Origin of the sequence: Mycobacterium paraense (assembly GCF_002101815.1) — a bacterium.
Classification (GTDB): Bacteria; Actinomycetota; Actinomycetes; order Mycobacteriales; family Mycobacteriaceae; genus Mycobacterium; species Mycobacterium paraense.
Genome location: NZ_LQPM01000028.1, coordinates 1 through 46,623 on the forward strand (window position 1 = coordinate 1; position 46,623 = coordinate 46,623).

General features: G+C 70.4%; 42 protein-coding genes and 1 other RNA gene. 18 read left to right on the forward strand and 25 right to left on the reverse strand.

What is annotated here, in order from left to right:
- The first annotated feature begins 202 nt into the window (after positions 1 to 202).
- Positions 203 to 433 (forward strand): hypothetical protein, encoded by a 231-nt coding sequence (locus tag AWB89_RS20600; protein ID WP_085176178.1) that lies wholly within the window; start codon positions 203 to 205, stop codon positions 431 to 433.
- 2 nt (positions 434 to 435) lie between these two features.
- Here AWB89_RS20600 and AWB89_RS20605 read toward each other — a convergent pair whose 3' ends face one another.
- From AWB89_RS20605 to AWB89_RS20645, 9 genes are all read right to left on the reverse strand, one after another.
- Positions 436 to 654, reverse strand: a complete 219-nt coding sequence (locus tag AWB89_RS20605; protein WP_066972535.1) for a hypothetical protein — start codon at positions 652 to 654, stop codon at positions 436 to 438.
- Positions 655 to 663: 9 nt separating this feature from the next.
- A complete protein-coding gene (locus AWB89_RS20610; protein ID WP_085176180.1) occupies positions 664 to 1,524 on the reverse strand; it encodes a TIGR03619 family F420-dependent LLM class oxidoreductase in 861 nt (286 codons plus the stop codon).
- Positions 1,521 to 2,168 (reverse strand): PaaI family thioesterase, encoded by a 648-nt coding sequence (locus AWB89_RS20615; RefSeq protein ID WP_085103948.1) that lies wholly within the window; start codon positions 2,166 to 2,168, stop codon positions 1,521 to 1,523. The genes AWB89_RS20610 and AWB89_RS20615 overlap by 4 nt, the downstream gene beginning before the upstream one ends.
- Positions 2,165 to 5,149, reverse strand: a complete 2,985-nt coding sequence (locus AWB89_RS20620) for a bifunctional [glutamine synthetase] adenylyltransferase/[glutamine synthetase]-adenylyl-L-tyrosine phosphorylase (RefSeq protein ID WP_085176182.1) — start codon at positions 5,147 to 5,149, stop codon at positions 2,165 to 2,167. The genes AWB89_RS20615 and AWB89_RS20620 overlap by 4 nt, the downstream gene beginning before the upstream one ends.
- 51 nt (positions 5,150 to 5,200) lie before the next feature.
- Positions 5,201 to 6,541 carry a type I glutamate--ammonia ligase gene (glnA, locus tag AWB89_RS20625; protein ID WP_085103952.1) on the reverse strand — a complete coding sequence of 447 codons (1,341 nt, stop codon included), beginning with the start codon at positions 6,539 to 6,541 and terminating at the stop codon, positions 5,201 to 5,203.
- 89 nt (positions 6,542 to 6,630) lie between these two features.
- Complete coding sequence (locus tag AWB89_RS20630; RefSeq protein WP_085176184.1) at positions 6,631 to 8,283, reverse strand: PE family protein; 1,653 nt, start codon at positions 8,281 to 8,283, stop codon at positions 6,631 to 6,633.
- Positions 8,284 to 8,389: 106 nt separating this feature from the next.
- Entirely contained in the window at positions 8,390 to 9,952 is a 1,563-nt protein-coding gene (locus AWB89_RS20635) for an alpha/beta hydrolase (RefSeq protein ID WP_142282593.1), read from the reverse strand.
- A gap of 153 nt (positions 9,953 to 10,105) precedes the next feature.
- Positions 10,106 to 11,668, reverse strand: coding sequence for an alpha/beta hydrolase (locus AWB89_RS20640; protein WP_142280174.1), 1,563 nt, complete (start codon positions 11,666 to 11,668; stop codon positions 10,106 to 10,108).
- 51 nt (positions 11,669 to 11,719) lie between these two features.
- Entirely contained in the window at positions 11,720 to 13,111 is a 1,392-nt protein-coding gene (locus AWB89_RS20645; RefSeq protein WP_085103960.1) for a WS/DGAT/MGAT family O-acyltransferase, read from the reverse strand.
- Positions 13,112 to 13,244: 133 nt separating this feature from the next.
- On the opposite strand from AWB89_RS20645, the gene panB reads away from it, so the two are divergent.
- The 3 genes from panB to AWB89_RS20660 all read left to right on the forward strand — a co-directional run bounded on the left by panB (position 13,245) and on the right by AWB89_RS20660 (position 17,039).
- The gene (gene panB / locus AWB89_RS20650) at positions 13,245 to 14,090 is read left to right on the forward strand and encodes a 3-methyl-2-oxobutanoate hydroxymethyltransferase (RefSeq protein WP_085104008.1); all 846 of its coding nucleotides are present in this window, start codon (positions 13,245 to 13,247) and stop codon (positions 14,088 to 14,090) included.
- A 210-nt stretch (positions 14,091 to 14,300) separates the two neighbouring features.
- On the forward strand, positions 14,301 to 15,461 hold the full coding sequence (locus tag AWB89_RS20655) for a cellulase family glycosylhydrolase (RefSeq protein ID WP_085104010.1): 1,161 nt from the start codon (positions 14,301 to 14,303) through the stop codon (positions 15,459 to 15,461).
- Between the two features lie 78 nt (positions 15,462 to 15,539).
- Complete coding sequence (locus AWB89_RS20660; protein ID WP_085176191.1) at positions 15,540 to 17,039, forward strand: CYTH and CHAD domain-containing protein; 1,500 nt, start codon at positions 15,540 to 15,542, stop codon at positions 17,037 to 17,039.
- Between the two features lie 35 nt (positions 17,040 to 17,074).
- On the opposite strand, the gene AWB89_RS20665 is transcribed toward AWB89_RS20660, so the two are convergent.
- Positions 17,075 to 17,641 carry a dihydrofolate reductase family protein gene (locus AWB89_RS20665; protein WP_085176193.1) on the reverse strand — a complete coding sequence of 189 codons (567 nt, stop codon included), beginning with the start codon at positions 17,639 to 17,641 and terminating at the stop codon, positions 17,075 to 17,077.
- Positions 17,642 to 17,696: 55 nt separating this feature from the next.
- An RNA gene (gene rnpB / locus AWB89_RS20670) (RNase P RNA component class A) lies at positions 17,697 to 18,107 on the reverse strand.
- 121 nt (positions 18,108 to 18,228) lie between these two features.
- Here rnpB and AWB89_RS20675 point away from each other — a divergent pair.
- Positions 18,229 to 19,398 carry a cytochrome P450 gene (locus AWB89_RS20675; RefSeq protein ID WP_085176195.1) on the forward strand — a complete coding sequence of 390 codons (1,170 nt, stop codon included), beginning with the start codon at positions 18,229 to 18,231 and terminating at the stop codon, positions 19,396 to 19,398.
- Positions 19,395 to 19,589: a ferredoxin gene (locus AWB89_RS20680; RefSeq protein WP_085176197.1), complete on the forward strand. Its 195-nt coding sequence runs from the start codon at positions 19,395 to 19,397 to the stop codon at positions 19,587 to 19,589. The genes AWB89_RS20675 and AWB89_RS20680 overlap by 4 nt, the downstream gene beginning before the upstream one ends.
- 3 nt (positions 19,590 to 19,592) lie before the next feature.
- Here the strand turns inward: AWB89_RS20680 and AWB89_RS20685 are convergent, their stop codons facing one another.
- Positions 19,593 to 20,675 (reverse strand): Zn-dependent alcohol dehydrogenase, encoded by a 1,083-nt coding sequence (locus AWB89_RS20685; protein WP_085176199.1) that lies wholly within the window; start codon positions 20,673 to 20,675, stop codon positions 19,593 to 19,595.
- 79 nt (positions 20,676 to 20,754) lie between these two features.
- Here AWB89_RS20685 and AWB89_RS20690 point away from each other — a divergent pair, with 79 nt between their 5' ends.
- Complete coding sequence (locus AWB89_RS20690; RefSeq protein ID WP_158089840.1) at positions 20,755 to 22,260, forward strand: aldehyde dehydrogenase family protein; 1,506 nt, start codon at positions 20,755 to 20,757, stop codon at positions 22,258 to 22,260.
- A 102-nt stretch (positions 22,261 to 22,362) separates the two neighbouring features.
- On the opposite strand, the gene AWB89_RS20695 is transcribed toward AWB89_RS20690, so the two are convergent.
- From AWB89_RS20695 to AWB89_RS28330, 3 genes are all read right to left on the reverse strand, one after another.
- Positions 22,363 to 23,343, reverse strand: coding sequence for an NAD(P)-binding domain-containing protein (locus AWB89_RS20695; RefSeq protein WP_085176203.1), 981 nt, complete (start codon positions 23,341 to 23,343; stop codon positions 22,363 to 22,365).
- A gap of 12 nt (positions 23,344 to 23,355) precedes the next feature.
- Positions 23,356 to 25,998 (reverse strand): ATP-binding protein, encoded by a 2,643-nt coding sequence (locus AWB89_RS20700; RefSeq protein WP_085176205.1) that lies wholly within the window; start codon positions 25,996 to 25,998, stop codon positions 23,356 to 23,358.
- A gap of 64 nt (positions 25,999 to 26,062) precedes the next feature.
- Positions 26,063 to 26,836: a PE family protein gene (locus AWB89_RS28330; RefSeq protein ID WP_085176207.1), complete on the reverse strand. Its 774-nt coding sequence runs from the start codon at positions 26,834 to 26,836 to the stop codon at positions 26,063 to 26,065.
- 121 nt (positions 26,837 to 26,957) lie between these two features.
- Here AWB89_RS28330 and AWB89_RS20710 point away from each other — a divergent pair, with 121 nt between their 5' ends.
- On the forward strand, positions 26,958 to 28,469 hold the full coding sequence (locus AWB89_RS20710) for a molybdopterin-dependent oxidoreductase (protein WP_085176209.1): 1,512 nt from the start codon (positions 26,958 to 26,960) through the stop codon (positions 28,467 to 28,469).
- Between the two features lie 10 nt (positions 28,470 to 28,479).
- Here AWB89_RS20710 and AWB89_RS20715 read toward each other — a convergent pair whose 3' ends face one another.
- The gene (locus tag AWB89_RS20715) at positions 28,480 to 28,680 is read right to left on the reverse strand and encodes a hypothetical protein (protein WP_085176211.1); all 201 of its coding nucleotides are present in this window, start codon (positions 28,678 to 28,680) and stop codon (positions 28,480 to 28,482) included.
- A 22-nt stretch (positions 28,681 to 28,702) separates the two neighbouring features.
- Positions 28,703 to 28,951 carry a hypothetical protein gene (locus AWB89_RS20720; protein WP_085103980.1) on the reverse strand — a complete coding sequence of 83 codons (249 nt, stop codon included), beginning with the start codon at positions 28,949 to 28,951 and terminating at the stop codon, positions 28,703 to 28,705.
- Between the two features lie 155 nt (positions 28,952 to 29,106).
- Between AWB89_RS20720 and AWB89_RS20725 the strand changes: the two genes are divergently transcribed.
- The 4 genes from AWB89_RS20725 (at position 29,107) to AWB89_RS20740 (ending at position 34,697) form a co-directional block, all read left to right on the forward strand.
- Positions 29,107 to 30,348, forward strand: coding sequence for a cytochrome P450 (locus tag AWB89_RS20725; protein ID WP_085176213.1), 1,242 nt, complete (start codon positions 29,107 to 29,109; stop codon positions 30,346 to 30,348).
- Positions 30,349 to 30,561: 213 nt separating this feature from the next.
- Positions 30,562 to 31,761 (forward strand): amidohydrolase family protein, encoded by a 1,200-nt coding sequence (locus AWB89_RS20730; RefSeq protein ID WP_085176215.1) that lies wholly within the window; start codon positions 30,562 to 30,564, stop codon positions 31,759 to 31,761.
- A gap of 9 nt (positions 31,762 to 31,770) precedes the next feature.
- Positions 31,771 to 33,492 (forward strand): N-acyl-D-amino-acid deacylase family protein, encoded by a 1,722-nt coding sequence (locus AWB89_RS20735; RefSeq protein WP_085176217.1) that lies wholly within the window; start codon positions 31,771 to 31,773, stop codon positions 33,490 to 33,492.
- Positions 33,489 to 34,697: a cytochrome P450 gene (locus AWB89_RS20740; RefSeq protein ID WP_241520554.1), complete on the forward strand. Its 1,209-nt coding sequence runs from the start codon at positions 33,489 to 33,491 to the stop codon at positions 34,695 to 34,697. The genes AWB89_RS20735 and AWB89_RS20740 overlap by 4 nt, the downstream gene beginning before the upstream one ends.
- An 11-nt stretch (positions 34,698 to 34,708) precedes the next feature.
- Here AWB89_RS20740 and AWB89_RS20745 read toward each other — a convergent pair whose 3' ends face one another.
- The 5 genes from AWB89_RS20745 to cobC are packed head-to-tail and all read right to left on the reverse strand — an operon-like array spanning position 34,709 to position 39,325.
- A complete protein-coding gene (locus AWB89_RS20745; protein WP_085176237.1) occupies positions 34,709 to 35,290 on the reverse strand; it encodes a TetR-like C-terminal domain-containing protein in 582 nt (193 codons plus the stop codon).
- Between the two features lie 21 nt (positions 35,291 to 35,311).
- Positions 35,312 to 36,430 (reverse strand): bifunctional RNase H/acid phosphatase, encoded by a 1,119-nt coding sequence (locus AWB89_RS20750; protein ID WP_085176219.1) that lies wholly within the window; start codon positions 36,428 to 36,430, stop codon positions 35,312 to 35,314.
- Positions 36,427 to 37,164: a zinc ribbon domain-containing protein gene (locus AWB89_RS20755; protein WP_085103990.1), complete on the reverse strand. Its 738-nt coding sequence runs from the start codon at positions 37,162 to 37,164 to the stop codon at positions 36,427 to 36,429. Before AWB89_RS20755 ends, AWB89_RS20750 begins: the two co-directional genes overlap by 4 nt.
- Complete coding sequence (locus AWB89_RS20760) at positions 37,161 to 38,300, reverse strand: Nif3-like dinuclear metal center hexameric protein (protein WP_085176239.1); 1,140 nt, start codon at positions 38,298 to 38,300, stop codon at positions 37,161 to 37,163. The genes AWB89_RS20755 and AWB89_RS20760 overlap by 4 nt, the downstream gene beginning before the upstream one ends.
- Positions 38,297 to 39,325, reverse strand: a complete 1,029-nt coding sequence (gene cobC, locus AWB89_RS20765) for an Rv2231c family histidinol phosphate aminotransferase CobC (RefSeq protein WP_085176220.1) — start codon at positions 39,323 to 39,325, stop codon at positions 38,297 to 38,299. The genes AWB89_RS20760 and cobC overlap by 4 nt, the downstream gene beginning before the upstream one ends.
- 173 nt (positions 39,326 to 39,498) lie before the next feature.
- On the opposite strand from cobC, the gene AWB89_RS20770 reads away from it, so the two are divergent.
- From AWB89_RS20770 to AWB89_RS20780, 3 genes are read left to right on the forward strand one after another with little or no spacing between them, the layout of a single operon-like run.
- Positions 39,499 to 40,128, forward strand: a complete 630-nt coding sequence (locus AWB89_RS20770; RefSeq protein WP_085176222.1) for an HAD-IA family hydrolase — start codon at positions 39,499 to 39,501, stop codon at positions 40,126 to 40,128.
- Complete coding sequence (locus AWB89_RS20775) at positions 40,121 to 40,606, forward strand: low molecular weight protein-tyrosine-phosphatase (RefSeq protein WP_085176224.1); 486 nt, start codon at positions 40,121 to 40,123, stop codon at positions 40,604 to 40,606. The genes AWB89_RS20770 and AWB89_RS20775 overlap by 8 nt, the downstream gene beginning before the upstream one ends.
- A complete protein-coding gene (locus AWB89_RS20780) occupies positions 40,606 to 41,415 on the forward strand; it encodes an SURF1 family cytochrome oxidase biogenesis protein (RefSeq protein ID WP_085176226.1) in 810 nt (269 codons plus the stop codon). Before AWB89_RS20775 ends, AWB89_RS20780 begins: the two co-directional genes overlap by 1 nt.
- A gap of 28 nt (positions 41,416 to 41,443) precedes the next feature.
- On the opposite strand, the gene AWB89_RS20785 is transcribed toward AWB89_RS20780, so the two are convergent.
- Together AWB89_RS20785 and AWB89_RS27335 are read right to left on the reverse strand one after the other, a co-directional pair.
- A complete protein-coding gene (locus tag AWB89_RS20785; RefSeq protein ID WP_085176229.1) occupies positions 41,444 to 42,409 on the reverse strand; it encodes a cobalamin biosynthesis protein in 966 nt (321 codons plus the stop codon).
- Between the two features lie 37 nt (positions 42,410 to 42,446).
- Positions 42,447 to 42,587, reverse strand: coding sequence for a hypothetical protein (locus AWB89_RS27335; RefSeq protein WP_158089841.1), 141 nt, complete (start codon positions 42,585 to 42,587; stop codon positions 42,447 to 42,449).
- A 75-nt stretch (positions 42,588 to 42,662) separates the two neighbouring features.
- Between AWB89_RS27335 and AWB89_RS20790 the strand changes: the two genes are divergently transcribed.
- Positions 42,663 to 43,478 (forward strand): oxygenase MpaB family protein, encoded by an 816-nt coding sequence (locus AWB89_RS20790; RefSeq protein WP_085176231.1) that lies wholly within the window; start codon positions 42,663 to 42,665, stop codon positions 43,476 to 43,478.
- Here AWB89_RS20790 and AWB89_RS20795 read toward each other — a convergent pair.
- Entirely contained in the window at positions 43,475 to 44,593 is a 1,119-nt protein-coding gene (locus AWB89_RS20795) for an epoxide hydrolase family protein (protein WP_085176241.1), read from the reverse strand. The genes AWB89_RS20790 and AWB89_RS20795 overlap by 4 nt on opposite strands.
- A 171-nt stretch (positions 44,594 to 44,764) precedes the next feature.
- Between AWB89_RS20795 and AWB89_RS20800 the strand changes: the two genes are divergently transcribed.
- Complete coding sequence (locus tag AWB89_RS20800; protein ID WP_085176233.1) at positions 44,765 to 45,544, forward strand: DivIVA domain-containing protein; 780 nt, start codon at positions 44,765 to 44,767, stop codon at positions 45,542 to 45,544.
- A 205-nt stretch (positions 45,545 to 45,749) separates the two neighbouring features.
- Positions 45,750 to 46,623 (forward strand): PE family protein (locus AWB89_RS20805; protein WP_142282592.1); only part of this gene is annotated, 874 nt, incomplete at its 3' end.

Consider the following 46,623-nt stretch of genomic DNA (forward strand, 5'->3'; position numbering starts at 1 on the left):
GCGGAAGCGGGGGCGCCGGTGGCGGCGATTTGATCCTCCCGTTAGCGCTGGTTCGAGATCTGTTGGTCTATTTGCTGTAGTCGTCGTTCGGCAGCGTTCCCGGATCAACGTTGAGCCTGAGCCCTACGCCTGTGCCGTGGCTTTGGCCGAGGTGTAGCTGGGATGTGACCTGCCCGCGACCGCGACCGAGCACGCTCATCTCATGGCAGCGCTAGCGGTTATCGCCGCACTCGGCACAGCCCTGTGCCTCGGCTACTACCTCGGGCGGCGCGCGGGCTCCCGGCCGACGACCTGGAAGCGGCGAACGAGCCGGATCGCGCTGGGCCGGCTGGCGATCAACCTGCTGGTGCTGGTCGCCGCGCGGCGCGTCCTGGCTCTGAGAATCGTTGAGCCGCTTGGGTTATTGCGCGGCGGGGTGGCGAGATTGCGATAGGGTCAATTGGGTCGCCGCCCCATGATCCCCCGGGTCATCCTGACCGGTTGCCCCTCGGCCATCTCGACGACCTCGAGCCAGCCCCCGGGCGCGATGTAGTGCCGTTCGACGTCCTCGCGGTGCATGTTGATGATCAAGACCCCCGCGTCGGTCACCTCGTAGCTGTCGAAGGCACCGTAGTCCCGCGGTTCGCCGTTGCTAAACACCACCGTGAACGCCACGGGCAAAGTTTAACCGTCGAGCGCCAGGTCCTTGCGAAAGCGCTGCATGCCGTCGATCTTGTCATCCAGGGTGGCGTCGGGCCCGGCGTAGAACATCCACGGCATGGTGATGATGCCGGTGATTCCGGCATCGGCGGCGCGCTGGTAGTCGGCGGTAGTGAAGGCGTCGGTCAGCGGCGTCAGGATGGTGAAATCGTCCAGCGAAAGCCCGTTTTCGGCCCGCAGTTCGCGCAGCCGGCCCACCGCCTCGATCGCGCGGTCGGTCTTGATCAGGTCACCGATCCAGCCGTCGTTGCGGGCCGCGCGGCGCAGCGCCACGTCGCTGAGCCCGCCGACATACACGGGTATCGGCGGCGGCGTCGGCTCCATCTCCAGCCGCGGCGCGCGATAGAACTCGCCCTGGAATTCCGTCCAGCCCGGCTGCCACAGCGCCCGCATCAGCTCGATGATCTCGTCGGTGCGTTTGCCGCGCGCGGCGAACTGCTCGCCCATCAGCGCGAATTCCTCCCGGCACCAGCCGACGCCGATGCCGAGCTCCACCCGTCCCGACGCCAAAACCGCGGCGGTGCCAATGGCTTTCGCCGCCGAGTAGGGGTTGCGCATCGCCGGAATGTAGACGGTGGTGACGAACCGCAGCCGCGTGGTGACCTGGGCCAGGGCGCCGACGAGGACCCATGGGTCGGGCCAGTCGGTGAACGGCTGCCAGCGCCGTTCCCCGTCCTTGGTGTACGGGTACGGGGTGTCGAGGGTCTCCAGGTTGACGACGTGGTCCGGGATGCCGATGCCGTCGTAGCCGAGTTCGTCGGCGGCCCTGGCGATCTCGATGATCTCCCGGGTGTTCAGGAAGGCGCTGCTGACATAGAACTTCATTGGGCTTCCCGCGCCCAGGACGGCTCGATGAAGACGCCGTCCGCCTCCACGGTGACCCCGGAGGCATCCGAAATCGTCCCGCGGGCAAAGACTTTCACACCCTCCTTGCCCTCGATCCAGGCCTCGGACCGGAGCGGGCCCAGCGGGGTGCCGCGCAGGTACTTCACGGTGATGGTGCCGGTGAACCGCGGCTTGGACAGCCCCTCGCTGGCGGCCTCGCCCAGCATGTGGTCGAGCACCAGGGCGCTGACCCCGCCGTGCACCAGCTTGGGCGGGCCCTCGTAGGCCGGGCCGAGGATGAACTCGCTCCAGCACCGGCCGCCGCCGTCGTGGTGGATGATCAGGGGCGGCGCAATCGGGTTGCCCAGGCCGATCGCGGCGTTCCCCAGGGTCAGCGGTCGCGCGCCGTCGACGCGGTAGCTCACACCGACCGGCCGGGTCCGTTGCCGCAACGACTCGGTGACGGCCTCGATCGCGGACCGCGCGTTGGCGACGACGTCGTCGTCGGCCGCGGTGTGGATGGTGGCGTCGATCAGTTCCCGGACGGCGTCGGCCAGCGGGGTGTACCGGGCCGTCACGCGTTGGGCCTCCTCCGCGCTGAGCACCTCGAAAATGGCATCCAACGCGCCGGCCTCCTGCCTCAACTCCCGAACACCTTCCGCACCACCGCTTTCGCCCGGCGCGTCACCCGAAGATAGTTGTCCAGGAATTCGCCGCCGTCATCGGTCGGCCAGCCGGCCGCGACGGCGACCGCGTTGAGCTGCCGCCCGGGGCCCGGCAGCTGGTCGGTGGGCTTGCCGCGGACCAGCACCAGCGCGTTGCGCGCCCGCGTGGCCGTCAGCCAGGCCTGCCGCAGCAGGTCCACCTCGTCGGCCGGCACCAGGTCGGCGGCGGCGATCGCGTCCAAAGACTGCAGCGTCGAGGTGTTGTGCAGCGCCGGGATCTCGTGCGCGTGCCGCAGCTGCATGAGCTGCACGGTCCATTCGATGTCAGCCAGCCCCCCGCGGCCCAGCTTGGTGTGGGTGTTGGGGTCGGCGCCCCGCGGCAACCGCTCGGCCTCGACGCGGGCCTTGATGCGGCGGATCTCCCGCACGGCGTCGGCCGACACGCCATCGGGCGGGTAGCGCGTCTGGTCGGCCATCAGCAGGAACCGCTGGCCCAGCTCGGCGTCCCCGGCGACCGCGTGCGCGCGCAATAAGGCCTGGATCTCCCACGGCTGAGCCCACTGCGCGTAGTAGGCGGTGTACGAGCTCAGCGTGCGGACCAGCGGGCCGCTGCGGCCCTCGGGCCGCAGGTTGGCATCCACCTCCAGCGGCGGGTCGACGCTCGGGGTGCCCAGCAGCGCCCGGATCTGCTCGGCGATCGACGTCGCCCACCGCACCGCCTGCGAATCCTCGACGCCGGCGGCCGGCTCGCAGACGAACATCACGTCGGCGTCGGAGCCGTAGCCGAGCTCCGCACCGCCCAGCCGGCCCATGCCGATGACGGCGATGGCCGCCGGCGCCCGGCCGTCCTGCGGCAGGTTGGCCCGGATCATCGCGTCCAGCGCGGCCTGCAGCACGGCCACCCACACCGACGTCAACGCGGCGCAAACCTCGCGCACCTCGAGGAACCCGAGCAGATCGGCCGAGCCGATGCGGGCCAACTCCCGGCGACGCAGCGTGCGCGCCGCGGCGATGGCGCGCACCGGATCGGCGTGGCGGCACGCCGAGGCGACCAGCGCGCGGGCCACGGCGGCGGGCTCGGTCTCGAGCAGTTTCGGGCCGGCCGCGCCGTCGCTGTAGTCCTGGATCACCCGGGGCGCGCGCATCAACAGGTCCGGCACGTAGGCGGACGTCCCCAGCACGTGCATGAGCCGCCGGGCCACCGCGGGCTTGTCCCGCAGTGTCGACAGGTACCAGGTCTCCCCCGCCAGCGCGTCGGACAGCCGCCGGTAGGCCAGCAGCCCGCCGTCGGGGTCGGGCGCATACGACATCCAGTTCAGCAGCCGCGGCAGCAGCACCGACTGCACCCGGCCGCGGCGCCCGCTCTGGTTGACCAGCGCCGACATGTGCTTCAGCGCGGTCTGCGGGCCCTCGTAGCCCAGCGCGGCCAGCTGGCGCTCCGCGCCCTCGGACGTCATGCCGTGCGCGATCTCCAGCCCGGCCGGCCCGATCGACTCCAGCAGCGGCTGATAGAAGAGCTTGGCGTGCAGCTCGGAGACCCGCACGTTCTGGTGCCGCAGCTCCTCGCGCAGCACCCCCGCCGCGTCGTGCCGGCCGTCGGGGCGGATGTGCGCCGCGCGCGCCAGCCAGCGCACCGCCTCCTCGTCGTCGGCCTCGGGCAGCAGGTGGGTGCGCTTGAGCCGCTGCAGCTGCAGTCGGTGCTCGAGCAGCCGGAGGAACTCGTAGGAGGCGGTCAGGTTCGCCGCGTCCTCGCGACCGATGTAGCCACCCTGCCCCAGCGCGTCCAGCGCGTCGACCGTGGAGGCCACGTGCAGCGAGTCGTCGCTGCGGCCGTGCACCAGCTGCAGCAGCTGCACCGCGAATTCGACGTCCCGCAGCCCGCCGCTGCCGAGTTTGAGTTCGCGGCCGCGGACCTCGGCGGGCACCAGCTGCTCCACCCGGCGCCGCATCGCCTGCACCTCGACCACGAAATCCTCACGCTCGCAGGCGATCCAGACCATGGGCATCAGTGCGGCCACGTAGCGCTCGCCCAGCTCGGCGTCGCCGGCGGCGGGGCGGGCTTTCAGCAGCGCCTGGAACTCCCACGTCTTGGCCCAGCGCTGGTAGTAGGCGACGTGCGACTCGATGGTGCGCACCAGCTCGCCGCTGCGTCCCTCCGGGCGCAGCCCGGCGTCCACCTGAAAGAAGGCCTCCGAGGCGACCTTCATCATCTCGCCGGCCACCCGCGCGCTCTGCGCTTCGGCGCGCTCGGCGACGAAGATGACGTCGACGTCGCTGACGTAGTTCAGTTCGCGGGCACCGCATTTGCCCATCGCGATGACGGCCAGCCGCGGCGGCGTCCGGTCGCCGCACACGCTGACCTCGGCCACCCGCAGCGCGGCCGCCAGGGCGGCGTCGGCGAGGTCCGACAACTGGGCGGCCACCACCTTGAACGGCAGCACGGGCTCGTCTTCGACGGTGGCGGCCAGGTCCAACGCGGCCAGCACCAGCAACTGGTCGCGGTACAGGATCCGCAGGCGTGCCAGCGCGGAGCCGGGGCCGGCCAACGCCTCGTCGACGCACGCGGTGAACGTCGCGAGCAACTCGTCGCGCGACGGCAGATGGGCCTTGCCGCGCAACAGCTTCCAGGATTGCGGGTTGGCGGCCAGGTGATCGCCCAACGCCAGCGAGGAGCCGAGCACCGCGAACAGCCGCCCGCGCAGCCCGCGCTCGGTGAGCAGCGCCGCGCTGAGCTCATCCCAGTCGCTGTCGGGGTTTTCCGCCAGCCGGATCAAAACCCGCAGGGCGGCGTCGGGATCCGGCGCGCGCGACAGCGACCACAGCCGGTCGACGTAGTCCTGGTCGTCGCGGTCGTACCAACCCAGCTGCGCCAGCCGGTCGCCCGCCGGCGGGTCGACCAACCCGAGCCGGCCCACGCTGGGCAGGCGGGGGCGCTCGGTCGCGGGTTTGGTCACGACCACGACCGTAGCGCAACCGACCGATCTCTCAGCCGGATCGGCACCGCCTGTGAGCTACAGCGACAGGTAGGTGCTCAGCTCGTAGGGGGTGACGTGGCTGCGGTAGTTCGCCCACTCCGTGCGCTTGTTGCGCAGGAAGAAGTCAAACACGTGCTCCCCCAACGTTTCCGCGACGAGCTCGGAGGCCTCCATCGCCTTGAGCGCGGCGTCGAGGCTGGTGGGCAGCTCGCGGTAACCCATGGTGAGTCGCTCCTCGGGCGTGAGGTCCCAGACGTTGTCCTCGGCCTGCGGCCCCAGCACGTAGCCCTTCTCCACACCACGCAACCCGGCGGCCAGCAGCACGGCGAACGCCAGGTACGGGTTGCACGCCGAGTCGGGACTGCGCACCTCGACCCGCCGCGAGGACGTCTTGTGCGGCGTGTACATCGGCACCCGCACCAGGGCCGACCGGTTGGCCGCCCCCCACGACGCCGCGGTCGGCGCCTCGCCGCCCTGCACCAGCCGCTTGTAGGAGTTGACCCATTGGTTGGTGACCGCGCTGATCTCCGAGGCGTGCTCGAGGATGCCGGCGATGAACGACTTGCCGACGTCGGACAGCTGCAGCGGGTCGTCGGTGCTGTGGAAGGCGTTGACGTCGCCCTCGAACAGGCTCATGTGGGTGTGCATGGCCGAACCGGGGTGCTCGGCGAACGGCTTCGGCATGAACGACGCCCGCGCGCCGTTTTCGATCGCGACCTCCTTGATGACGTAGCGGAACGTCATCACGTTGTCGGCCATCGACAGGGCGTCGGCGAAGCGCAGATCGATCTCCTGCTGGCCGGGCGCGCCCTCGTGGTGGCTGAACTCGACCGAGATGCCCATGAACTCCAGCGCCTCGATGGCATGCCGGCGGAAGTTGGACGCCGAGTCGTGCACCGCCTGGTCGAAATAGCCGGCCGTGTCGACGGGCAGGGGCCGCGACCCGTCGTCGGGGCCGGGCTTGAGCAGGAAGAACTCGATCTCGGGGTGCACGTAGCAGGAAAAGCCCAGGTCGTTGGCCTTCTGCAGCTGGCGCCGCAGCACGTGGCGCGGGTCGGCCCACGACGGGGAGCCGTCGGGCATGGTGATGTCGCAGAACATCCGCGCGGAGTGGTGGTGGCCGGACGGCGTGGCCCACGGCAGCACCTGGAACGTCGACGGGTCCGGATTCGCCACGGTGTCGGATTCGGAGACGCGCGCGAAGCCCTCGATCGAGGAGCCGTCGAAGCCGATGCCCTCCTCGAAGGCCCCTTCGAGTTCGGCCGGCGCGATGGCGACGGACTTGAGGGTGCCGAGCACATCGGTGAACCAGAGCCGAACGAAGCGGATGTCCCGTTCCTCGAGCGTGCGGAGGACGAATTCCTTCTGTCGATCCATGACCCGACAGTAGGCAACGCCTGTTAAATCCGTGTTACCGACGCCCGCTCAGAACCGTTGCGGTGCTCGCCGCCGACGCGAGTGAGGCGCTAGAGGCCGGTGCCGCCGCGGCCGCCGGTGGCGGTGCCGTCGCCGGGACTCCCGACGTCGGCGCTGCCGCCACCACCACCGCCGCCGCCTCCGGCGAGCACGTCGCCGACTCCGCCGCCGCCGCCGGTGCCGCCGCCGCTTCCGGGGCCGGGGCCACCGTTACCGCCGCCGCCGAGGCTGCCGCCGCTACCCCCTAAGCCGCCCTTGCCGCTGCCGATGCCGCCCCCGGTGCCGCCGCTGCCGCCGGTGCCGCCGAGCCCGATGCCACCGCCACCGCCGCCGCCCCCTGCGGCGTCCACCGCCGAGGCGGCGGTCCCGGTGACGCTGCCGCCGCCGCCGCCGTTGAGGACGAAGACCCCGGGCCCTGCGCCGTTGCCGCCGTTGCCGCCGGTGATCGTGGTGGCACCGAGGTTGACGGCGCCGCCGCCACCACCACCGCCACCGGTACCGCCCCGGATCAGCAAGTTGGAGCTGCCCCCCTGACCTCCGATGCCCCCGCCGCTGCTGACGTCGATGCCGAGGCCGGAATTGATGATCTCCGCGGAGCCGCCTTGACCACCGGCTCCAGCAGTGCCGCCGGTGCCGCCGGTGGCAAACAGGCCGCCCAATTGGCCGCTGCCTCCGACGCCGCCGCCACCACCGCCGCCGCCGGCGATGGCACCACTGCTGGCGGTGGTGGTGAGGATGCCGTGGCCGCCCTCACCGCCGTTGCCGCCCTGGCCGCCGTTGAAGCCGATACCACCGGCGCCGCCGTTGCCGCCGGTGCCGCCGACGCCGCCGCTGAAGGTGGTACTGCCGCCGGGGCCGCCGTCGCCGCCGTGGCCGCCGTCGCCACCTTGACCGAACAGGCCCAAGGCCGGGCCGCCGGCGCCGCCCGCACCGCCGGTCCCGCCGGGGCCGCCGTTGACGGCGCCTGCGGTGCCGGCCACCCCGAGGCCGCCGGTCCCGCCCGCGCCGCCGGTGCCGCCCTGGCTCAGCAGGCCGATGCCGGCCCCGCCGGGGCCGCCCGCGCCACCGACACCACCGCCGGCCGAGCCGGCGCCCCCGGTGCCGCCGACACCTCCGTTGCCGAACAGGATGCCGCCGGTGCCGCCCGCGCCACCGACGCCGCCGGTCGCGCCGGCCCCACCGGTACCGCCGTGGCCGCCGTTCCCGAACAACCCGGCGTTACCGCCCGGCCCGCCGGCTTGCCCCGGCGCGCCGGACCCGCCGTCGCCGCCGGAACCGAACAACAACCCGCCGGGGCCGCCGGGTTGCCCGGTCCCCGGCGCGCCGTTGACCCCGTTACCGATCAGCGGGGCCCCCAACAACAATTGCGTGGGCGCGTTGATCGCTCCCCGCACGTCTTGCCAAACCGTTTGCAGCGGCGAGGCATTCGCCGCCTCGGTTGCCGTGTAGCCGCCCGCCGCCGCGCGCAGGGTCTGCACGAACAAGTCATGAAACGCCGCCGCCTGTGCACCGAGTCCCTGGAAATGCTGGCCGTGGGCCGAGAACAGCGCGGCGATGGCCGCGGACACCTCGTCCTCCGCCGCGGCCAGCACCCCCGTAGTCGGGACCGCCGCCGCGCGGGCCGCGCCGAGCGCCGACTCGATGCCGGCCAAATCCGATGCGGCCGCCGCCATCATCTCCGGGGCCGCGATTGCAAACGACATGTCGGTCCACCCACCAGCTAGCCCCGGTTGCCACTAGCCCGGCGGTCCTCCACCCGTCAGGTGCATGCAACGTAGCAGGAGCCCCGGCGGCGGGGGCCGGTTTAGCTCAGGGGCGGCATTGCAGGGACGCCGGCGGCAGCGCCCCGGCCACGAAGTAGCGCACCACCGCGGTGTCCACGCACTGGTCACCGTTGAACACCGCGGTGTGCTGGGTTCCGTCGTAGGTGATCAGCGGTGCGCCCAGCTGGCGGGCCAGGTTCACGCCGGCCTGATACGGGGTGGCCGGGTCGTGCGTCGTGGAGACGACGACAACCTTGCCCGGCGCGGCGGGCGGCGCGGCGTGCGGCCGGGAGGTGGCCGGCACCGGCCACAGCGCGCACAGGTCGCGCGGCGCGTTGCCGGTGAACTGCCCGTAGCTCAGGAACGGGGCGACCTGGCGCATCTTCTGGTCGGCGGCCACCCAGGTCGCCGAGTCGGTCGGCGTCGGCGCGTCGACGCACCGCACGCCGTTGAACGCGTCCTGGTCGTTGGTGTAGTGCCCGCTTTTGTCGCGGCCTTCGTAGTCGTCGGCCAGCAACAGCAGGTCGCCGGCGTCGGTGCCGCGCGCCAGCCCGAGCAGGCCGCTGGTCAAATACTTCCAGTGCTGCGGGGTGTACAGCGCGTTGATGGTGCCGGTGGTCGCGTCGGCATAGCTGAGGCCGCGCGGATCCTTCGTCCGGCCGGGCTTGGCGACCAGCGGGTCGATCAGCGCGTGGTAGCGGTTGACGAACTGGGCCGGGTCGGTGCCCAGCGGGCAACCCGCGGAGCGGGCGCAGTCGGTGGCGTAGTCGTTGAAAGCCGTTTGAAATCCGGCCATTTGGTTGATGTTCTCGGCCACCGGGTCGACGGTCGGGTCGATGGCCCCGTCGAGCACCATCGCCCGCACATGGCTGCCGAACCCCTCGAGGTAGGTGGTGCCGATCTCGGTGCCGTAGCTGAACCCGAGGTAGTTGATCTGGTCGTCGCCCAGCGCCTGGCGGACCGCGTCCATGTCGCGCGCGACGGATGCGGTGCCGGCGTTGGCGAGGAACGCGTTGCCCATCCGGTTCGCGCACTGCTGGGCCAGCTGGCGGTAGACCTGCTCGATGTGCGCCACGCCGGCCGGGCTGTAGTCGACCATCGGGTCGCGCCGAAACGCGTCGAAGTCGGCGTCGCTGCGGCAGCGCAACTGCGGTGTCGAGTGGCCCACCCCGCGCGGGTCGAAGCCGACCAGGTCGAAATTGCGGGTGATGTCGCTGTTCTCCAGGTCCGACGCCATGCCCGCGACCATGTCGACCGCGGACGCGCCCGGCCCGCCGGGGTTGATGAACAGGGCGCCCATCCGCCGGCCCGTCGCGGGAACGCGGATCACGGCCAGCTTGGCTTGTGCGCCACCGGGATTCGCGTAGTCGATCGGGACGGAGACGGTGGTGCACTGGGCGGTGGGAAGGTCGCTGGTGTCGGTCAGGAATTGGTTGCAGCTGCCCCAGTTCTGCGGGCGCGCCGCGGCGGCCGGCGGGGCCGGGCTGGGCGTCTGGCCCGCGCCGGGCTCGGGGGTCGCGGCGGCCACCGGCAGCTGCGATCCCGCAACCAACAATCCGAACGACAGCAGCGCCGAGCTCAACGGTCTCAGGCGCGACATGGCTGTCAATATTTGCAGCCGCGAATACCCGTCACAGCGCGAAAAGGTCACGCCTTGGTCTCGCCTCCGCGTGTCGCGACCCATTCGCCGAACGTGCACTCAGGGCGAAAACCCGGCTGGAATCTCGCCGCCAGAGCACGTTCGGCGAAGGAATGAAGGCCGTCAGCACTTGGCGCCGCTGGGTGGCGTGCCGCCGCCGAGCAGATACTCCGTCACGTAGTCGTCGATGCAGCTGTCGCCCTGGAAGACCACCGTGTGCTGGGTTCCGTTGAAGGTCAGCAATGACCCGCGCAGCTCGTTCGCCAGGTCGACGCCGGCCTTGTAGGGGGTCGCCGGGTCGTGCGTGGTCGACACGACCACCGTCGGCGCCAGGCCGGGCGCCGAGATCTCGTGCGGCTTGCTGGTGGGCGGCACCGGCCAGAACGCGCAGGTGCCCAGCGGGGCGTCGCCGGTGAACTGGCCGTAGCTCATGAAGGGGGCGATCTCGCGTGACCGGCGGTCCTCGTCGATGACCTTGGCGCGGTCCGTAATCGGCGGCTGGTCAACGCAATTGATCGCCACCCGCGCGTCCGTGGCGTTCGTGTAATGACCCTTGGGGTCCCGCCGCATATACATGTCGGCCAGCGCCAGCATGGTGTCGCCGCGATGCTCCACCAACTCGGACAGGCCGTCGGTCAGGTGGTGCCACAGCGACGGCGAGTACAGCGCCATGATGGTGCCCACGATGGCGTCGGCATAGCTGAGCCCGCGCGGGTCCTTCGTCGGGATCGGCCTGCCCACCATCGTGTTGTTCGGGTCGACCATCGGGTCGATGAGGCTGTGGTAGACGTCGACGGCCTTGGCCGGGTCGGTGCCCAGCGGGCAGGTCGGCTGCTTGGCGCAGTCCGTCGCGTAGTCGTTGAACGCGTCCTGAAATCCCTTGGCCTGACGCAGGTCTGCTTCGACCTGGTCGGCGTTGGGGTCGACCGCGCCGTCGAGGATCATCGCCCGCACCTTGGTGGGGTACGCCTCGGCGTAGGCGGACCCGATCCGGGTGCCATACGAGTAGCCGAGGTAGGTCAGCTTGTCGTCACCCAGGGCCGCGCGGATGGCGTCCAGGTCGCGGGCGACGTTGACGGTGCCCGCGTTGGCCAGGAAGTTTTTGCCCATCTTGTCGACGCAGCGGGCGACGAACTGCTTGGTCTCGTCCTCCATGTGGGCGACCCCGGCGGGGCTGTAGTCGACGTTCGGCTCGGTGCGCAGCCGGTCGTTGTCCGCGTCCGAGTTGCACCAGATCGCCGGCCGGGACGAGCCGACGCCGCGCGGGTCGAAGCCGACCAGGTCGAACCGTTCCCGGATGCGCTTGGGCAGCGACTGGACCACGCTCAACGCGGCCTCGATGCCGGACTCGCCGGGGCCGCCGGGGTTGATCACCAGTGAGCCGATCTTGTCGCCGGTCGCCGGAAAGCGAATCATCGCCAGGGTCGCCACGTCGCCGTCGAGGTGGTCGTAGTCGACCGGCACGGCGAGCCGGCCGCACATCGCGCCGCTGGGGATCTTGGCCTTGGGGTTCGACGACCGGCAGGGGGTCCATTCGACCGCCTGGCCCAGCTTGGGCGCCTTCATGAGGGCGCGCCCGTTGACCACGCGGAGGCAGCCGCCGACCGTCAGCGCCACGGCGGCGATCGCCGTCCAGATCAGCAGCGTGCGCGCGATTCTGTCGCGGCGAAACACTCTCATGGTCACCTATGCTGCCAGAGCCAACCTGAGATTCTGATGAGCGGCTCCCACGCCCAACTACGCGGCGGCCGCCAGGAGTTCTTCCATCGCCACCGCGAAGTCGTCGGCCATCTCCCAGAGGTCCGGCAGCAACTCCGGGCACGAGATCAGCCCGACGTCCAGCGTGCCACTCAGCGACATCACCGTGATGTTGAGCCCCGAACCGTGAAAGATCGGCCCCAGCGGATACATCGCCTTGACCTCACAGCCCAGCAGGTACAGCGGAACCTGCGGGCCCGGGACGTTGGAAACCACCAGGTTGTGCACCGGCGCGCTCTCGGTCAACCGGGAGCTGGCGTACAGCCGCATGGCGATGCCGAACACGGCGGGCGCGGCGAACTGCGACCAGTCCTGCAGCAGCGAGGCGCCGATGGCCGAACTGTGTTGCTTGGCAACCGAATTCGCCTCGGCGATGGCCTTCAGTCGCTCGACCGGGTCGGCGATGTCGGTGTGCAGGCTGGCGAACATGGCCGAAACCTGGTTGCGGCCGGGGCGGTCGGACTTGCCGTGCACCGAGACCGGCACCGACGCCACCAGCGGCGATTCGGGCAGCGCGTTGCGCTCGGCCAGGTACTGGCGCAGCACCCCGGACACCAGGGCCATCACCACGTCGTTGACCTTGACGTCGAAGTGGTTCTTCACCTTCTTGACGTCCTCGAGGTCCAACTGCGCGTAGGCGATGTTGCGCCGGCCGGTGATGGTGGCGTTGAACGCCGTCCGGGGCGCGGCGAACGGACGCGCCATCGCCTGGCCGTCGACGGCCTTGCGCACCGTCGCGACCACCGACGACACGGTTTGGGGCAGGACGTTGGCCAGTTGCAGGGGGCGGCTGGCGAACCGGACCAACCCGCCCGCCGCGATCTGCCAGCCGCTGCCGCCGCCGACGCCGTCGACCGGATCGGGCGCGGGCGCGTCGGGCTCGGTCGCGCACAGCTGCGACATCAGGTTGGCGCCGGTGACCCCGTCGACCCCGGAGTGGTGCACCTTGGTCATCACCGCCAGGCGACCGCCCCCGTGGCAATCCGTGCCCGCCACCCCTTCGATGACCCACATCTCCCACAGCGGCCGCCCCCGGTCCAGCGGCAGCGACGCGATGTGACCGCAGATTTCCGACAACTCGCTGCGGCCACCCGGCGGCGGCAAGCCGATGCGGTGCAGGTGGCGGTCGACGTCGAAGTGCTCGTCGTCCACCCACACCGGGTGATCGAGGTTCAGCGGGCTGTTGGCCAGCTTCTCCCGGAACTGCGGCATCGCCTTGAGGCGCAGCGACAACGCGTCGCGCAGCCGGTCGAAGGTGTAGCCACCCGGCATCGTCGAGGTGTCCAGCTCCATGATCGAGCAAACATGCATGGGCTGCGCGGGCGTCTCCAGATAGAGGAAACTGGCGTCGAGACCGCTGAGCCGCTGCATGGCCGCCAATGGTATGTCTCACACCACACGGGCGGTGCAATTGCCCTGAACAGATGGCAGAATATCTAGGGTCAGACGAACCCGGGGACCTCAAGGGCCACGAGGATCGACCAGACCACTACCAGGGACAATGATGTCTGAGCAGAACGTTTACGGTGCAAACTCGTCTACGCCCGCCAAGGCGCCAACCAAGATCCGCACCCACCACCTGCAGAAAATGAAGGCCGAGGGCCACAAGTGGGCCATGCTCACGGCCTACGACTATTCGACCGCCCGGATCTTCGACGACGCCGGCATCCCGGTGCTGTTGGTCGGTGATTCGGCCGCCAACGTCGTCTACGGCTACGACACCACGGTGCCCGTGTCGATCGACGAACTCATCCCGCTGGTCCGCGGCGTCGCGCGCGGCGCCCAGCACGCGATGGTCGTCGCCGACCTGCCGTTCGGCAGCTACGAGGCCGGCCCGGCCGCCGCGCTGGCCGCCGCCACCCGATTCCTGAAGGAGGGCGGCGCGCACGCCGTGAAGCTCGAGGGCGGCGAGCGGGTGGCCGACCAGATCGCCTGCCTGACCGCGGCCGGCATCCCGGTCATGGCGCACATCGGCTTCACCCCGCAAAGCGTGAACAGCCTCGGCGGGTTCCGGGTGCAGGGCCGCGGCGACGCGGCCGAGCAGACCGTGCACGACGCGATCGCCGTCGCCGAGGCCGGGGCGTTCTCGGTCGTGATGGAGATGGTGCCGGCCGAACTGGCCACCCAGATCACCGGCAAGCTCACCATCCCGACCATCGGGATCGGCGCCGGTCCCAACTGCGACGCCCAGGTGCTGGTGTGGCAGGACATGGCCGGCCTGAGCGGCGGCAAGCCCGCCCGCTTCGTCAAGCGGTTCGCCGACATCGGCGGCGAGTTACGCCGGGCCGCAGTGCAATACGCGGAGGAAGTGGCCGGCGGCACCTTCCCCGCCGACGAGCACTGCTTCTAGCGGCCGCTTCGCCGAGAGGCGCGCGACCAGTGCTTTCCCCCGCTTGGGCGGCCGGAACCGCTCGGGACGGACGTTGCTGACGACCGTCGAAAAGCGGTTGAAAAACCGCTGAAATCCATTGTGGGCCACCGCTGGTAGGGTTGCTCCCATGGACGATCGGGGTGTGTGAGCGGGGTCGAAGAAATCGTCGGCAGCGATCGCGGTGGCCTTGTGCACCGCCGAACTGTCTTGGCGTTGCCGCTGCTACTGGCGGGCGGCGCCGCCCTGACCCGCGTGCCCCGCGCCGCCGCGCAACCGCCCGACTCCCCGGACTCGAGCCGGTGGTCACCGGAGCGCGCCGATCGCTGGTACCGGGCGCAGGGCTGGCTCGTCGGCGCCAACTACGTCACGTCGAACGCCATCAACCAGCTGGAGATGTTCCAGCCCGACACCTTCAACCCGCTGCGCATCCACTTCGAGTTGGGCTGGGCTCGGTCCGCCGGATTCAACACCGTGCGGGTGTTCCTGCACGATCAGCTCTGGACCCAGGATGCCCGCGGGTTCCAAGCCCGCCTCGCCAAGTTCGTCGCCATCGCGGCCGACCACGGCATCAAGCCGCTCTTCGTCTTGTTCGACTCCTGCTGGGACCCGGTCCCGAAAGCGGGCCCACAGCGCGCCCCGACACCCGGCGTGCACAACTCGGGCTGGGTGCAAAGCCCGGGCGCCGAACGCCTCGGCGACCGCGGCTACGTCGACACCCTGCGTGCATACGTGACGGGGGTGCTGACCCAATTCCGCAACGACGACCGGGTTTTGGGTTGGGACCTGTGGAACGAGCCGGACAATCCCTCGCGCCACTACGCGTCCGTCGAGCGGCCAGACAAGGACCAGCTGGTCGCCGACTTGCTTCCGCAGGTGTTCGCGTGGGCGCGCTCGGTCGACCCCGCTCAGCCATTGACGAGCGCCGTATGGCAGGGCGAATGGCCGGACGCCGGAAGCACCAGCGCCATCGCCGGCATTCAGCTCGAAAACTCCGACATCCTGACTTTCCACTCCTACGGCGAGCCGGCGGACTTCGAGAAGCGCATCGAGGACCTCGCCTCGCAGGACCGGCCGATTCTGTGCACCGAGTACCTCGCCCGGCCGCTGGGCAGCACCGTCGCCGACATCCTGCCAATTGCCAAGCGGCACAAGGTTGGTGCGATCAACTGGGGACTCGTCGCGGGCAAGACTCAGACCTACTTCCCCTGGGACTCGTGGGAGCACCCGTACGCATCAATCCCCGACGTTTGGTTCCACGACCTGTTGCGACCCGACGGGCGGCCGTTCCAGGAGAGCGAAATCCAGACGATTCGTGAGCTGACCGGCGGGGCGATGCATCTCAACGGGTAGGCATCGCGATATGGCACCCTATGAGTGCCCACCCTGACATTCACACCGCGGCCAACCGCCGCCTCAATGGAGTCGAGAATGCCTGTGAAAGCGCCCAAAACCTCGCGCCATCTCGAGGTGGAGCGCAAGTTCGACGTCGTGGAGTCCACGGTGTCGCCGTCGTTCGAAGGCATCGCCGCCGTCGATCATGTCGACAAGTCGCCGATCGAGTCGCTGGACGCGACGTATTTCGACACCCCGACGCACGACCTGGCGCGCAACAAAATCACCCTGCGGCGTCGCACCGGCGGTCACGACGCGGGCTGGCATTTGAAATTGCCGGCCGGGCCCGAAGCCCGCACCGAGGTTCGCGCGCCGCTCGACGCCTCGGAGCAGGAGGTGCCCGGCGAGTTGCGGGACATCGTGCTGGCGATCGTCCGCGAACGGCCGCTCCAACCCGTCGCCCGCATCAGCACCGAACGGGAAACCCAGGTGCTCTACGGCTCGGACGGGGCGGCGCTCGCGGAATTCAGCAACGACCACGTCACCGCCTGGGCGGCCGGCAACTCCGACGCGCCACCCGCCGAACAGGAATGGCGCGAGTGGGAACTCGAGCTGGTCGAGAACAACGGGGCGGCCGACACCGAGCTGCTGGGCCGGTTGAGCAACCGGCTGCTCGACGCCGGGGCCGCGCCCGCCGGTCACGGCTCCAAGCTGGCGCGCGTGCTCGGCGAAACGGCGCGGCCGGACGAGACGCAGCAGCCCGCCGACCCGGTACATCGGGCAGTGGCCGAGCAGGTCGCCGAGCTGCTCGTGTGGGATCGCGCGGTGCGGGCCGACGCCTACGACGCCGTGCACCAGATGCGGGTGACCATCCGCAAGATCCGCAGCCTGCTGGCCGACTCCCAGGGCGCAGCGGAATCCTCGGACATCGCCTGGATTCAGGACGAATTGCGCGAACTCGCCAACGTGCTGGGCGTGGCCCGCGACGCGGAGGTGCTCGCCGAGCGCTACCAGCAGGCGCTGGACAAGCTGCCGCCGGAGCTGGTGCGGGGCCGCATCCGTGAACGCCTCGTCGAGGGAGCCCGGCGCCGCTATCAGACCGGGCTGCGGCGGTCGCTGATCGCGATGCGCTCGCAGCGATACTTCCGCCTGCTCGACGCCCTCGACGCGTGGGTCGCCGAAATCCCCACCGCCGCTGCGGGCGAGGAGGCGGCGCCGGTGACCCTCGAGGCGGCCTACCAGAAGGTCCGCAAGGCCGCGAAGGCGGCGGCCGCGGTGGAGCCGGGGGCCGAAGCCGAGCTCGACCTCGCGCTGCACCGAATTCGCAAGCGCGCCAAGCGACTTCGCTACACCGCGGCGGCCACCGGCGCCGTGCGGGTGTCCGAGCAGGCGAAGGTCATCCAGACGCTGCTGGGTGACCACCAAGACAGCGTGGTCAGCCGCGAACACCTGGGTCACCAGGCCGAGGCCGCGCACACCGCCGGCGAGGACACCTTCACCTACGGACTGCTGTATCAGCAGGAGGCCGACCTGGCCGAGCGGTGCCGCCAATCGCTCGACGAGGCGCTGCGCAAGCTCTCCAAGGCGGTGCGCTGAACTCGGTGGGCGGACAAGTTGGCCGCTAAGCCGGATCAGTCGCGCTTGGCCTCGTAGCGCAGCAGCACCGTGCCGCCGGGGAAAGAGCGGTTTTCCAACAGCCGCAGCGAGATCCAGGACGGCAGCGTCGGGAAGAACGGGGTGCCGCCGCCCACGGCGGTGGGCGCGACCACGATCCGGTATTCGTCCACCAGTCCGGCCCGCACGATCGGTGCCGCCAGCGTCGCGCCGGCCACCTCCAGCGTGCCCTCGGTTTCGGCTTTCAGCTGCGTCACCACCTCGACCGGGTCGCCGCGTTCCAGGCGGGAGTTCCAGTCCACCGACTCCAGGCTGTGCGAGAACACGACCTTGGGCATGTCGCGCCAGATGCGCGCGAAGTCGACGATCAGAGGGGTGGCGTCCGGGGCCTGGTCGGCGGTCGGCCAGTACGCGGACATCAGTTCATAGAGCCGCCGCCCGTAGAACGACAGGGCGGTCTCCCGCTCGAAGTCGTTCCAGTACTGGTGCAGTTCTTCGCTCGGATCGGCCCAGTCGATGTTGCCTTGCGCGTCGGCGATGTACCCGTCCACCGACACGTTGAAGCCATAGATGAGTTTGCCCATGCAGATCAGACTGCACCGCAGGGCAAAACTCATCGCCACGCCACACGAGGCGGGGCGGACGAGTTGGCCTGTAAGCCGGATTCTGTTCCCCGCCGCCGCGGCATAAGCAACGGCGGCGCGGCGGCGACCATCCATCTGGACACACCGTCGCCGGGTGCCTCGAGCGGCCTACCCGCAGGCTCGGGCGAGCAACCCTCGAACGCCTGCGCGGCCGCACCAGGTGCGGCCTTCTTGGCCTTGCTTCGGGTGGGGTTTGCCTAGCCACTCCGGTCACCCGGAATGCTGGTGCGCTCTTACCGCACCGTTTCACCCTTACCACCGCGAGGGTGGCGGTTTGTTTTCTGTGGCACTTTCCCGCGAGTCACCTCGGATTGCCGTTAGCAATCACCCTGCTCTGTGAAGTCCGGACTTTCCTCGACTCGACGCCGGTTTTGCCGACGCGAGCCGCGGCCGCCCGGCCAACTCGTCCGCGACGCTCCACGGTACCCGCTGCGCAACGCGCTGACCAGCACCTCACGAGGGGACTTTGACGATTGAGCAATTTATCAATCATTGCTAAATAAGTGTGTTGATGCCACGCTGACCGCATGACAGATACCGAAGGATTTATCGATCAGTCGGTGACGGGTCTCGCGGAGCCACAACCGATGTACAAGGCGCTGCGCGAAACGACCCCGGTGTTCCGCTCCCCACAGGCGGTGGTGCTGAGCCGCCTCGCCGACATCGAGATGGCGCTCAAGCGCACCGAGCTGTTCTCGTCGAACATGGACGCCGTCGACCTCGGCAACATCCGGCCGATGATCCCGTTGCAGATCGACCCGCCCGAGCACGCGAAGTACCGCCGCATCCTCGATCCCTTGTTCACCCCGCGCGAGATGGCCCGGCGCGAGCCGGGCGTCACCGAGCTGGTGAACCAGATGATCGACCGCTTCGCCGGTCGGGGCGAATGCGACTTCCACGAGGAGTTCGCGGTCCCCCTGCCCTGCACCGTCTTCCTGCAATTGCTCGGCCTTCCGCTCGAGGATCTCGATCAATTCCTGGTGTGGAAGGACCACATCATCCGCCCGGAGGGCGACTCGGGGTTCGACCGCCGCCACGAGACCGGCGCTCCCACAGCGCAACAGATCTACGACTACTTCGACCGCGCGATCGACGACCACATCGCCAGCCCGCGCGACGACGTGCTGTCCGCGATGATCGCGGCCACCATCGAGGGCCAGCCACTGTCGCGCGAGGAGTTGCTCGACATCTGCTTTCTGTTCCTCATCGCGGGGCTGGACACGGTCACCGATTCGCTCGACTGCTTCTTCGTGTACCTGGCCCGCCATCCCGACCACCGGCACCAGCTCGTCGAGCAGCCGGACATCCTGCCCAGCGCCATCGAGGAGTTGTTGCGCTGGGAGACACCGGTTCCCGGTGTGGCCCGGGTGGCCATGCAGGACACCGAGGTGGGCGGCTGCCCCATCAGCAAGGGCGAGCGGGTCAGCCCGTTGCTCGGCGCGGCCAACACCGACCCCGCCGAGTTCCCCGAGCCGGACCTGGTGGATTTCAGCCGAAACCCGAACCGGCACCGCGCGTTCGGCGGCGGGCCGCACCGTTGCCTCGGGTCCCACCTGGCGCGCATGGAGCTGCGGGTGGCCCTGCGCGAATTCCACCGGCGCATCCCGGATTACGAGATCAAGCCCGGCACGCAGCTGACGTACACCGCGGCGCTGCGCTCAGTGGAGTCGCTGCCGCTCGTCTTCCCGGTGCCATGACGCGCGTTACCGTCGACCCCGACCGCTGCACCGGGCACGGCCGCTGCTACACGCTGGCGCCCGACGTGTTCGACGCCGACGGGGTCGGTCATTGCGTCGTGCTCGAGCCGGACGTCTCGGGCGACCTCGAGGCGCAGGCCGTCGCCGGCGAGCAGAACTGCCCGGAGCAGGCGATCACGCTGTCCCGGTAGGGATCACGCGAAGCAGATGACGCTGCGCGCTCCCCGGCCCGCGGTCATGTCGGTGAACGCGGCCTCGACGTCGTCGATGCCGATCCGCCGGGTCACCAACGCTTCGAGGTCGAGCCTGCCGCGTTGGGCAAGCTCGGCGAGCACCGGGATGTCGCGCGCCGGATCGCTGGCGCCGTAGACGCTGCCCTGCACCGTCTTGCCGTCGGCCATCAACGACAGCGCCGGGAACGTCACCTCCTCGGCGATCCCGGCGGCGCCGACCAGCGTGACCTTGCCGCCGCGGCGGGTGGCCTCGTAGGCCAGGCGCATCGTGGCGGGCTTGCCCACCACCTCGATCCCATGGTCGACGCCGACGCCCCCGGTGAGATCGCGCACCGCGGCGACGAGGTCGACCTCGCCCGCGTCGACGGTGTCGGTCGCCCCGTTGGCGGAAGCGGCCGGAAGCTGGCCGGCCACCCGGTCGGCCGCGATGATGCGCGCGGCGCCGGCCAGCCGCGCCCCCTGGATGGCGGCCAAACCCACGCCGCCGCAGCCGATCACCAGCACGGTGTCCCCCGGCCGCACCGCCGCCGTGCGCATCACCGCGCCGACGCCGGTGGTGACGCCGCACCCCAGCAGGGCGGCGTGGTCGAGCGGCAGCGACTCGTCGACCGGCACCACCGCCGCGGCCGGCAGCAGCGTCTCCTCGGCCAGCGACCCGACTCCCATGCCGGGCCACACCGGGCCGCCGGCGCTTTCGGCGTAGGGGCCGCCGTAGGCGTGGTCGTAGCCGTGCACGCACAGTTGGGCCTCGCCGCGCAGGCAATGCGGGCAGGCCCGGCACGGCACGTTCCAGGTCAGCACGACGTGATCGCCGGGGCTGACCGTGGTGACGTCGGCGCCCACCTCGGCGACGATCCCGGCGCCCTCGTGCCCGAGGGTCGACGGCATGAGCGTGGGAATCGCGCCGTCGCGCAGCGACAGGTCGCTGTGGCACACGCCGCTGGCGCGCAGCTGCACCCGCACCTCGTGGCCGGCGAGGGGACGCAGCGCGAGTTCCTCCACCTCGGTGGGCCGGCCGACCTCGCGCAGCACGATGGCTTTCATGGGGTCCACACTGTGATGCAGGTCATAGCGACCTACGATGGCTGGACAACCGCACCGGGTCAAGGGAGACGGCTTCGAAATGAGTAGGACGGGATCAACGACGATCACGCGCGACAGCCAAACGGCAGGTGACGAGCCGGTTTTGACCATCGGCGGCCAGGGGCAGGCGGGTGCGGCCGGAAGCTACGCGGTGCGCAATCCCGCGCGGCCGAACGAGGTCGTCGGCCACGCCCCGGCCGCCGACCGCGCCCAGCTCGACGCCGCGGTGGCGGCGGCACGGCGCGCGGCGCCCGGGTGGCGGGCGTTGGGAGTGGCCGAGCGGGTCGCCGCCCTGACGACCGCGGCGGCCAACGCCGCCGAACAGCTGGCCGCCGGCGACGGCGCGCGCCTGTACACGCGCGAGCACGGAAAAGTGCTGAGCGAGGCCAACTTCGAGATCAGTACCGGCCCCGGCCTGACCGCGCTGATCGGGTCGATGGCCGAGGCCGCGGTCGCGCCCGAACAGGTCGACCCGAACGCCCCCTACCCGCGCCTGCACCGGGAGCCGTTCGGCGTGGCCGCGCTGGTGCTGCCGTTCAACTGGCCGCTCGCGCTGACGATGACGAAGCTGGCGTCGGCGCTCAGCGCGGGTAACACCGCCGTCGTCAAGGTGCCGCCCAGCTGCCCGCTGGCGGCGCTGCGGCTGGCCGGGGCGTTGGCCGCGGCGCTGCCGCCGGGGGTGGTCAACGTGCTCGCCGGCCCCGGCAGTGAACTCGCCCAGGCGCTGGTCACCCACCCGGGCATCGACCTCATCTCGCTGACCGGCGGCGTGGCCACCGGGCGCGCCGTGATGGCGGCGGCCGCCGCGCGGCTGACCCCGGTGCTGCTCGAACTCGGCGGCAACGACGCCGCGATCATCGCCCCCGACATCGAGGTGACCGACGAGCTGGTCGAGCGGCTGGTGACGGCGACCTACACCACCGGCGGCCAGGTCTGCATGGCGATCAAGCGGCTGTATGCCCCCGCCGAACGGGTCGGCGAGCTGGCCGAGGCGGTGCTCGCCCGCTGCGAGCGCGAGGTGATCGGCGACGGCCTCGCCGAGGAGACCACGCTCGGCCCGCTGCACACCGCCGCCGGCCGCGACCGGGTTGCCGCGCTCGTCGGTGAGGCCGAGTCCCGGGGCGCGACGGTGCGCACCGGCGGGCGGATCCGCGAGGAGGACGCCGCCTCGGGCGGATATTTCGCGCTGCCGACGGTGGTCACCGGCCTGCCCCCGGACTCGCGGCTGGCCACCGAGGAGCAGTTCGGCCCGGTGTTGCCCCTGTTCGGGTACGCCGCCATCGAGGACGCCGTAACCGCGGCCAACGCAACGGAATTCGGCCTGACCGCGTCGGTCTGGACCGGTGACGACGAGCTGGCCGATCGCGTGACCGGGCAGCTGGTCGCGGGCACGGTCAGCGTCAACTGCCACGGCCTGGCCGCCCAGGACCCGCGGCTGCCGTTCGGCGGCTGCGGCCAGTCCGGCCTCGGCCGCGAGCTGGGGGTGGACGGGATCCGGGCGTTCACCCAGCCGCGGACCTTCGTGCGGCATCCCGTCCCAAGTTAGGGCGTCGCGTGTGCATTGACGGCTTCGCGTGTGCGGTCAGGGCGCAAAATCCGTCAAATCTGCGCCCTAGGTTCACACCGAAAGCCATGGCCGCACACTCGGTCACCGCGCGGGCGCCTCGGCCCGCTCGCCGAGCCGGACGCGCAGGTCGCGCTCGAAGGCAACGACCTCCGGGCTGAGCTTCTCGGCCCGCAGGCGCTCCAGATTCGGGTAGCCCGCGGCGCGCTCCGCGTCCCACTCGTCGGCGAACTTGCCCGACTCGATCTCGGTCAGCACTTCGCGCATCGCGGTCGGCACGTCGAGGCCGTCGTACCGGTTCGCCCGCGACAGCTGGCCGTATTGGCTGGTCGGCGAGTGGTAGCGCATCTGGCCGGCGTAGCCCTCCAGCCGCAGCAGCCGGTAGCTGCGCTCGATCTCGCCCGAGAGCATGAGTTCGGCCATGACCGCCTCCAGCGGGATGCCGGCCTCCAACATCAACGCGACGAAGCTCGCGGAGACCCGGCCCATGGCCGGCGCGAGCACCTGCTCCACCGCGAGGTCGAGGACGGCCTCCTGGCGCGGCGTCATGTCGATCGCGCCTTGGCGCAGGCCGCCGAGCGCCCGCCCGACGGCGAGTGTGCGGGCCAACGCGGTTCCGGTGCGGTCCTTGTCGATCCCGAGCGCGGTGATGAACCCGACGCCTTCGAGGAAGCACTCGCGGACCTCCCGACCGAGCATCCGGGGCGCGACCATGCCGACGTCGCAGTCGGGAGCGATCCGGTCGAAGGCGGCAACGTAGCCCGAGGCCAGCACCCACAGCGCGTCGGGCTTAGGCGCGATCGGCAACTCGGGGATCACGTCGTCCGGGATGAGGGTGCAGATCACATCGCAGTCGCTCGCCGCCTCGATCTCGTGGGCGGCGAAGCCTTCGGCCTGGGCGTGTTCCCGGGACGCGTCGGCCTGGGTGAAGACCTCCACCGCGATCCCCGAGTCGCGCAAGTTGAGCGCCCACGAGCGGCCCTGGTTGCCATACCCGACGACGGCAACCGACTGCCCGTCCAGCACCGACAGGTCAGCATCGCGCTCGTAATAGATCGTCGTCACCGAAAATTCCCTTCACTCATGCAGAAGGCCGTTCAGATCTGCTCGGGTCTGGTCGATTTGGTCGTACGCATAGGTCGCCATCGCGGCCGTGGTGGTCATCGATTCACCCTGCCGCGCGAGCGATTCGAAGGTCTGGTCGCCGAGGACGTCGCGCAGGCGGGCAATCGCCGCGCTGAACTCAGGGAGCGCTGCGGTCAAGGGGCTGAACGCAATTCCGGCGATCACGGCCGCCGGCTCATACCGGCCGAGCTGTTCGAAGATGATGGCAAGCTGGGCTTGCGCCACCCGCACGTTGACCGCGTTGCCAGCGTCGTGGTAGTTGCGAATCGCCAACATCGCGTAATCCAACGCGGCCACGGGATCACCGCATGCGGCCTCGAGACGGGACAATCCGGCCGCCAGTTGTGACTCGTTGAAGCGGTCTCCGCAGTCTTGAGCGATCACCAACCCCCGACGGAAAGCGTCCACCGCGCCGGCGGGATCGACCTCTCGGAAAGCCAGCCCGTGGGCGAAAAGCGCGAACGAAAGTGCATACGGGTTCCGCGTGGCCTCGGCGGCGGCGACGAGGCCGCCGGCGGCGGCCATCGTTTCGTCAGCAGAACCCACGGCGGCCAGGGCGACGACGAGCGATGCCCTGGTGAGCGTGTGCGTGTCGCGATTGCGGGCGAGCTGCGCGCGGCACCACTCAGCCCATTGTTGGGGCTGACCGACGACGAGGTAGGGGGCGCCGAGCCAGCCCTCGACACCGAACGGCACCTCACCGCCGCCACTTCCAACCACTTCCCGGCCGGCGTCGCTGTAGCGGACGGCCTGCTCGATCCGGCCGAGCATCCAGCACTGGGACGCGATCACATACAGGATGGCGAGCCGCGGATGGTGGACCGCCCGGGCGGGCTCGACGAGCTCCTCGGCCCAGGCTATCGGCTCATAACTCTCGACCGCACCGCCGAGGAACATGGTGAAGGTCGCAATGGAGGCGGCGGTGTCGAGGTCGGCGTGGTCGGCGGCCCAGCGGAATGCGGTGCGCAGGTTGGCCAATTCGGTCGTGAACCAGGTGTATGCCTTCCGCTGCCGGGGGCTGTCCCACAGTGCCAGGATTTCGGCCTCGCGCTGCGCGAAGTATCGGGCATGCGCGGCACGCGTTGCGGTGGCCTCGCCGTGGGCGACCAATTGTTCCTCGGCGAACTGGCGGATCGTCTCCAGCATCGAGAACCGGGCCCGTTCGGACGATCGGTCGGCGACCAGCAGCGACTTGCGCACCAGCGCGTCGAGCAGGCCGAGGACGCTGTACTCGTCGCTGCCATCGGGTCCTGCTATCGCGCACGCGCTTTGGAGGTCGAATCCACCCGAGAACACCGAACACCTTTGCAACAAGGACTTCTCGTCGTCATCGAGAAGGTCGTAAGACCACGCCACCGCTTGGCGCAGCGTCCGGTGGCGTTCCGATCCGCGCCGCGAGCCGACCAGCAATTTGAATCGGTCGTCGAGACGATCGCGCATTTCCGCCACCGTCATCGACGCCATCCGCGAGGCCGCCAGCTCGATCGCCAATGGGATCCCGTCGAGGCGGCGACAGACGTCCTCCACCACTGCCATTTCGCCGGCCAACGACGCCGAGACCACACTCTGAGCGCGTTCGACGAAAAGCTCCACGGCCGCACCGGTATCCAGCGACGGCACCCGTCGCAACTGCTCGTCGGCGACGCCGATTCCCTCGCGACTCGTGGCCAAAACTTTCACTGTCCCCGAGACCGCGAGGATCGCGTCGACCAGATCCGCGACGCTGTCGACGACATGCTCACAGTTGTCGAACACCAGCAGTCGCGACCGACCCTCCAATGCGGACGCGACGGACTCGCCGACGCTTTTGCCCTGCTGTTGAACGATCCCCAACACCGACGCCACCGCGTCGGCCACCGAGGCGGGATCCGAAACGGCGGCCAGTTCGAAAATCCATACGCCGTCATGAAATTCGTCGGCCAGCTGTGTCGCCACTTCTATCGCAAGCCTGGTCTTGCCGACGCCGCCCACGCCGGTCAAGGTGACCAGCCGGTGTGAACGCAGGGCGGCTCGGACAGTGGCGACTTCGGCCTCGCGGCCGATCAAGCTCGTGCTCGCGGGCCGCAGGTTTCCCGGGGTCGGGTCGATCGTCCGCAACGGCGGAAAATCTTCGGGTAGGCCCGGCGCCCGCACCTGGAACACGGTGATCGGGCTCGGTATGTCCCTCAACCGCCGTAGGCCCAGATCGAGCAGGTCGACTCCGGCGAGCAGCGCCGCGGTCGAGTCCGCGACCAGAATTTGACCGCCATGCCCGGCGGCCATCACCCGTGCCGCGCGGTTGAGGACCGGGCCGAAATAGTCGCCGTCCCGCAGTTCGGCCTCCCCGGTCGCCAAACCCATCCGTACCGGCAGCTCCAGCGACCGCTGCGCGGCGACCGCGGCCTCGACCGCGGATGCCGGCGAGGCGAACGCGGCGACCACACCGTCGCCGGTATGGCTGAACACGTGCCCGCCATGCCCCTCGACCGCGGCCCGCAGCGCCTTGTCGTGCGCCTGCAGGGCCTCCCGCATAGCACCCGCGTCTGCCTCCCACCGACGGGTCGAACCCTCGATATCGGTGAACAGAAACGTAACGACCCCCGAAGGCGGGCCCACCGCCAAAGGATGTCACACCGATCCTGGGGCGAGGTGGACAATCGCCCCGACGTTCGCGGCCGACCTACACGAAAGACACACCCAACAAGAGCAGTGCGAGAGCCACTTCGGGCCCGTTGGTCTGCAGGTTGGTCACGAAGCCGCCCACCTCGAACCCCGTCGGCGCGATGACCGGCGGGTTCCCCGTCGTCGTCACGGCCACCGTGACGGGCTGCAGCGGCGCCAGGACACCGCCGAAGGGGATGTTGAGCGCCACGGTCTGCACACCCGGTACCGACCCGGGCAGCGGAATCGACACCGTGGCTTGGCCGTAGAGCAACGCGCTGCCGACGGCGGGGCCGGCGCTGGAAAGCGCCGCCATGGCCGCGGCCGGGTTCCCGGCCTGCAGGGCACCGACGAACGCCGTCCCTCCCTGTGCCAGCGGTCCCGTCGCGACGACGAGCGGGCCCACCAGATCGAGGGGTAGTTCGATCTGCTGCGCGCTGCTGCCCTGCAACACGGACAGGACTTGGGACCCGATGGCCTGGAAGCCCGGGAGCGCGGCGGCGGCCTGGGCGTTGGCGATCTCGGTGCCCAGATAGGACGCCGCGCCGGCGTTCAGCAAGATCGTGAACTCGGAGTGAAAGGCCGCCGCCTGCGCACTAAGCGCCTGAAACTGCTGGGCGTGGCTGGAAAACAGTGCGGCGATCGCCGCCGACACCTCATCGCCCGCGGCGGCCGCGACGCTGGTCGTCGGGCCCGCCGCGGCGGCATGGGCCGCAGTCAGGGCCGAGCCGATGTTCTCCAGGTTCCCGGCCGCCTGGCCGACCAACTCAGGCACCACCGTCATAAAGGACATGGCCGCCTCCTAGGCCGAGGGCGATCACCCGGCGATCCAGAGGAAAAGCGTACCGCCGGGCGGCCTTTCGGTCCCCACTTCCGCGCAAAGGAGCGCCCGCAACCCGAGTACAGTGACTGCGATGGCCGCCGCCCCGTCGAACGAGCGGATGATCGCCGGCGTAGCGGCGGCGTCCGTCTCGCTCGGTGTGGCCGAACTGGTGGGGATCCCGTTCGGCGCGCGCGCCAATGCGCGTACCGCCGTCTCCACCGCGGTCGTGGACCTGACGCCGGGGCCCATCAAAGAGTGGGCAATTCAGAGGCTGGGCTCGATGGACAAACCGTTCCTTGCGGTCGTCGTCCTCGTGGTCATCGCCACCGTCGCCGCCATCGCCGGGACCCTGGAGACCCGGCGGCGCCCGCTGGGCAGCGCCGTGATCGCCGCGGCGGGCCTCCTCGGATGCCTCGCAGTGCTGTCGCGGCCGGGCACCACCGCACTCGACACGATCCCCACCGTCGTCGGTGCGGCCTGCGGCGTGGCGACCTTGCGCTTGCTGACCAGCCGGATGGTTGCCGGCCGCGAGCCCGATGCCGGCAGGCGCAGGTTTCTGGGTTATGGACTGCTGGGATTGGGGGTGGTCAGCGGCGTGGCGGGTGCGGTCATCACGCGATTGGTCCACTCGGTGGCCGCCGACCGCACCACCTTCGCGCTGCCACGCCCGCGCACGCCGGCGCCGCCGATACCCGCCGACGTGCAACCGAACGGCGTTGCGCTACCGAGCTTCGTCACGCCCAGCGCCGACTTTTACCGGGTGGACACCGCACTGGTCGTTCCCCAACTCAGCCGCGGCGACTGGCGGCTGCACATTCACGGCATGGTGGACCACGAAGCCGCCTACAGCTTCGACGATCTCGCCCGCTTCGACGCCGTGGAAGCGGTGACGACGCTGACGTGTGTGTCGAATCCCGTTGGGGGCGACCTGATTTCGACCGGCGTCTGGGTCGGCTACCGGGTGGCCGATCTGCTGGCCGCGGCCGGGGTGCACGCGGACGCCGACATGGTGCTCTCGACGTCCATCGACGGGTTCACGGCCGGCACGCCGGTGCAGGCGCTCACCGATGGCCGCGACGCGCTCCTGGCCGTCGGCCTCAACGGCCAGCCGCTGCCGATCGAGCACGGCTACCCGGCGCGGCTGGTGGTGCCCGGGCTGTACGGGTACGTGTCGGCCACCAAGTGGGTCGTCGATCTGGAGCTGACCCGCTTCGACCGGGCGAAGGCGTACTGGACTCGACAGGGCTGGGCGCCGCGCGCGCCGATCAAGACCGAGTCGCGGATCGACGTGCCGAAGAGCGGCCAGAAGGTGCCGACGGGGCCGGTGGTGTTCGGCGGTGTTGCGTGGGCGCAGAATCGCGGCGTGCGCGCGGTGGAGGTCCGCATCGACGACGGAGCGTGGCAGCCCGCGCAGCAGGGCGCGAGCTATTCCAACCAGACGTGGCGGCTGTGGAGCTTTCCCTGGCAGGCGAAAAGCCCTGGGAGACACACCATCACCGTGCGCGCCACCGACAACACCGGAGCCGTCCAGACCGAGGATCAGGCTAGCCCCGTCCCGGACGGCGCTACCGGCTGGCACACGGTGGACTTCACCGTCGCGTAGGCGTGTAGCGCTACTTCGACGAGAGTCTGCGCCAGCTGACGACCGCGATCACCAAGCCGATCACCACCGTGATCGGACCGATGATGGACCAGGTCGTGGTGTTGCTCATCGGGCTACCAAGCAGCACCCCGAATCCCTGTAGCGCCCAGATCAGGCCGAACAGCGCGATGAGCAACCCCAACGCCAACGTGACGACGAAAGTCCTTCGCATAAGGCGATGCTAGGCGCCCCGACTATCGCCCGGTACGGATAACGAAGGCGTCGGTGCTCTCGTCGTAGCCGACCGTTTCGTCGACGAACAGCTCGCCGACGGTACGGCCATCCTCGGCGACCGCGATGAACCGCGCTTCCTCCTGGTCGTAGGTCACCGATCCCTGCACGAACATCGCCGCGACCTCGTGCCCATCGGCGCCGAAGACGACCAGCTTCAAGCCGCCGGCATTCTTGACGTACTGCGCCGCTTCGGCGCGTGTGATGGCCATCGCTGCATTCCTCTCGCTGGTGCTGTGGCTGCTGCGCAGTATGCCCCAGCCCGCACCGAGTACTCCGGTGAGGACAGGTAGTCCGCTACGCATGTGGTGCGCGGCGGAACCACCAAGACTTGGGGCACGTACTCGATCAACACCGGAGCAACGCCATGACGATCTGCCCGAGCGTCCTTAGTGCCGGCCTGCCGACGGTGGACTATGAGCATTGCCAGAGCCCGGACGAGGCCCACGAGATCATCGCCGGCGCGCGCCGCCGGGCGCCGATCGCGATCGGCCCGCACGGGCCGGAGTTGCTGACCTACGAATTGGTGCGGACCGTGCTGCGCGATCCCCGGTTCCGCGTGCCTCAGGGCATGTTCCTTGCGTCCCAGGGCATCACGAGTGGCCCGTTGTGGGAGCGGGTCGCGACGAACCTGATCAGCCTCGACGGGCCGGCGCACCACCGGCTGCGCCGACTCGTGTCCAAGGCCTTCACACCGCGGGCCACCGCTCGACTGCGCACCACCATCGTCGAGGTGATCACCGAACTGGTGGATCGCCACGTCGGCATGGGGCGCTGCGAGGTGGTCACCGATATCGCCCGGCAATTCCCGGTCCCGATCATCTGCGCTCTGTTGGGCGCCCCGGCCGACGATTGGAAGCTGTTCTCGGAGTGGACCGATGACATCTTCAAGGTCTTCAGCTGGGACGTCGCCGCCCACCAGGAGGCCATCTTGGCGGCCTGGGACGAACTCGACGCCTACATCGACGACATGGTGGCCGAGCGGCGGCACACACTGACCGACGACCTGATCTCCGAGCTGATCCGCGCCGAGGACGACGGTGATCGCCTCAGCGCCGACGACCTGCGGATGCTGGCGGCGGGCCTGCTGATGGCCGGCACCGACACCACCCGCAATCAGCTGGCGGCCTCGGTGCACGTCCTGGCCGACCACCCCGACCAGTGGGCGCTGCTGGCCGAGCGTCCCGAGCTGGCGACCAACGCGGTCGAAGAAACGATGCGGCATTCACCGATCGCGGCCGGCAGTCTCCGCACCGCCCGCGAGGACGTCGAGATCGAAGGGGTCATGATCCCGGCCGGCACCCTGGTCATCGCCCACACGGGCGCCGCGAACCGCGACCCCGCCGTCTACGACGATCCCGACCGCCTCGACATCACCCGCACCGGCGCCCCGCCGATGCAAACGTTCGGGGCCGGCATGCACTACTGCCTCGGCGCGAACCTCGCCCGACTCGAGCTGGCCGAGGCCCTGGCGATCATGACGCGGCGGATGCCCAACGCCCACCGCACCGGCCCCGCCCCCTGGAAGCCGCTCACCGGAATCAGCGGACCGATCACGCTGCCACTCGAATTCGACCCGACAGGCGAATCAGAAATCTTGGCCTGGTAGCGATCTCGCGCCGGGCACGAAGTCTTCGTCCACTCGGCGCCCACCTTCGGCACGTTGTCGCTCGGAGGCGGGCAAAAAGTCAGGTGCCTCCAGGCCGGGGCCAATGTTGCACATGCGACCCGGGGTACAGATGGGACAACGCGCCGCGATCTTTATATTGATTGTATAGATAGCATTGACACCGCCGGAAACCGGCGACCATAGTCGTCAGGTATGGCGCTGCTGCCAGACCCCGACCCCCGGCGGCGACAGCACATTGTGATCTCGGTTGACGACCACGTCATCGAGCCGCCCGACATGTTCGTCGGTCGGCTGCCGGCTGCGCTGGCCGAACGCGCCCCGAAGGTCATCGAGACCGACGACGGGCGGCAAGTGTGGCGCTACGAGGGCCGCGAGTACCCGAACATCGGCCTCAACGCCGTGATCGGCCGGCCCCGCGAGGAATGGAGCATGGAGGCCGCCCGGTTCGACGAAATGCGGCCGGGCTGTTGGGATATCGACGCCCGCATCGACGACATGGACCTCGCGGGAATCTGGGCCTCGGTCAACTTCCCGTCGCTGATCGCCGGGTTCGCCGGGACGGTCTTCTGGAAGAGCGACGACCTGCAGCTGGGCCTGGCAACGCTGAGGGCCTGGAACGACTGGCACCACGAGGTGTGGGCCGGCAGCTACCCGGAACGGATCATCCCGCTGCAGCTGCCCTGGCTGGCCGACCCGAAGCTCGCGCCCGAGGAGGTGCGCCGCAACGCCGCCCGCGGCTTCAAGGCGGTGAGCTTCCCCGAGCTGCCCGCCCAATGCGGGCTGCCGAGCCTGCACAGCGGCGCGTGGGACCCGTTCTTCGCCGCCTGCGAGGAGACCGGCACGGTGGTGTGCCTGCACACCGGATCGGCCCAGTGGGCGCCAATCCCGGCCCCGGACACGCCTTTTGAGACCATCACCACCCTCTTCCCGGTGAACGCGCTGGTCGCTTGCGCCGACATGCTGTGGTCGGGCATCCCGGTGCGGTACCCGGGGCTGAACATCACCCTGGCCGAGGGCGGGCTGGGCTGGGCGGCCATGCTCGGCGACCGCGCCGATTACGTTCTGGCGCATTCGGCTTCGGGCCACGAGGGCGGCGCGTGGCGGGGCGACCTGCTGCCCAGCGAGGTGCTGCGCCGCAACTTCTGGTTCTGCTCGATCGACGACCCGCACGCGTTCGGCGCGCTCGACGCGATCGGGGCCGACCGCATCCTCGTCGAAAGCGACTACCCGCACGCCGACTCGACCTGGCCCGACACCCAGCAGGTGGTGGCGCGCAACGTCGCCGGGCTGTCGGAACAGGACGCGGCCCGCATCACCCACCGCAATGCCGCTCAACTGTTCCGCCACCCGCTGCCGGACGAGGGGTGGCTTGCCGCTTCGGCCACAGCGTAGGAGGCACACATGCTCGACCTGCTCATCCGCGACGCCCAGATCGTCGACGGCACCGGGGCGCCCGCCCGGCGCGGCGACGTCGGCCTCAGCAGCGGCCGCATCGTCGCCGTCGGTGAAGTCGACGACCCGACCGCGAAAACCGTTGACGCCCAAGGCCAGACGCTGGCGCCGGGCTTCGTCGACCTGCACACCCATTACGACGCCCAGCTGTTCTGGGACCCGACCGCCAGCCCGTCGGTGCAGCACGGCGTCACCACGGTCTTCGGCGGCAACTGCGGCTTCACGCTGGCACCGGCGGCCGCCGAGCAGCACGACTACCTCACCCGGATGCTGGCGCGGGTGGAAGGGATGCCGCTCGACGCGCTGCGCGCCGGCCTCGACTGGGGATGGGCGTCGTTCGGTGACTGGCTGGGCCGCCTCGAGGGCCGCATCGCCGTCAATGCCGGCTTCCTGGTGGGCCATTCGGCGCTGCGGCTGGCCGCGATGGGCGACGACGGGGTTGGCGCCGAAGCAACCCCGGAACAGATCGACACGATGGTCGCCGTGTTGCACGACGCGCTGGCCGCCGGCGGACTCGGGCTGTCGACGAGCCAGTCCCCCACCCACAACGACGGGTCTGGCCGGCCGGTGCCGTCGCGCAGCGCATCCAGGGACGAACTTGTGGCCCTGGCGGCCGGGCTGCGCGACCACCCGGGCACCACGCTCGAGGCGATCATCCCCGGCTGCCTGTCCGGCTTCACCGACGACGACATCGCGCTGCTCACCGACATGTCGGTGGCCGCCGATCGCCCGCTGAACTGGAACCTGCTGGGCGTCTCAGCGGCCAACCCGGCCGGGCACGAAAAGCAGTTGCGCGCCTGGGAGGCCGCCGCCGGACGCGGCGGCCGGGTGGTGGCGCTCACCCTGCCGCAGGCCATGAAGATCCGGCTGTCGTTCCTCTCCGGCTTCGTGCTCGACGGGCTGCCCGGGTGGCGCGACACGATGCATCTGCCGGTGCCGGAACGGCTTGTCGCCCTTGCCGATCCGCAGGTGCGCCGCCGCCTCGCCGAGGGCGCCGCCTCGAAGGAGGCCGGCATGCTGCGCGGGCTGGCGCAGTGGCACCGCCTGGTCATCGTGGAGACGTTCGCGCCCGAGAACGCCGACGCCACCGGGCGCAGCGTCGGCGAGGTCGCCGCCGCCCGGGGCGGCGAACCCTTCGACACGCTGCTGGACGTCGTGATCGCCGACGAGCTGCGCACCGGGTTGTCGCCGCCGCTGACCGGTGACACAGAGGCCGACTGGAAAATGCGCGCCGAGGTGTGGCGGCATCCCGGCGCGGTCATCGGCGGCTCCGACGCGGGCGCCCACCTGGACATGATGTGCGGCGCGATCTACACGACGTCGCTGCTGAGCAAGGGCGTGCGCGAACACCAGGTGGTGGCGCTCGAGGAGGCCATCCGGCTGATCACCGACGTGCCCGCCCGCTTCTACGGGCTGACCGAGCGCGGCCGCATCCAGCCGGGCTGGCACGCCGACCTGGTGCTGTTCGACCCGGCGACCGTCGGCCACGGGCCGGAACGCACCCGCTACGACCTGCCGTCCGGCGCGCCCCGGTTGGTCGCCGACGCCTCCGGGATCACCTCCGTGCTGGTCGGCGGCGTCGAGGTCTGCCGCGACGGCGCCGCCACCGGCGCCCTGCCCGGCACCGTGCTGCGATCCGGGCGCGACACCGAGACGGTCACGGCCTCGTGACGATCGACGAATTCGATCCCGCCGAGTTGCAGAGCGGCCTGCTCATGCAGGTCGAGAACGTGCACGAGCGGCTGCGCGACGCGCAGGCCCGCCACCGGGTGATGGTGGGAAACCCCTTCGCGGAGGTCAGCGCCGCCCAGGTCGGCGAACTCGGCGTGACGGTGCTGGGGTACGAGGAGTGCCAGACCGTGCTGACCCGCCCGGACACCTTCTCGTCGTCGATCTACGACCAGATCATGGGCCCGGTCATGGGCCGCACCCTGCTCGAGCTCGAAGGGGCCGAACATCGGGCCAGCCGGGCGCTGGTGTCGCCGTCGTTCCGCACCGCGCTGCTGGAGCGCTGGCGCACCGAACTCGTCGAGCTGGTGGTCCACGAGCTCATCGACCGGTTCGCGCCGCGCGGGCGAGCCGAGCTGGCCCGCGAGTTCACCTTCGCGTTCCCGGTCCAGGTCATCGCGCGGATCATGGGCCTGCCGCGGCAGGACTATCCGCGCTTCCAGCGGCTGTCGATCGAGTTGCTCAACGTGGTCTACGACTGGGATCGCGGGCTGGCCGCCTCGGCGGAGCTGAAGGCCTACCTGGCGGAGATCCTTGCCGAGCGGCGCCGCCGCCCGCAGGACGACCTGATCAGCATGCTGGCGGAGTCCGAGATCGACGGCGTGCGGCTCGCCGACGACGAGATCTTCGCGTTCCTGCTGCTGATCCTGCCCGCCGGCGTCGAGACGACCTACCGCGCGTCGGGCAACCTGCTGGTCGCGCTGCTCACCGAGCCCGCGCTACTGGCCGAGGTGCGCGCCGACCGCGGCTTGCTGCGGGGGGCGTTCGAGGAGGCGCTGCGCTGGGAGCCGCCGATCACCACGGTGGTGCGACGGGCGGTCCGCGACTGCGAGCTCGGCGGGCTCGCGATCCCGGCGGGCACGACCGTCAGCGTCAGCGTGGCGGCCGCCAACCGCGACCCGGCGCGCTACCCCGACCCGGACCGCTTCGACCCCGCCCGCAAGAACATCGCGCACCTGACCTTCGGGGGCGGCCCACACCTGTGCCTGGGCATGCACCTGGCGCGGATGGAGGGGACGGTGGCCATCAACGCGCTGCTGGACCGGCTGCCCGACCTCAGCCTCGACCCGAGCGCCCCGGCGCCGCACGTCGTCGGCGTCGCGTTCCGCTCGCCGGCCGCGTTGCCGGTCGAGTTCACTCCGGCTTAGCGGCGTGACCCCTATTTCCGGGCCAGCGCGTGCCAGGCCATGTCGGCGACGGCCTCGCAGTAGCGATCGTCGATCGGGGCGTCGGAGTAGAGGGCGCGAACGTTCAACGGCGCCAGGACAGCCTGAACGGCGGCCAGGGTATTGACGTCGTCACGCAGGTCACCGCGCTTCCCGGCGCGGTCGATGACCTCTCGCACCACGGCAAAACGAGCCTCCCACACCATCATTCGCGTCTCCTCGTCGTGCGGTCCACGACGATCCATGACCAGCGCCCGCATGAACGCGCGGCCCGCCGGGCTGTTGATGCGGTCCGCCAGCTTGCGGGCCAACGCCAGTAGGTCCCCGTGCAGCGAGCCGGTGTCGGCTATCGAACTGTAGGCCTCCGCATCGGCCAGTGCCGCGGCAACGATCAGTCGCTGCCGGTTGCCCCAGAAACGGTGGATCATCGCGGGATCGAGGTGATGGCGCTCCGCCAAGGCCTCGATGCTGAACCGCTCGACGCCCCAGCGGGATAGCTCGTCGAGCGCCGCCACCATCACCCGCGCCCGTACGTCCGCGGGAACAGATTCGTCGGGTGGTTGAGACGGCTGCATCGGTGGCCCCCTTTTGCCCACCTAAAGATAGCTTGTCTGGTTAACCAGCCTCACCGAAGACGCTCCATCCGAATAGAACTCTGCGATGCTCAACGACGCCAGGTCAAGATGCAGCCGGTACAGAATGCCCGGCCCGGCGTCCAGCGCCAGCCGCAGCAGCATCTTGATCGGGGTCACGTGCGACACCACCAGCACGGTGGCGCCCTGATGCGCGGCGACGATCCGGTCACGCGCCCGCAGCACCCGATCGAGCACCGCGTCGAAGCTCTCACCGCCGGGCGGCTTCGTCCTGGTGTCTCGCAGCCAGCGGCGATGCAGCTCCGGATCGCGCTCCGCCGCTTCGGTGAACGTCAGCCCCTCCCACGCCCCGAAATCGGTCTCGATCAAGTCGTCGTCGACGGCCACGTCGAGCCCCAGCGCCTTGGCGGCGGTCGCGGCCGTGTCGTAGGCCCGCTGCAGCGGGGAGGAGATCACCGCGGCGATCCCGCCGCGCTGCGCCATGTAGCGCGCCGCGGCCTCGGCCTGCTGACGCCCGGCCTCCGTCAGCGCCGGGTTGCCGCGCCCCGAGTAGCGGCGCTGCGCCGACAATTCGGTCTGGCCGTGCCGCAGCAACAGCAGCCGCGTCGGGGTGCCGCGGGCCCCGGTCCATCCGGGCGACGTCTTGGCCTGCACCGCCGCGCTTTTCGCGGACTCCGCGGCGGGCGGTTCGGAGTTCTCGATGTCGCCGTCATCGGCGACCGCAGCGGCGTCCATCGCCTCGTTGGCCAGCCGGTCCGCGTGCGAGTTGCGCTCCCGCGGGATCCACGTGTAGCCGATCCGGTCGAAACGCGCCGCCAGCTTGCGCGCCTGGGAATGGAGTTCGATCAGGTCGGGGTGCTTGACCTTCCACCGCCCGGACATCTGCTCCACCAACAGCTTCGAGTCCAGGAAGACCTCGGCCTCGGTGGCGCCGACTTTGAGCGCGTCGTCCAAACCGGCGATCAGCCCACGGTATTCGGCGACGTTGTTGGTCGCGACGCCGATGGCCTGCTTGGCCTCGGCGAGCACGGTCGAGCGGTCCTCGCTGCGCACCACCGCGCCATAGCCGGCCGGGCCGGGATTGCCGCGCGATCCGCCGTCGGCCTCGATGACGACTTTCACTGCTCGAATCCCTTGACCCGCAGCAGGATGGCGCCGCATTCCGGGCAGCGCACCAGCTCGTCCTCGGGGGCGGCGGAGATGCGGGACAGTTCCCCGCGGCCGATTTCGATCCGGCAGGCCCCGCACCGATGCCCCAGCAACGGCCCGGCGCCCGGCCCTCCCCCGGCCCGCTGGCGCTCGTACAGGGCGGACAGGGCCGGGTCCAGCGCCGCGGCGAGCGTGTCACGCCGTGACGAATGGGCCGCGCGGGCCTCGTCGATCTCGGCGAGCGCGGCGTCGAGAGCCTGCTGGGCGGCGGCCATCTCGGACTGCAGCGCCTCGACCGCACCCTCGTCGTTGGTGGCCTGGGCCTGCAGCTCCTCGCGGCGCTCCATCACCTCCAGGAGGGAATCCTCCAGGCTGGTTTGGCGCCGCAGCAGGGTCTCCAGCTCGTGCTGCAGGTCGGACAGTTGCTTGGCATCCGTGGCACCCGATTTCAGCATGGTGCGGTCCCGGTCCTCGCGCTGACGCACCGCCTCGATCTCCGCCTCGAATCGCGACACCTGGGCGTCCAAGTCCTCGAGGGCGATCCGCACCGCTCCCAGCCGGTCACTGGCGGCGTTGTGCTCGGCCTGGATCCGCTCCAGCGCCTCGCGTTGCGGCAGGTGGGCGGTCCGGTGCGCGATGCGCGACAGCTCCGCATCCAGCTTCGACAACTCGAGTAGCGAAAGTTGCTGCGACACCTCGGCTTTCATGGCCGTCCTCCCCCGTCGTCGTACCCCAGATCCCAAGGGTCGGTGCGAATCGCGCACACCCGCACGGGCAGCGCCGCCCCGAAGCGCGAGCGCAGCACGCCCGCCGCCTGCTCGCACCAGGGGAATTCGCTTGCCCAGTGCGCCACGTCGACCAGGGCCACGCTCGAGGCCCGGCGGTGCTCGTCGGCCGGATGGTGCCGCAGGTCGGCCGTGACGTAGGCCTGCACGTCAGCGGCGGCCGCGGCGGCCAGCAGCGAGTCCCCGGCACCGCCGCACACGGCGACCCGCGATACCGGCAGGTCCGGATCCCCGGCCGCGCGCACGCCCCACGACGTCCGCGGCAAGGCGGAACCGACGCGGGAAACGAAGTCGCGCAGGGGTTCCGGCCGCGGCAACCGGCCGACGCGGCCCAGCCCGGCGCCGCTCGGCGGCGCCACCAGCGCGAAGATGTCGAACGCGGGCTCCTCGTAGGGATGGGCGGACCGCATCGCCGCCAGCACCGCGCCCCGGGCGCGGGCGGGAGCGACCACCTCGAACCGGTCCTCGGCCACCCGCTCGACGCTGCCGACGCTGCCAATCGCGGGTGAGGCCCCCTCGTGCGGCAGGAACTGTCCGATGCCGCTGACGCTCCAGCTGCAGTGCGAGTAGTCGCCGATGTGCCCGGCGCCGGCCTCGAACACGGCCTCCTGCACCGCTTCCGCGTTCTCGCGGGGCACGTAGACCACCCACTTGTCGAGGTCGCCCGCCCCCGCGAGCGGTTCGAGCGCGCCCTCGACGGTCAGGCCCAGGGCGTCGGCGAGCGCGTCGGACACGCCCGGCAAGGCGGAGTCGGCGTTGGTGTGCGCGGTGAACAGCGAACGCCCGGTTCGGATCAGGCGGTGCACCAGCGCGCCCTTCGGGGTGCTGGCCGCCACCGTGTCGACGCCGCGCAGCAGCAACGGATGGTGCGCCAGCAGCAGGCCGCCCTCGGGAACTTCGTCGACGACGGCGGGCGTCGCGTCGACGGCGACGGTCACCGAGTGCAGCGCATCGTCGGGGTCGCCGCAGACCAGGCCGACCGAATCCCACGACTGGGCAAGGCGCGGCGGGTAGGCCTCGTCCAGCGCCTCGATCGCATCGGCGAGCCGCACGGTCACGGCCACACCCCGGCGATCGCGTCGACCAGCAGCGGCCACTCGGGGCGCACCGCCGCGCGCAGGTACCGCTCGTCCAGGCCGACGAACGTATCGCAGCGCCGCACGGCAATCCCTTTGCGCTCCAGGCGGTTTCGTAGCGAATCGGCATCCGGGCGCCGGAACAGGACGAACGGGGCCCGCCCGTCGACCACGTCGGCACCCACCGACTGCAGGCCGGCGGCCATCTCGGCGCGCAGCTGGGTCAACCGCATGGCACCGGACGCCGCCTCCGCGACGGCCCGCGGCTCACAACAGGCCGCGATGGCCGTCAGCTGCAGCGTCCCCACCGGCCAGTGCGCGCGCCGCGCCGTCAGCCGCGCCAGCAGCTCCGGGGCGCCCAGGGCGTAGCCCACGCGTAGCCCGGCCAGCGCCCACGACTTGGTCAGGCTGCGCAGCACCAGCACGTCGGGCAGGGGGTCGCCGGCCAGCGACTCCGGCTCGCCGGGAACCGCGTCGGCGAAGGCCTCGTCGACCACGACAATCCGACCGGGCCGGCGCAGCGCCAGCAGCTGCTCGCGGGAGTGCAGCACCGAGGTGGGGTTGGTCGGGTTGCCCACCACCACCAGGTCGGCGTCGTCGGGCACGCGCGCGTCCTCGAGGCGGAACGGCGGCTCGAGCACGACATGCTCGACGGGCACCCCGGCCGAGCCCAGCGCCACGGCCGGCTCGGTGAACGAGGGTGCCACGATCGCCGCCTTCGCCGGGCGCAGGTGGGGCAGCAACGCGAACCCCTCCGCCGCGCCGGCCAGCGGCAGCACCTCGTCGCGGGTGCGGCCGTGCCGCGCGGCGGCCGCGTCCTGGGCGCGGTGTACGTCCCCCGTGCTCGGGTAGCTCGCCAGGTCCGAGAGCCGCTCGGCCAGCCGCCGCGTCAGCCACTCGGGCGGCTGCGCGTGCCGGACGTTGACGGCGAAATCGAGCATCCCGGGCGCCACGGCCTGATCGCCGTGATAGCGGGCCGCAGGCGGGCTCGGGTTCAGAGTCGCCATCCGTGAAACACTAGTGGGCCGCCGCGAACGCGTGGCAGGAACGCCGTCGCACTCCGAAACTGGCCATCAAGGACAATGGTGAGGTGACAGGCACAGCCGCGGATTGCCCCCCTCCTCCTCACGACGCGTTGCGTCGTGCATCGTCGGCGGGCGTCGCGGGCACTCCGCAGCTGGTGATCTTTGATCTCGACGGCACGCTGACCGACTCGGCGGAGGGCATCGTGGCCAGCTTCCTGCACGCGCTCGACCAGGTCGGAGCGGCCGCGCCCGAGGGCGACCTGATCGCGCATATCGTCGGGCCGCCGATGGACGACACCTTCCGCACCATGTTCGGTGACTCCGCCGACGAGGCGATCACCGCGTTCCGGGCCGAGTACGGCGCCCGCGGCTGGGCGATGAACACGCTGTTCGAGGGCATCGAGCCGCTGTTGGCCGACCTGCGCGCCGCCGGGGTGCGGCTGGCCGTGGCCACCTCGAAGCTGGAGCCGACGGCGCGGCGCATCCTCGCCCATTTCGGTTTGGACGGGCATTTCGAGGTGATCGCCGGCGCGGCGCCCGACGGCTCCCGCAAGAGCAAGGAGGAGGTGCTGGCCCACGCGTTGGAACAGCTCCAGCCGCTGCCCGAGCGGGTGCTGATGGTCGGTGACCGTAGCCACGACGTGCACGGCGCGGCCGCGCACGGCATCGACACGGTGGTGGTCGGCTGGGGCTACGGGCGTGACGACTTTCACGAGGGCTTCACCGTCACCGGCGTGACGCACGCCGCGACCATCGAGGAGCTGCGGAGGGCGCTGGGTGTCTGAACCGTTGCACGTCACCTTCGTCTGCACCGGCAACATCTGCCGCTCCCCGATGGCCGAGAAGGTGTTCGCCGACCAGTTGCGGCGGCGCGGCCTGGGTGACGCGGTGCGGGTGACCAGCGCCGGCACCGGCAACTGGCACGTCGGCAGTTGCGCCGACGACCGCGCCGCCAAAGTGTTGCGGGCCCACGGCTATTCCACCGCCCACTGCGCCGCGCAGCTGAACGACGACCACCTGGCGGCCGACCTGGTGGTGGCCCTGGGCCGCAACCACGTTCGGATGCTGCGGCAGCTGGGCGTGGAAGACGACCGGATCCGGATGCTGCGCTCGTTCGACCCGCGTTCGGGCGCCCATGCCCTCGACGTGGAGGACCCCTACTACGGCGACCCCGAGGACTTCGAGGACGTGTTGGCCGTCATCGAGGCCGCCCTGCCCGGCCTGCACGACTGGGTCGACGAACGGCTCGCGGAGAACGGTTGATGCGCCGCCTGGCATTCCTGCTGCGGCCGGGCTGGTTAGCGCTGGCCCTGGTGGTCATCGCCTTCACCTACCTGTGCTTCATGGTGCTCGCGCCGTGGCAGCTGGGAAAGAACACCAGGACGTCGCGGGAGAACCATCAGATCGAGTCCTCTCTGAACACCCCGCCGGTGCCGGTGAAAACGCTGCTGCCGCAGCAGGGTTCGTCGGCGCCGGGCGCGCAGTGGCGCCGGGTGACGGCGAGCGGCCATTACCTGCCCGACGTGCAGGTGCTGGCCCGCCTGCGGGTCGTGGAGGGCGACCCGGCGTTCGAGGTGCTGGCCCCCTTCGTCGTCGACGACGGGCCCACCGTGCTGGTGGACCGCGGCTACGTTCGGCCCGCGCAGGGCTCGCACGTCCCCCCGATCCCCCGCCCACCGGCGGGGCCGGTGAGTATCACGGCCCGGCTGCGCGACTCCGAGCCGACCGCGCCGGGCAAGGATCCCTTCGTCATCGACGGTGTGCAGCAGGTGTATTCGATCAACACCGAGCAGGTCGCGGCGCTGATGAAGGTCCCGCTGGCGGGGTCGTATCTGCAGTTGGTCGAGGACCAGCCCGGCGGCCTGGGCGTGATCGGCCTCCCGCACCTGGACGCCGGGCCTTTCCTCTCGTATGGCATCCAGTGGATTTCGTTCGGCATCGTCGCGCCAATTCTGTTGGGCTACTTCGTCTATTCCGAGATCCGCGTCCGGCGCCGGGAGAAGCAGGCGGCGCAGGAGACCCCGACGACCGTCGAGGAGAAACTCGCCGACCGCTACGGGCGGCGGCGATAGGCCGACCTACAGTGTGCGCTCAGGGTTTTCAGTGCGCGCTGAGGGCGCGAAATTCGCGATTTTCCCGCCCTATCCGCACACTCGACGCCACCGACGCACACGCGACGACCAACGCGGCGGCGGTCTGCACCGCCCGCGACAGGACGACCGCGCGCCGCAGGTCGGCGACCGCGGGCGGCCGGCCGTCGCCGAGGGTGGGCCGGATCTGCAGCTCATGGCGGTACTGGGTGGGCCCGCCGAGCCGGACGCCCAGCGCCCCGGCGAAGGCCGCCTCGACCACGCCGGCGTTGGGGCTGGGATGCCGGGCCGCGTCGCGTCGCCAGGCGCGCAGCGCGCCCGCCGGCGATCCGCCGACGACGGGTGCGCACAGCACCACCAGCGCCGCGGTCGCCCGCGCGGCGGCATAGTTGGCCACATCGTCCAATCGTGCTGCGGCCCAACCGAATCGGAGGTAGCGCGGCGAGCGGTGGCCGATCATCGAATCCAGCGTGTTGATGGCGCGGTAGCTCAGCACCGCGGGCGCGCCGCCGGCCGCCGCCCACAGCAGCGGCGCCACCTGGGCATCGGAGGTGTTCTCCGCGACCGATTCCAGCGCCGCGCGCGTCAGACCGGCGGCGTCCAGCCGCTCCGGGTCGCGCCCGCACAGCGACGGCAGCAGCCGTCGGGCGGCACCGACGTCGTCCCGCTCGAGCAGTTGCGCCATCTCCAGGCCGGTGCGTGCCAGGGACGTCCCGCCCAGGCAGACCCACGTGGCGGCGGCGGTGGCCGCGACGGACCGGCGTCCGACGACCGCGCCCAGCGCCGTGACCGCACCGACCAGCAGCCCGACGTGCAACGCGCCGGCGACCTCGGAGTCGCGGTAGGTGAGGCGCTCCAGCGCCGCGGCCGCCCGACCGAACAGCGCGACGGGGTGGCCCCGTTTCGGGTCGCTCAGCGCGAGGTCGGCCGCGTACCCGGCCAGCACGCCAACGGCCCGGGCCCGCCTCGCCAACACCCGGGCAGCGTCTCACACCCGACCGGGCGGGGCGGGGCTAGATGGCCAAGATGGCGGCGACGATCACGACGATGATCAGCAGGCCGACCACCCACCACAGGAGGGCGTCGGGGTCGGCGGCCGGCGAGAGGTTGGGCGGGCGGGCCAGCGGCCGCGGGTTGCCAGGTTGAGTACTCATTGCTCAGGTCTGCCCACTTTTGCGCGGATCTAACACCGGTCGTGGTGTACTCGAGTCCATGAGGGGTAATCCGCGATGAAGCGGCCCGCCACCCGGATCGCCGATTTGCTGAACCCCGCGGCGGTGTTGATGCCCGCGGCGAACGTGATCATGCAGTTGTCTTTGCCCGGTGTGGGCTACGGCGTGCTGGAAAGCCCGGTGGACAGCGGCAACGTCTACAAGCATCCGTTCAAGCGGGCCCGCACCACCGGGACCTACCTGGCGGTGGCGGCCATCGGGACCGAGTCCGATCGCGCCCTGATCCGCGGCGCCGTGGACATCGCGCACCGCCAGGTTCGCTCGACACCGTCAAGCCCGGTGTCCTACAACGCGTTCGACCCCAAGCTGCAGCTGTGGGTGGCGTCGTGCCTGTACCGGTATTTCGTTGAGCAGCACGAATATCTGCACGGCCCGCTGGACGACGCCGCCGCCGACGCCGTCTATCGCGATGCCAAGCGGTTGGGCACCACGCTGCAGGTGCCCGAGCGCATGTGGCCGCCGGACCGCGCCGCGTTCGACGACTACTGGAAGCGCTCCCTCGACGAGCTGCGCATCGATCCGCCGGTGCGTGAGCACCTGCGCGGGGTGGCCTCTTTGGCGTTTCTGCCGTGGCCGCTGCGCGTCCTGGCGGGACCGTTCAACCTGTTCGCGACGACGGGATTCCTGGCGCCCGAGTTCCGGGCGATGATGCAGCTGGAGTGGTCGCAGGGCCGCCAGCGCCGCTTCGAGCGGTTGCTGGCCGCCCTGCGGCTGGCCGACCGGCTGATCCCGCACCGGGCGTGGATCTTGGGCTATCAGATTTACCTGTGGGACATGCGCTTTCGGGCGCGCAGGGGCTGGCGGATCGTCTAGCGGACCGTCGCGAAGAACGCGCGCACGTCGTCGACGAACAGCTCCGGCTGCTCGAACGCGGCGAAATGCCCGCCGCGCGGCATGTCCGTCCAGTGCGTGATGTTGTACGCCGGCTCGCACCAGCTGCGCGGCGCCTTGAGCAGCTCGCCCGGGAAAGCGCTGACGCCGGTGGGCAATTCGACCCGGCCCGCCTGACCGAAGACCCGGAAGCTTTCCCAGTACAGCCGGGCCGACGATGCGCCGGTGGCGGTCACCCAGTACATCATCACGTTGTCCAGCAGCTCGTCGCGGCTGAACACGTTCTCGGGGTGCCCGTCGCAATCGGCCCACGCCCAGAACTTCTCGACGATCCACGCCAGTTGCCCCACCGGCGAATCGACGAGCCCGTAGCCCAGCGTCTGCGGGCGGGTGGACTGCTGCTTGGAATAGCCGGTGCCCCACTTGCGGTGCTCGGCCATCGCGGCCAGCGCGCGTTGCTCATCGGGGGTCGGGTCGGCCAGCGACTCCTTGGTGGGCCGCCCGATCGGCATGTTCAGGTGGATGGCCGCGCAGTGCCCGCCGTTTCGGCCGATCTCGGTGGTCACGGCGGCGCCCCAGTCGCCGCCCTGCGCGCCGTAGCGCTGGTAGCCGACGCGCAGCATGAGCGTCTCCCAGGCCTCGGCGATCTTTTCGACGCCCCACCCGGCGCGGGTGGGCTTGCCGGAGAAGCCGTACCCCGGAAGCGACGGGCACACGACGTGGAAGGCGTCCTCGGCGCGCCCCGACGCAGGGTTGGTCAGCGGCTCAATCACCTTGTGGAACTCCACGATTGAGCCCGGCCAGCCGTGGGTGATCAGCAGCGGGAAGGCGCCGTCGTGCGGCGAGCGCTGGTGGACGAAGTGGATGTCGAGCCCGTCTATCTCGGTGACGAATTGATCGAAGCGGTTGAGCGCGGCCTCACGGGATCGCCAGTCGTACTGGCCGGCCCAGTAGTCGGCCAGCTCGCGGGTGTAGCCCAACGGAATGCCCTGGCTCCAGTCGTCGACGCATTCGGCTTCGGGCCAACGCGTGCGCTGCAGGCGCGATCGGAGATCTTCCAGGACGTCGTCGGAGACGTCGATGCGAAACGGCGTCACGGGTTGCTCGTTCACGCCCCCAGACACTGCCATATTCGACAGATCAGCAACAACGCATAACGCTCCGTCAAATTCGCGTCAAAAGCGTTGGTCTCACGGATGCATAACCGTGAAATACTCGACTTGGTAGGTCCATGGGTCTGCCAGGCATTTCCAGAATGGGGACTGGCGATGATCACCGAAACCGTAAAGACGTTCCCTCTCATTTTCAGGGGCTACGATCCGAACGAGGTTGACGCTTACATCGGGAACCTGATCAACAAACAGCAAGTGCTTCTCGACGACATCGAGAGCCTCAGAGCGAGACTCAAGGAATCCTGCGACGAGGCAGCGGGGCTGCGGATCGAGGTCGCCGTCCTCACCGACGAGGTCGCCGTCCTCACCGAGGCTTCGCCTACGCCCCAGGCGATGCAACGTCGGATGGCCAAGATGCTGCAGCGCGCGGTCGACGAGATTTCCGAGATGCAGGCCGAGGCGCGGGCCGAGGCGGAGGCGCTGATCGCGGCTGCCCAGGCCGGGGCCGAGGACGCACACCGGGAGCACCAGGAGCGGTTGGGCGAGATGGCCGCGGAGCGAAAAGCCCTCGAAGGCGAACACGGGGAAGCCAAGAAAAAGTTCGAAGCCGAACTGGCCAAGATGCGCGCCGAAACCCGGTCGACGATCGATGAGGCATGGCGGGACGCCCAACGGGAGCGCGATCTGCTGCTTGCCGATGCAAAGCGCGAAGCCGACCATTGTCGCGATCAGGCGCGCCGGGTCTTGGACGAGACGGGTCAGCAGCGAATCAAGATCCTCGAGCAACTCATGCGCATATATCGCGACCTGGAAGCCGTTCCGGCCACCCTTGAGTCGGCATACCAAGAACTGAAGAATGCGACGGAACCGGGCGTCGTGGTTCCGTTGGACCAGAAAATCAAGCGGAATCCGGATTCTGTGACCGGCCTCGCGTAATTCCAGCCACGGGCCGAGAGGCCCAGCAGTTGCCGCACGATCCGCTTTGGCCGCCGGTCGCTGATCGGCCGATAGCGGCTCGACGATGCCGGCTTAAGTAGCCAACTCCCCAGCGCGCCCGTTCTTTCAGTAGACGACTACTGCAGACCACCGCGTCAATCCGGATGAGGCTTGGCTCGACCCGACGAGCGGATGGGTGGCTGGCATGTCGTACGTGATCGCGGCACCGGAGATGATGGCGGCGGCGGCGCTGGATTTCACGAATATCGGTTCGGCGATCAGCGACGCCAACGCAGCGGCCGCGGCGTCGACCACCGGCGTGCTGGCCGCGGCCGAGGACGAGGTGTCCACCGCGATTGCGGCGCTGTTCTCGGCCCACGGTCAGGGCTTTCAGGCACTCAGTGCGCAGGCGGCGGCGTTCCACGACCAATTTGTGCACACCTTGACCGCGGGCGCGGGATCCTATGCCGGCGCCGAGGCCGCCAACGTCGCCGCGTTCGCGGCGAACCCGGCGCAGACCATCCAGCAGGATCTGCTCAACGCGATCAACGGGCCCGTCCTGGCGGCCACCGGGCGCCCGCTGATCGGCAACGGCGCCAACGGAACTCCGGGTACCGGGCAGAACGGCGCGCCCGGCGGGTGGCTGCTGGGCAACGGCGGCGCCGGCGGCTCCGGCGCGCCCGGCCAGGCCGGCGGCAATGGCGGCGCCTCCGGGCTGCTGGGCTACGCCGGGGCGGGCGGGGCCGGCGGGAGCTCGGCGACCGGCAACGGTGGCGCCGGCGGCGCGGGCGGCAATTCGGGCGACCCGCTGCTGGGCTACGGCGGGGCCGGTGGCGCCGGTGGAGCCAGCACCGCGCCCGGCGGGGTCGGCGGGGCAGGCGGACGCGGCGGCAACGGGGGCCTGCTGTTCAGCGCCGGCGGAGCCGGCGGCGCCGGCGGGAGCTCACTTCTCGGCGACGGCGGGGCCGGCGGCGCGGGCGGGACCGGCGGCTTGCTCAGCGGTCTGATCGGTCCGGGCGGCGGGCAGGGCGGGGCCGGCGGATTCAGCGAAGCCGGCGTCGGGGGCGCCGGCTTCGCTG

What these genes read in the sequence shown, in the direction of transcription:
- AWB89_RS20665 (WP_085176193.1), bottom strand. Translation starts at nt 17,641, where the DNA reads ATGGGCAAACTCATCTATGGCTTCAACGTGTCGGTGGACGGGTACATC.
- AWB89_RS20735 (WP_085176217.1), top strand. Translation starts at nt 31,771, where the DNA reads ATGCTCGACCTGCTCATCCGCGACGCCCAGATCGTCGACGGCACCGGG.
- AWB89_RS20645 (WP_085103960.1), bottom strand. Translation starts at nt 13,111, where the DNA reads ATGCAGCGGCTCAGCGGTCTCGACGCCAGTTTCCTCTATCTGGAGACG.
- AWB89_RS20755 (WP_085103990.1), bottom strand. Translation starts at nt 37,164, where the DNA reads ATGAAAGCCGAGGTGTCGCAGCAACTTTCGCTACTCGAGTTGTCGAAG.
- AWB89_RS20690 (WP_158089840.1), top strand. Translation starts at nt 20,755, where the DNA reads ATGAGTAGGACGGGATCAACGACGATCACGCGCGACAGCCAAACGGCA.
- AWB89_RS20600 (WP_085176178.1), top strand. Translation starts at nt 203, where the DNA reads ATGGCAGCGCTAGCGGTTATCGCCGCACTCGGCACAGCCCTGTGCCTC.
- AWB89_RS20790 (WP_085176231.1), top strand. Translation starts at nt 42,663, where the DNA reads ATGAAGCGGCCCGCCACCCGGATCGCCGATTTGCTGAACCCCGCGGCG.
- AWB89_RS28330 (WP_085176207.1), bottom strand. Translation starts at nt 26,836, where the DNA reads ATGTCCTTTATGACGGTGGTGCCTGAGTTGGTCGGCCAGGCGGCCGGG.
- AWB89_RS20745 (WP_085176237.1), bottom strand. Translation starts at nt 35,290, where the DNA reads ATGCAGCCGTCTCAACCACCCGACGAATCTGTTCCCGCGGACGTACGG.
- AWB89_RS20715 (WP_085176211.1), bottom strand. Translation starts at nt 28,680, where the DNA reads ATGCGAAGGACTTTCGTCGTCACGTTGGCGTTGGGGTTGCTCATCGCG.
- AWB89_RS20680 (WP_085176197.1), top strand. Translation starts at nt 19,395, where the DNA reads ATGACGCGCGTTACCGTCGACCCCGACCGCTGCACCGGGCACGGCCGC.
- AWB89_RS20685 (WP_085176199.1), bottom strand. Translation starts at nt 20,675, where the DNA reads ATGAAAGCCATCGTGCTGCGCGAGGTCGGCCGGCCCACCGAGGTGGAG.
- AWB89_RS20780 (WP_085176226.1), top strand. Translation starts at nt 40,606, where the DNA reads ATGCGCCGCCTGGCATTCCTGCTGCGGCCGGGCTGGTTAGCGCTGGCC.
- glnA (WP_085103952.1), bottom strand. Translation starts at nt 6,541, where the DNA reads ATGGATCGACAGAAGGAATTCGTCCTCCGCACGCTCGAGGAACGGGAC.
- AWB89_RS20630 (WP_085176184.1), bottom strand. Translation starts at nt 8,283, where the DNA reads ATGTCGTTTGCAATCGCGGCCCCGGAGATGATGGCGGCGGCCGCATCG.
- AWB89_RS20710 (WP_085176209.1), top strand. Translation starts at nt 26,958, where the DNA reads ATGGCCGCCGCCCCGTCGAACGAGCGGATGATCGCCGGCGTAGCGGCG.
- cobC (WP_085176220.1), bottom strand. Translation starts at nt 39,325, where the DNA reads ATGGCGACTCTGAACCCGAGCCCGCCTGCGGCCCGCTATCACGGCGAT.
- AWB89_RS20730 (WP_085176215.1), top strand. Translation starts at nt 30,562, where the DNA reads ATGGCGCTGCTGCCAGACCCCGACCCCCGGCGGCGACAGCACATTGTG.
- AWB89_RS20720 (WP_085103980.1), bottom strand. Translation starts at nt 28,951, where the DNA reads ATGGCCATCACACGCGCCGAAGCGGCGCAGTACGTCAAGAATGCCGGC.
- AWB89_RS20675 (WP_085176195.1), top strand. Translation starts at nt 18,229, where the DNA reads ATGACAGATACCGAAGGATTTATCGATCAGTCGGTGACGGGTCTCGCG.
- AWB89_RS20800 (WP_085176233.1), top strand. Translation starts at nt 44,765, where the DNA reads ATGATCACCGAAACCGTAAAGACGTTCCCTCTCATTTTCAGGGGCTAC.
- AWB89_RS20660 (WP_085176191.1), top strand. Translation starts at nt 15,540, where the DNA reads ATGCCTGTGAAAGCGCCCAAAACCTCGCGCCATCTCGAGGTGGAGCGC.
- AWB89_RS20610 (WP_085176180.1), bottom strand. Translation starts at nt 1,524, where the DNA reads ATGAAGTTCTATGTCAGCAGCGCCTTCCTGAACACCCGGGAGATCATC.
- panB (WP_085104008.1), top strand. Translation starts at nt 13,245, where the DNA reads ATGTCTGAGCAGAACGTTTACGGTGCAAACTCGTCTACGCCCGCCAAG.
- AWB89_RS20725 (WP_085176213.1), top strand. Translation starts at nt 29,107, where the DNA reads ATGACGATCTGCCCGAGCGTCCTTAGTGCCGGCCTGCCGACGGTGGAC.
- AWB89_RS27335 (WP_158089841.1), bottom strand. Translation starts at nt 42,587, where the DNA reads ATGAGTACTCAACCTGGCAACCCGCGGCCGCTGGCCCGCCCGCCCAAC.